Below are 44,140 nucleotides of genomic sequence, written 5' to 3' on the forward strand. Positions count from 1 at the left end.
GTCGGAAGCAATCCGCGATTTTTTCCAGGATTTGCGAAACCACAATGCCTCCCAGGAGATTGTCATGCTCGTCTTCTCAGAGTTTGGGCGACGCATGAGGGATAATGCCAGTGGCACTGACCACGGCACAGGCGGTGGTGCATTTATCATCGGTGATGGTGTAAATGGCGGGCTATATGCAGAATATCCCTCTCTTGATCCCTCTCGATGGGCCAATGGCGAAGACCTTGAACATACAATTGACTTCCGCGGCATATACGCAACGCTCCTGGAGCAATGGATGGGAATGGATGCCACTCCGATTGTGGATGGGACATTTGAACAGATCCAGCCTTTCAAAGAGGCCGTGTGATATCGAAAAGGGAGGTGAATCATGGGCAGACCTTATGGCTTGTTGCGGGCAGGGTTTCCATTTTACAAGACTCTGGGTATGAGGCGGCTGACGAATTTTCCGATTGATATTGCCCTGGGCGTGGAAGGCTGTCTCTACATATTGTGTCGGAACAGAGATGCATCGTCGATCAGGAAGTACCATATTGATGACAAAGATCTGGGTACCGTTGGCCGTGGGCTTACGTGGGCGGTTTCAATTATTGCCGATAGCGAGGAGAATCTCTATGTCTCCGACGAGGCCGTGCATTGTATTTTGTCCTTTGACAAAGATGGCAAAGAGTTGGGGAAATGGGGGGAGCACGGCGACGGCGATGGGCAACTGAACGGTCCGGCAGGTATTGCCTTCGATGCAGAAGAGAATATCTATGTTGCTGACAGCCTGAACCACAGAGTTCAGAAGTTTACCAAAGATGGTGAATTTATCTCAAAGTGGGGCGGGTTTGGTGATGGGGAGGGCGAGTTTAACATGCCCTGGGGGCTTACCGTGGATGAACTGGGCGATGTTTATGTCGCAGATTGGCGGAATGATAGAATTCAGAAGTTCACTGGTGATGGGGAGTTTATTTTCGCGTTTGGGAAGTCGGGTAGCGGAAATGGCGAGCTAAATAGGCCGACCGGTGTGGCCGTAGATGAGCATGGCGATATTTATGTTTCGGACTCGGGAAATGACCGGGTACAATTGTTCAATTCCGAGTCGAGGTACGTGCAGAAATTCCTGGGGGATGCAACTCTGTCAACGGTCGCAATTGAATATATGATGACAAATGCTGGTCCAAATCGCCTGAGGGATATGGCAGACCTCGAGCCGCAAAAGTACTTTCGGCGTCCGGGGGGAGTGGCTGTCAATGGAGATGGGCTGATGTTTGTGGCGGACAATGGCTCCTATCGGGTGCAGGTCTATCAGAAGCAGGCCGTCCCGCTTACAGAAGAGCAATTTTCCGCGCCGAGACGGTCGCCTACGCTTCACCAGGAATAGGCTGAACTTGTCGAATACAGAGGCCCTCAGTTTTCGCTGGGGGCCATTTTTTATAACTCGAATGGAATTCCTATGCACAGATATCTTGTGTGCAAATGAACCTGCCCGGCCCGTTATACGATGAGCAATCCTTTACAAGCACACCATTTGTCGGCGAGAGAGCGAGAGTCGTCGGTGCGCCCGGGCGCTATTGGCCTGGGGGTAGTGCTCACATTTTGCATCAACGGCTTCGACCCTGTCTCCCGTTACTTGATCCACTCTTCCTCGTTCACACACAGCCAAATGCCCTTTGCCTTGCTGGTAGGGCTTCTGCTCCTGGGCTATCTCTACAATCCTCTCGTTCGAAGGCGGTTTCCCCGCTTCGCTTTGACGCGGCGGGATATGGCTGCCGTGCTCGCTATTGGATTTCTCGGCACAACAGTACCCACTCTGGCCCAGAGATTTGTAGCCGTTATTTCGGCTCCGGATTACTACGCTTCTCCGGAAAATGAATGGCCTACCTACACACTGCCCAACCTGCAGCGCTGGTTGTTCCCCAGCAATGCCGGAGATGGCGTTGGGATGTTCTATCGCGGGCTGGTTCCCGGTACGCCTTTGCCCTGGGAGATATGGGTTGGTCCGCTCTTCTGGTGGTTCAGTCTGCTCATCGCGATCATGCTGGCCTGTTTTTGTCTCTCAGTCATTTTGAGAAAACAGTGGTCGGAAAGCGAGCGTTTGGCATTTCCCTTTGTCGAGCTTTCACTGATGCTGGTAGAGAATCCCGGTCCCAGACGAAATCTGCCCCAATTTTTTGGCCTGCCCCTTTTCTGGATCGGGTTTGCAATTCCGGCAATCATGCTTTTTTGGAATACAGCAGGCCACTTCTTTCCAGGCCTTCCCACATTCGCATTTCTCAATATTAGAACACTGCTCCCCATCGGACGTGGATTTATGCCTTTCTTTCTCCAGTTCGATTTCTACGTCATTTGTTTCGCCTATTTCACTACCCTGGAAATTCTCCTGTCGATGTGGTTTTTCCACATTTTGGGCATGTTGCAGGCAGGCATTTCCAACCGTATCGGGTTTGGTCCAAGAGGCTATGGTTCGGGGGTGATCTCTCAGAACAATTACGGCCTGATGGTTTTTGTGCTGTGGAGCCTCTGGATCGCACGCGGGCACATCCGCAATGTCTGGCGCAAAGCAATTGGAAAAGACCCCGAGATAGATGATTCGACCGAATTGCTCTCCTATCGCACAGCAACTTTCGGTTTTATCCTTGCCAGTCTTTTCATTTTCTTTTGGCTTTGTAAAACCCAGATGAATCCGGGGGTGGCCGCGGCATTTATGTTTTTTTCTCTGATTCTCTATTTGGGGATGGCCAAGATTGTGGCGCTAAGCGGGTTGGTGTCTTTACGGGGTTCGGGACCTACCGGACCCGTCAAAGGATTGATCGGTATCTGGAATATGGATGATACGACGATTGCGGCTCTGAACCAGATGGGTACGCTTTACGGCAACGCAAAGGGATTTGCCATGCCAGGTGCGGCCAATGCCGCCAGATCAGGCGACCACACCGATCCTCAAAGGCGCCGACTGGGTGGCGCAATTCTCATTGGCGGAATCCTCTCAATTCTCGCCTTTGTGATCACCACCCTTATTCTGGGTTATTACGGGCCGGGAGCTGAGAATTTTGGAGACTACAGTTATACGCGAGGCAACCGGGCCTTTTTCAATTATACTGTTTCGGATATCAAAGGGCGTCCAGATGCAGAACGGCAATGGTGGGACCTGGGCTTCGGAACCTTTGGAGCAGCGATGACCCTGCTGCTGATTTTTCTGAACCAGCGGTTTCCCTGGTGGCCTCTGCACCCGGTGGGCTTCACTGTTTCCCTCCAGTATCCCACCCGCGCGTCCTTTTTTTCGGTATTTATCGCCTGGCTGATGAAAATAATTGTGCTCAAAGTCGGCGGTATTGAGCTTTTCAATCGATCCCGTGTCTTTATCTTTGGCGTCCTCATGGGCTATACGCTGGGTGTTCTGGTTTCTTTTGTTCTGGATATTTTCTTTTTTCTGGGCCAGGGCCACCGCATGCACACACCGCCGCTGTAATAACAAGCCTATGTCGATCTTTGACCCAGTTTGACGCGGTCGTACGAATCGGGATCATTTCGGACAATATCGAGTAACTGATCAACATACGCGCGAATTTGGAACAGGCGGCACGAGGCGTCCCCAACCTTGCCGGTCTCCAAATTGCCTGACTGATCCCAGACTTCACCGAGTCGAATCCGGTCGAGCCAGATGAGTTCGGCATTGGGGTCCTCTTTCAGTCGCTCATTCCAGAACATCACTTCTACGACATGGATATACGTGGATGATTGGTAGTCAACGCCGAGCATCAGGATTTTGCCGTTCTGTTCATAGGCACGGATCATGGGGGAATTTGTACCATACGTCTTTCCCCAGGGGGAACGGTCCCAGGGAGATATCAGGCCTTCCCCTGATAAATGACCAGCAACGAAATTTTTGGCGCCTTGTCCGCGTGCTGCCACGGAGTGGGAGTAGTGGTCGGATCTGTGTGTCCCTGGCATCAATCTGAAATACTCGGTCAACCAGCCGACTGAGGAATCTGTTTTTTCAACGTCCCAGGACTCCGCCCTCTGCTCTCGATCACCAATCAGATTGAATGATGGCATCAGGAGTAAGCCACCGTCACCCAGTACGTTCTCAAGCGCGGCGATTACTGTTCCCGCACCACCCTGGACCATACCCAGGCTCTTGAATGAGGAGTGGACGAAGAGAATATCGCCAACCCCGACACCAAGGGTCTTTAGATCGTCACAAAGCTGCATTGCGGTGTATCCCAAATCGGGCATGTTATTTGTCGTTCCTTCTTTGTATAAAAAAAGCGGAGAAACCCAGTAGATTTCTCCGCTCTCTTTTTTGGTTCATCTTGTTACTGCAAATAGTGGCTCGCTGGCATACCCAACCAGCCGCGACTGACGTAATCTGCCATTGCAAAGGCAAATAGGATCAGCAAGAACAGGATACCCGCACCTGCGAGCAACCAGGTCAATCGGCTGGCGTATTTGACGTGCATAAAAAACAGAATCACAATCGTGGCTTTTGTGCAGGCGATACCCAGTGCTACCACGTCGTTAAACATGCCCAATTCTTGATAAGCCACCCAAACCGTTAGCGCGGTTAAAAACATCAGGGAGGCAAATACCGCCAGATAAATGCGTACAGTTGGGCCGTGGTGATCATCAGCCATCAGTGTCCTCCCTGTAAACCGAGAAGATAGAGCAGTGGAAATAGGAAAATCCAGACAATATCGACAAAGTGCCAATACAGACCAAATATTTCAATAGGGGCGTTGTATTCAGCCGTGTACGTCCCCTGTGCAGTTTTAACAAATACCCAGATCAACAGGCCAATACCAATAATCATATGCAGGGCATGCATTCCCGTCATTCCGAAATACAGAGAATAGAAGAGAGCCAGTTGGGGCGAGTTTTCACCGTGCGGATGCCATACCAGGCCGGGGACCAAACCGTACTCGATCTTTGCGGAGTATTCAAAATATTTGACCACCAAAAAGGTAAGTCCTAAGATTCCGGTCAGAGTCAGATAGACCAGTATCCCTCTTTTATTCCCTTCGTGTGACTTGTGTACGGCCATCGCCATTGTCAGGCTGCTGACAATCAACACTATGGTATTAAATGCTCCCAGAGGAATGTCCAGGTGGCTACTGCCTTCAAAAAATGCCTCGGGATAATAGGATCGGTAGATCAGATACGTCGCAAAAAAGCCTCCAAAAAACAGAATTTCTGTAATTAGAAAGCTCCACATGCCAATGACGGCGGATTCCTTCTGCTGCGGCATATCCTCGAACTGGTGGGCCAGTCCGTGCGGGTGATCGTGATGTAATGCGTGGTCGGCCATTAGTGCTCCTCTATTGGTCCGTACTCATAGGCTTCTTCTGTTACGACAGGCGTTTCTTCAAAATTAAATGTGGGCGGTGGAGAGGTCGTTTCCCACTCCAGTCCCTTGGCTCCCCAGGGATTATCAGGTGCTTTTGGTCCCTTAAAGAGCGACCAGGTCAAATACGCGCCGGGAACCAGATATCCCAGAGCCAGAATTGACGCACCCATAGACGATGCCACATTCAAGACCTGAAATTCGTCGGGATAGACGTGATAACGCCTCGGCATGCCCATATACCCCAGAATGAACTGCGGGAAAAACGTCAGATTAAAACCGAGAAATACCAGCAGGGCTGATACGCGTCCCCAAATATCGGGAAACATTTTACCCGTAATTTTCGGCCACCAGAAGTGCATGCCGCCCAGATATCCCATCACCTGGCCACCAACCATAATATAATGGAAGTGCGCCACCACAAAATACGTGTCGTGCAGGTGAATATCCAGGCCCATACTCGACAAAAATAGTCCGGTCAAACCACCAACTAAAAATAAGCCCAGATACCCATATACGTAGAACATGTGGGTGTCATATACAATAGACCCTTTGTATAAGGTCGCTGTCCAGTTGAATGTTTTGATTGCAGAGGGCACTGCTACGAGAAATGTGATGATGGAGAACACCATGCCGGCATACGTCGATTGGCTGCTCACAAACATGTGGTGGCCCCACACCAGGAAGCCCAAAATTGCGATGGCCACACTTGAGAACGCGACAAATTCATATCCAAAGACGCGCTTGCGCGCAACAGCGGCTACCATTTCGCTCATCACGCCCATTGAGGGCAAGATCATGATATAAACGGCTGGATGCGAATAGAACCAGAACAAGTGCTGGAATAAGACGGGATCGCCACCGAGGTTCGGATCGAAAAATCCAAATCCAAACCCTCGCTCGAGCATGAGCAGTACCAGTGTAATTGCGATAACGGGTGTGCCCAACAGCATGATCAAGCTGGTGGCATAATGCGACCAGACAAACAGCGGCAGGCGGAACCAGGTCATCCCCGGCGCGCGCATGGTGTGGATTGTCACCACAAAGTTGAGGCCCGTCAGAATGGACGAGAAACCCGCCATGAAAGCGGCCATAGCGGCCAAAATCACATTTGAATTTGAATAGGTGCTGCTGTACGGCGTATAAAAAGTCCAACCCGTATCAACGCCGCCTCCAACTACGGCAATTGTTCCCAAAATTCCCGCAACGACATAAACATACCAGCTCAAGAGATTGACGCGCGGAAAAGCCAGATCTTTTGCGCCGACCATTATGGGGACTAAAAAGTTGCCAATGGTTGCGGGGATAGATGGCACCAAAAAGAAAAAGACCATGATGATGCCGTGCATTGAGAAAACTTTGTTATAAGTATCCGAAGACATCAAATCGCCTTCGGGGGTCATCAGTTCAAAGCGAACCAGACTGGCAAATAACCCACCCAGAGCGAAAAAGATGGAAATCGAAATAATGTACAAAACGGCAATGCGCTTGTGGTCTCTGGTCAACAACCAGGACTTCAGTCCATAACCGTTATTCAGATAATTGACGCTCGGCGCATCTTCAGACGCTTGAACATCTTGCTCGGTGATTGCCATGGCGCATCACTCCATGCTCGTGAGTTCGGGGGCTTTCAGCGATTTGATATAGGCGATTAACTGAATGATCCCTTCTTCGCTGATCTGACCTTTGAAAGTTGGCATAATGGGTTTGTATCCTGCCATGATCTTGGCGGAAGGGTTCAGAATTGATTCTCGAATATAGGCTTCGTCAACCAATGCAGTACCGCCACCTTCCAAAGCCACTGTTTTGCCAAAGAGACCCGCCAGAGATGGACCGCGTCCTGTCCCGTCCATCTTGTGGCAGGTGTGACAGGCGTATTGTTCAAATAATCTTTCTCCGGCTACTTCCATTGGCTCGTTCGCAGTCCCGCCAGTTAACCAGGCTTCGTAATCTTGGGGTTCCAGGACGTGTACTGTACCAATCATACGCGAATGCTCGGTGCCGCAAAATTCGGCGCAAAACAGATGATACGAACCGACCTGCGTCGCTTTAAACCACAAATTGGTATATCGCCCGGGCACCACATCCTTTTTGACGCGAAAGGCGGGGATATAAAAACTGTGCAATACATCTTCCGCTGTCATGGTCAGACGCACCGATTCACCCAGGGGTACGTGTAATTCGTTAATCTCCTTTTTGCCTTCTGGATGTTGCAATTTCCACATCCACTGTTTGCCCACCACATATATTTCCATGGCGTTTGGCGGGGGTGTAATTAGATGGAAATACAATACGGTTGCCCACACAAATACACCCAGTGCGAGCACAGCCGGAATGGCGGTCCAAAATATCTCCAGGCCGAGGTGCCCCGCAATTTGTCGCGGCACTTCGTCGTCCGACCTGCGCTGATACTTAATTGCAAAGATAACCACCAGAATGACGACTAAGAGCGCGAAAAACACGCACAGTGCTAAAATGCCAAAATAAAGCGCGTCAACGTGAAAGGCAAAACTCGAAGCTTGGTCTGGAAAGAGAGGAAAATCAGTCTGCATGTGCCAACTCAGAAGTTAGAGGTCTGATGGACTTTTATTTTTGAGGCGTTAATTCGCCTGTAATGGCGAGCGCTCTCGGCGCACCATAATAAAAATAAATGTTAAAATACAAATTACAGTGATTACACCGGCAATGCGAACCAGACGATAAATTGCCAGCGTATATTTGCCAGTCAATGGATTGTATTGAAAACAATATAGCAAAATCGCATCAATTGGAGAACTGATCTGATCTTGTGCGGCTTCCAAAAGCCCCAGTTGCAAATCCCGCGGCGCAAATTCGACCCCAAATAGATACCGGGCGATCTTTCCTTTGGGCGTCAAAATTGCAATCCCGCTGGCGTGAACGTATTCGTCTGTTTCGGGATCGTATATGTAGCGATATCCAATGGCCCTTGTCAATGCGTCTATTGATGCCGGGTCTCCAGTGAGAAAATGCCATCCATTTTCTCCACCTTCTCGACCGTATCCATCGACGTAATTCACTTTTTTGGCCGCTGCCAATTCTGAATATTCGTCGGGATCAATGCTAAATGTCACCACCACAAAATCTCGTCCGGCATTGAGAGATAAAGGACGCAATCCCGACAACAAACCATTCAAAATCTGCGTACACAACATGGGGCATTCATAATATGCGGGCACTAAAATAACGGGATGCTGATCCAAATATCGCGCCAGCATAACATCTGTGCCCGATTCAGCGCGGAACTTCAAATTTACTGGCACAGATGCGCCCAATTTCTGGTCAATCCCAACGGAATCCAGCACTGTGGGATTCGGCGTGAGGTCTTGTGCCCACGCGGCCCTGGTGAAGCACATCAGCGTGATACAAGCGAATAAGACGCGCATGTTTTACTCTCTCACCGGGAACCCTCGTTCGAGAACCAGGTCTATTGCTCGCTCAATTGGAAGATGCACAATCCCGGCATCCCTATCTACCCAACCGTATTCGGTAAGCGTGCGATTGGTTTCGGCACGCACTTGCGTCAGTTCAGCAGAAGGTACAGTCTGGATCAGCGGTCCTTGATAGGGCTTTTGATGTGCAGCCATCGGAGGCGGATCATCTGTCATATAAATCACGGCTTGTTCCAGACCGAGAAACATGGCCCACATAGCGATGAAAGACAGAATGGCTATGAATATGATTCCCGCAGTGGCAGCGAGAATTGGGCCAATTTTGAGATGATAGTCTTCGTAGCCCTTTTCATGGGCATTGTGCTTTTCTGCCATATCAGTGGCCTTCTCCGGCGAAGGTTTCCGGCATGCGCGGATCGTGCAATGGTATCAGAGGCACGCCTTTTAGCTGCATCGCAAAAAATCCCAACCACAAGCCGCCAATGCTGACGAGGACCAGCGCGTCCAGCAAAAAACCATACCATATACCGTCAGAACCGCCGTGTCCAAAAGCCGGTGTAATAAAATAATAAAGATCGACATAGCGCATAATCAACATAAAAATCGCGATAACCGTCATAAGCGCGGCGCGGCGTTTGATCGCCCGCTGCAATAGCAAAAAGAATGGCACGAAAAAGTGAAAAATAATCAATGCAGTTCCCACATATTGCCAACCGCCGTGTGATCGGCGAATGTACCAGGGGGCTTCTTCGGCCAGGTTGCCAGACCACGTAATCAAAAACTGGGAAAAACTCACATAAGCCCACAGACATGTAAATGCAAACATCAGAGTGCCCAGATCGCTCAAATACTTAAAAGCATCAACTTCCCGATAGACCTCGACATCCTTTAATTTGATCACCCACAAGATGCACAGTGCCATGGCGCCCAGCGCGCCTCCCACCACAAAAATTAATCCGTAGATCGTCGAAAACCAGTGCGGTTCCAAAGACATAACCCAATCTGTTGCCGCAAATGTAACGGTTAAGATAAACATGGGAATTCCGGGACCGCTCAGGTTAATCATCCGGCTTTTCAGGCCCGGTTCACCTGTTTCATCTTGCTCGCGCGACCATTTTGTCAACAAAAACATCCAGAGCAACCACAGGGCAAAATAAACGACTGCGCGAATATAAAATCCAGTCTCATTCAAATACGGCTTCTTAAAGGTCAAAATCGGATCTTTGGCCACGACATCTGCATGCGTCCATTCGTACAAATGGTGCATACCCAGAACCACAATGGGAATAAACAGGACAGCCATGAGCCACAGTGTGCGCGCGCCCGATTCCAATAACCTCCGAATGACAAATCCCCACCGCCCACTGACCAGGTGGTGCAACATCAACAACCCCAGGCAACCCAGAGAAATGACCAACCAGTAGATATATCCAACGAGATACGATTGGAAAAATTGCTGAGAATCGGCAAAGGCACCAATAAATAAAAGCACTATACCGCAGGCACCTGCCAGAAGGCCTCGTTGTTGCACCTTATCTACAAACGGATGGTTAAAGGTTTCAGTAGCCATAATATCCTACTCGTTTTCAAGCCGCTGACGCGCATCGGCAGGGACATCGTCCAGCGTGGCGTTCTGGCTCAGTTGTAACGCCTGAATATAGGCTATAATAGCCCATCGATCTCGCGGTTTTATACGCGATGCATAGCTATACATTGCGCCAAAACCATTGGTCATGACATCAAAAAAGTAACCCGGTGTCTCATTTTGCAAGCGCTCAATATGGTACGATGGGGGTTGCTTCATGCCGCGGCGCACCACCATCCCGCGTCCGTCACCTTCCTGCCCATGGCAGGGGGAACAATAGATATTGTAGCGTTCTCTGCCGCGGAGAATTACATCGCGCGTAATGGGAAAAGGAAAAGTTTCCGCCGGATTACCATCTACCATCCCGGTGTATAAATGCGCGTCTGTACGCAAATGGCCGCGTGCAACCGTACCTTTTATCCATGGCCGAGAGGACCTCTGATCCGCAAAAAAAGTATTTTTTTCCAGCGGTTCAAATCTCGACTGGTTGTACATTTCTTGCCGCAAACGCTCAATATCTGTCGTGCCCTCACACCCCATTGCCATAAAGAGTGCGAGCACCAGTCTCGCGGGATGGGCAATTTTTACCCAATTAGCTAATTTACGGTTCGACATCATCTACCTTTTTTGCTTTCAGGCTTTCGAGAAATGTACGGGTTTCGGAAATATCAAATTTGGGATCTTCGGCTTCGATACACAAAAAGAACCCATCGCCAGAGGCGCGTTCAAAATTGGAGACATTGAAAACCGGGTGATAGGGACGCGGCAAACCATTGAGGATGAGCATGCCAATCAATGCACCGAAAGCGGAAAATAGCACGCCGAGTTCAAATGTCACGGGAATAAAAGAGGGCCAGCTCAAAAGGGGGCGACCACCCACGTTGAGCGGATAGTCGATTACAGATACCCAGTACTGAAGCCCAAAGCCGGAACAGGCACCGAGAATCGCGCAGATCAACACAATGATGGGCACGCGGTGCTTGTCATAACCCATTGATTCCGACAAATCGTGTATCGGCATTGGAGAATAAGCATCCATCTTGCGATACCCTTCTGCATATGCACCTTTTGCAGCTTTGAGCAATTCGTCGGGACCATCAAATTCGGCCAAAAGGCCGTATAGATTTTCAGCCATAATCACACCCGTTTAATCATCGGCAGAAGCAGTTTCTGCATGTTCGCTTTTATTTGCCACCAACTGGCGGATTTCAAAAATGTTGATGACGGGCATCACCCGAATAAACAGGATCATCATAAAGAGGAAAAATCCAATTGTGCCTGCGTACAATGCCCAGTCCCACGGCGTCGAGTGATACATGTCCCAGGATGAAGGCATAAAGTCGCGGTGGAGACTTGTCACCACAATGATAAATCGCTCGAGCCACATTCCCACATTGATGAACATCGAAATAGTGAATAGCCATAGCGGACTCAGGCGCACTCGTTTAATCCACAATAATTGGGGGATAGCCACATTGCACAAGATCAATGACCAGTAAGTTCCGGAATAAGGGCCAAACGTGCGATTTTGCATCATATAGCCTTCATAGGGGCTGGCACTATACCAGGCAAAAAACTGCTCCATCGCATAGCCATAAGCCACGATGAGTCCGGTGGCGAGCATCACCTTGCCCATATTGTTCAGATGGCGGTCGGTGATATAATCGTGCAATCCGTAAAAGTAGCGAATGGGCAGTCCCAGCGTCAGCACCATTGCAAAACCGGCATATACAGCACCCGCCACAAAATAGGGTGGAAAGATGGTTGCATGCCAGCCGGGAATCAGTCCTACGGAAAAGTCCAAACTCACGATGGAGTGTACGGATAGCACCAGCGGCGTCGATACACCCGCTAAGAGAAGCGCGGCCATTTCATAGTTGAACCAGTGCTTGGCGGATCCTCGCCATCCCATTGACAATACGCCGTAGATGATCTGTGATATTTTGTGTTTGGCTTTGTCGCGCAGGGTGGCAAAATCGGGAATCAAGCCCAGATACCAGAAGATCAGAGATACTGTAAAGTAGGTGCCAACGGCAAATACATCCCATATTAGCGGACTGCGGAACTGCGGCCACACAGACATTGTATTGGGATAGGGCAACAGCCAGTAAGCCGCTACCCAGGGACGCCCCGTGTGCAACAGTGGAAACATACCGGCGCACATGACGGCAAAAATGGTCATGGCTTCGGCAAATCGGTTGATCGAATTGCGCCATTGCTGACGCATGAGCAACAAAATAGCTGAAATCAATGTGCCTGCATGCCCAATACCAATCCACCAGACAAAGTTGATAATTGCCCAGCCCCAGCCAACGGGAATATTTAAGCCCCAGATGCCAGTCCCTTTGATCAGCAGCCAGGTTGCAGACAACATCAACAACTGCAAAATACCACCTGCAATCAACAACGCTGCGAGCCATCCCAGAGGCGTGCGATTGGTGATGAGCGCACTGAGTCTTTGCGTCACCGTTGTATAGGTCTGCCCCGGACCGAGTACCGGCGCTGGCATCGTCGGATCGTTTATAGGTGCAGGACTACCCATGCTGTGAAATCTCCGGATTGGGATTGGTCAACCGCGCGAGATACGTGGTGCGCGGTTTGGTATTTAATTCTGTCAAAATGCCGTAATTTCGCTGTTGGGCTTTGAGCCTGGCCACGCGGCTATTGGGGTCTTTGATATCGCCAAATACAATGGCATCTGCAGGGCACGCACCCTGACAGGCGGTTGTAATATCCCCATCTTTCAATTCGCGATCTTCGACCTTGGCCTCAATTCGCGCTGCACTAATGCGCTGCACACAATAGGTACATTTTTCCATCACGCCGCGACCGCGAACTGTTACATTGGGATTGCGCTGCAATTTGAAACTCGGTGTTTCTTCATCGGCATAGTGGAGGAAATTGAAGCGCCGCACCTTATAGGGGCAGTTATTTGAGCAATACCTTGTACCCACACAGCGGTTATAGGCCATATCGTTCAAGCCCTCGGCACTGTGTACTGTTGCGCCAACGGGGCATACGAGTTCACAGGGTGCATTCTCGCACTGCATACAGGGTACGGGCTGGTTGTAAAGTTCGGGGTTGTCCAGATCGCCCTTGTAGTAGCGGTCGATGCGAATCCAGTGCATTTCGCGTCCGTTGAGCACCTCATCTTTGCCCACTACCGGGATATTATTTTCCGACTGACAGGCGACTGTGCAGGCATTGCAACCATTGCACGAATTCAGGTCAATTGCCATGCCCCAGGCTATGCCATCGTTGTCGTGAATCCCATCAAAAAAGTTTGCATCGGGACCGGGATCGTGTCCCATTTCGTGTACAAAATGCGGGTGTTTTTCGTATTCATCAACTGTGCCAGATCGCACCAGCGCGCGGCCTTCCATGCTGTGGTGATCCTGCGTGCAGGCCAGGGGATACGTCTGGCCCGTTTTTGTCATTGACGCGCCCGATGCAATCCACGGTGAATCAGATGTCTGAAGTGCATAAGCATTAAAGCCAACGCCATTACCCACGCGCCCGGCAGCGGTGCGTCCAAAGCCGAGATGTACGGTAACGGCATTTGCGGGATGCCCGGGTGCTATCCAGATAGGTGCTTCCACCGAGCGATTATTCGCGCTCAATGCGACCACATCGCCATTTTGAAGCCCCATTGCCTCGGCAGTTGCCGGTGCGATCAAAGCCGCATTATCCCAGGTGAGGCGCGTATGGGGTTTGGGCAATTCTTGCAGCCAGCCATTGTTGGCATATCGCCCATCGCCAATTGTGGGATCCAGGCGGAAGTTCACTTCGAGTCCCTCACTCGCCTGCGATGGCGTGCCGTAATTTTCGGTCGTGCTCACAGAACGCTCGGGCAAAGCCGTATCGGGAACCAATCCGTCGTGCAACCATGTCTGCCAGGCTGTTTCAAAATCGGTGCCTTTGTACTGTTCACGCCAATATTCTTTGACCCGATCGTAACCTGCACGTCCATCCCCCAGCATCATAGCCACCAGTTCCGCGGCGGACTTGCCACCGTAGAGCGGCTCAATCAATGGCTGGACAATAGAAACCGTACCGTCAAAAGCGCGTGTATCGCCCCAGGCTTCTAATGCGTGTGCTTCGGGCAGATGCCAGTGAGACAATCGCGAGGTTTCATTTTGAGATTGGCCCAGGTGAATGCGCGTTGTCACTTCCTGGTAAGCAGCGGCAAAATTGAGGTCTGCCGGTGCATTGTAAACGGGATTGCCACCCAGAACCACCAGCAGAGAAACTCTGCCCTCTGACATATCAACGGTTAAATCTTTGAGGGAAGCGTATTGATTGGTAGGCTCGGCTTCTACTGGATCTGTGTACGTCACGGTGTTACCCACGTTGCCTAACGCATCGTTGATGGCGTGTGCGAGTGCGTGAACAGCAGGCGGTTGATGGTCGCCGGCAATCACCAGCGATGCGCCGCGATGTGCCGCCAGGTCTTTGACCAGTGCATTGAGCCAGGTATCGTGGCCAGCGCTATTGCCACCCATTGCGTTTATTCCCAGCGCAGTAGCTACTGCTCGGACAAATCCCTCGACCTGACTGGCTTTCAATGGCAGGCGATGATCGGCAAAAGACCCCGTATTAGATGGGGTGGATTCAACGACGTAGATTCGATTCATATCGGCCTTTTGGCCGTCGATGACCTCGCGCCCCAGAGCAACGTGACGAGCGTGTCGGACACTTGCCGCACCGCTATCCATAAAATCGGCGTCTAAAGACAAGATGCGTTTGGCTTTTTCAAAATGATACTGCGTTTCGACGACTTCGCCAAAAGCCATTCTGGCGCCTTCGCGCACATTGTCGCGCGTGCCTGGCTCAAATTGATGCCACCTTGCGTTGGGATATTTTTCCAATAGTGCGCGGATCTGGCTGACCAAAACTGGCGAGGTCACTGTTTCTGTCAATAGACGCAATCCCTGTCCCTGATCCAAATCGAGTTTTGCCACTTCGGTGGCAAGGGTAGCGGAAAATCTCGTCCATGTACTCGCCCGTCCATTTGCTATGGGTACCTGCGAGCGGTCCGGGTCGTAGAGATCGAGTATTTGAGCCTGTGTAATTGCATCTGTGGGCCCAAAAGTCGCATTTCCCGATCGAGGATTTGCGGGATGTGCGGGATTGCCCTCTATTTTGGTCGGACGCCCCGCATGACTTTCGACCAGTACGCCCCGGGCGAATCCGCCTTGAGAGAGAGCCGAAGCAAAGAACAGGGGTTTACCGGGTATGATCTGCTCGGGCGCACGTATATAGGGGACGATTTTTTCCGGCGGCTGGCGCGTGCACGATGTCAAGCCGGCAAATGCCAGAGACGCGCCCATTACCTGTAGAAACTTGCGGCGACCGACTTTGTCGCTCCATTCGGAAGCTCCTTCGGGAAATTCGCGGTGCAAATAGTCGCGAAATTCTTCCGTATCGGCCAATTCATTCAGGCTGCGCCAATAATCCTGCCCCTCGCGCTTAGATAGGCGTTCGCGAATCGCAGAGAGGTCCAAACCGTCTTTATGTGCTGTGCGTGTCATCGATGACATGTCGAGCAATCCGTGGAAGGGTTAATATCGTAGTCTTGAACCAGTTGTGCGCCCAGCAAGGCTTGAGAGACCGCATGTCCGCGTTCATCCATTGGTTTCCAGGCCATATTGAAAACTTCTTCGCGGGGACGCACATATTTCTCGGGTGCCCGGTGACATTCCAGACACCATTCCATGTTGAGGGTGTTCACTTTCCACATTAGTGGCATTTCATCGACCTGTCCGTGACAGGTTTGACATCCGATGCCTTTGTGAACGTGAATGCTGTGATTGAAATAGACAAAATCGGGGAGATCGTGAATGCGAACCCACTCTATGGGATTACCCGTGCGATAACTTTCGCGGATGGGTTCGAGAAGGGGGCTTTCTGTCCAAATTTGAGAATGGCAGGTCATGCAGGTTTCAACAGGGGGGATATTGGCGAAGGAAGATTCTTCTACAGAAGTGTGACAATAGCGACAGTCGAGGCCCACGCCGGCCACGTGGTGTTTGTGACTGAAGGGAACCGGCTGTTTTTTTGCGACCAGGACATCGGATGTGTAGTGTAATCGGTTGGTGTTGAGCAGAATGGTGAGGCCCGTTCCAACAACAACCAGAACCACGACAATACTGATTCTGGCATACGCGTTACTGCCACGCGGAAAAAGCTGCGCCATTTATGAATCCTGTGAAGTGAGATGAGACAAAATGAGATCAGGTCGAACCTACGAAGGGCTTAATATACACGAATCCACATGCGAGTCAAGCAATAAGTTTTGCTCATATAAACTGTACATTATTATCTACTTTGTTTTGCATATAAAACACGCATTTTAATCGCGAGTGTCCGCTGTATGTTGTTCTATATTGCGCCGATTATCGCCTGTGGGCAGTTCGGCAATGTACTGGTAATTGGGGTCATGCGCCTGTCTGTCCAAAATCTCAGCAATTTGTTTCCACGTTTCGCGCAAGCCGCGGGTGCAGTAGGGCATCTCGTGTTTGATCAGCCTGTGTAGCCGACCGAGTTTGTAGCATGGAACCGCAGCGTACATGTGGTGTTCGGTGTGGTAGTTCATATGCCAGTAGAGAAATTGGAGCAGGGGATTGAGGTAAATCGTGCGGCAGCAGAGGCGAAAATCCGGTACTTCGTCTTGCAGCCCAACGTGCTGTGCGGAGTTGCAGAGGGATTGCAACCACGATCCGAACATTTTCGGAAATGTGATGACCAGCGGAACAATCCAGTACCCATACGCCAGAGATATACCCGCGATCGAGAGGTGGCCGATGAGCAAGGTGCGCTCCCACCTGGTGTAGGCGCGACACCGCTCTGGATCACTTTCGGGAAAGAGCATTCCAATCCAGGAATTTTTCCTGTTGATATAGCCGGTAAAGTTCCGAAACCTCTCTTTGAGCAATGTGTAGGGGTATTTGTGGTTTACAATGGCTCGCTTCCACAGGCCTTTGAGGTCGATTTTTTGAGGGAGTACGACTTCCTGGTCGTCTGGGGGATGCAAGGTGTATTTGTGGTGCTCGGTATGGCTGGCCCAGAATAGATGGTGGTTGTGCCAGCCGAGGAAGGACAAAATGCGGAGGAAGAAGCGATTGAGCCATCGGGTCTTGAAGACCGAGTCGTGTACCAGTTCGTGAAAGCCGTTGACCAGAAAATGCCAGAAGTGCCCGTTGATGAAGACCAGTAGTGCAGTGATATACCAGGGCCAGTGGCGCGATGAGTAAATGGCCGCTCCCGCAGCAACAGTTAGCACGCCCAGGAAACCGAGTGTCTGAGCAAAGCCGAGGAAATCACTTCGCTTGTTGAGTTCGCGCAATGTCTCGCGGGAGACACGACAGCGGTACCATTTGATCCGCGTCTTCCTGGGCGGTTTATTGTATTTGGGACCTTCTGTGAACACGTCTCGATCAGAGAGCGTGCCCTGGCCGATGTTTTCGGTTTGTGTGTTCAAGGTCTATGATCCACTTGTTGGAAATTTAGAATCAGCGACCAAGATACGCGAATCTACTTGTGCGTCAAGTGGGTTCGCAGTACCTCTCTCCGCTTGCTACCCACTTGTCTTGCCAAAATTTGAGGTAAATATCAAAAAGTCGTTAAAATCTACGTCGCCATCCTGATCCAGATCACCGATTAAACCGCTTGGCGTGCCACCGCCTCCTCCAGCCGGTGCCATTTCAGAGGACCACCGAAGGATCTCGTTTTGTCCCCGGGTCTCTGCGACTCCGTTGCCCAAAGTATCTACATGAGCGCGGAATCTGCCGTCTTCAATTCCCAATACACCGTTGCCCGCTCCATCGGCTGCCATAGCCGCAATGGGCCGTCCAGAGGCGTTGAGAACGCCCATTACACCGTGCCCACTTTCATCGACACCCAATATAGAAGTCAAAACGCCCTCTTTGTTTGTCACCAATACGGCTGCATCGCCAGCCGCGTCAACTCCCAAACCAACTATTGAACCCGAGGCACTGACAGCACTGGCCGAGCCATTGCCAGCATTATCTACACTTAGAATCACCGCACCTGCGTTCGATTCGGAGCCACTATCTATGACCAATCCCGCATTTCCCGCACCATCGGTTCCGAGAAGCGCGAACGAACCCGAAGCATTGATGCTACTCACCCGTCCACTCCCCGTTTCATCTATGCCCAAAATTACCGCACCCACGCTCGATTCGGATGCAGTGCTCACGATTACTCCCGCATTTCCAGCTTGATCGGAACGAAGAGCGACAAAGCTCGAACCAGAGGTATTTGATGAGGCTATAAAGCCATTGCCAGCTTGATCTGCACCCATCCCCGCAACAGAGGCATTATTTTCTATGATACTAACATCTCCATTGCCAGCTTGGTCAACGGATATAGCTGCAACTGCTGTACCAGCCGCGTTTCCTACGACCAAAACACCGTCTCCAGCAGTATCCGATCCGGTTACGGCGACGACATTCCCAGATGCATTTACAATCTGTAGTGTGTTTACCTGCAGTGTGCTTACCCTCAATGTATCGGACACAACCTGTAGTTCTCCCGCTTGTACTTGTTTGCCCAATCTCGGTGTCTCATTCTGGTGCGATAGAATATTATTGATAAATTCTGTCTTATCTCTACCTGGACCAAGCCCTGGTGCCTGTATTCGTTGCGTCAGAATTTCTTCCCTATGCGACGCAATATTGCTATAACTTTCCACATTTACGGAGGTCAATTTTGGTGGGAGTAGCCGGTGAAACCACTTTGACGTAAAAGCGGGCGATGTGTTGAAAAGGAATACAATGATCAATCCAATAATCGCCCGCATTTGCCAGCGCACTCTTTTTTCCAGTGCTTCTACCTTTTTTTCTACGATTTCCCTGTCCATTCTGTCTCCTTGAATTGGTGGTTGTGTTTTTTAGAATATAAAACATTTGTCAATCAATAATAACTTAATCCGAGATAAGCGGTCATGGGTTCTCCTTGCTTTGATAAAATGAAACGGCTATTATGGACCATTCCAACGCGAATGTAGAGAATGGAGGAGCACAGCGATGAATTTGCCAGAGCCACTTATTGCATCCAACCACCGCCAACTTTTTGTCGATAACCATTTCATCGACAGCCTTGAAAATGTGCATATTCACCAGCACGCGCCCATCCCACGCGAAACGTGTCTCTCTCTCAATCGCCCCTGGGAAGGTGAGACGAGTTGGTGTCCCGTTGTTATCAAAGATGGCGATAAATACAGGATGTGGTACCGATCTCAAGATGAACAGCAAGACACAGGTAGTTTTAACCATACGTTCACTGCTTATGCCGAGAGCGAAGACGGCATTTGTTGGCAGCGGCCCAATCTCGGGTTGTTCAATTTTAATGGTTCAACCGATAACAATATCTGCGTTGACAATCCCAATACCAAAAATATCGCGGTTTTTGTGGATGAGCGCCCCGGCGTGCCAGAATCCGAGCGGTACAAAGCAGCGGGACGCTGGAGCGGTGGCAAACCCGCTCGTATCTACGGTCTCGTCTCTCCCGATGGCATTCACTGGCAAAACGCAGGAGACGGGCCGCTCATCGTTGCCTCTGAAGACGATCCCAATTTTGACAGTCCGGTTAGTGCTTTTTGGGATGCGCGTCAGGGGTGTTATGTCCTGTACGCGCGTGGCTGGTTTCCCGATGGCAATGAGCCGCGTATGCGCGCCATTCGAATGACGACGTCGCGGGATTTTATACATTGGGATGCATGGCAATATATCCGCATTGACGGCAAAACGCGCTTTGATTATCAACTTTATACAAATGCCGTTCATCCCTACGCATGTGCGCCCTATTATTTTGCCTTTCCCAAACGCTTTATTCAAACGCGCAAATCCCTGCTCGAGTGGGATCACGAAGGTCTTTCCGATGTCCTCTTTCTCGCCAGCAGAGATGGACTGAATTTTACCCAGCCGTATGCCGATGCGTTTATGCGTCCCGGTCTGGATCAAAACAACTGGCACGAGCGCTCTATTTTTATCGGACCGCGTGTCGTTTCTACAGCGCCCGGCGAACTCTCGCTTTATTCTGTGCAAAATTATCGCACGCCCAATGCACACATTCGGCGTTTTACTCTGCGCGAAGATGGGTTTGTTTCTGTTCGCGCTGATGCCAGAACGGGTATTCTTACGACCAGACCGTTTACTTTTACCGGTACCCAGTTGGAAATCAATTATTCTACGAGTGTTGCCGGATCGATTCGCATCGCATTGCTCGATGAAGCGGGCGATCCCCTTCCAAAATTCGCGCTCGACGATTGTCCCCATATTTTCGGCGATGAAATCGCGCGCACTGTTCGCTGGGAAAATGTCAATGCTATCAATGTCGCCCCGAACCAACCTATTCGCTTGCAATTTGAGCTAATTGAAGCAGACCTTTTTTCTTTTCGGTTCTTCAGTCCCGGAGAAATGTTATGAAAATCGCTAAAATCGAACAATTCTTTCCCCGCCGGAGAATGCGCCTGATCAAAATTACGACCGATACCGGTATTGTCGGTTGGGGAGAGACTACCCTTGAAGGCAAACCCAGGAGCACGTGGGCTGCCGTAGAAGAACTCGCTGATTATCTTATTGGGAAAGATCCCCTGCGCATTGAGCACCACTGGCAACATATTTATCGCTCTGCTTTTTATCGCGGAGGCAATGTACTTATGACGGCTCTTTCGGGTATTGATCAGGCGCTTTGGGATATTGCAGGTAAATACTTCAATGTGCCGACCTATCAGCTTCTCGGCGGACCGGTGCGCGATCGCATTCGCGTTTATGCCCATTGGGGGATTCGCGATAGTTCAGAACGCGGGTTGGATGCTGCGCGTGAGCGTCTCGAAATGCTACAAGAAAAAGGGGGGTACAAAGCTTTTAAATCGGGACCAGGCGGCAAGTGGCGTGCCCATGAACCTCCTGAGGTGATCGACCGCTTTGTCAAATGTGCCTATACTATGCGCGAGTGGGTTGGCGATGACTGCGAACTCTGTTTTGATTTTCACGGCAAGATGACGCCTGCGCTTGCCGTGGAAATTTGCCACGAGATCAAAGGCATGCGGCCCATGTTTGTCGAGGAACCCGTGCCGCAGGAAAATGTCGATGCGCTCAAACACGTTTCCGACCATGTGCCTTTTCCCATTGCTACGGGTGAACGCCTGCTTTCGCGCTGGGAGTTTCGCACTGTTTTTGAAAAAAATGCCGTTGCCTATATCCAGCCCGACGGATCGCATGCAGGCGGTATTTCCGAACTCAAACGCATTGCGAACATGGCTGAAGTGTATTACATACATATTATGCCGCACTGTGCTATTGGGCCAGTTGCGTTCTCTGCCTGTATGCAGGTTGATGCTGCGGTGCCCAATTTCCTCATTCAAGAGCAAGTCGATGCGGGTTTGGGTGAGGATCTCCTGCAAGACCCCTGGGTTGTCAGAGATGGACATATTGATTTGCCCACCAGGCCCGGTCTGGGCTTTGACCTTATCCCCAAAGAAGCCGAACAAAATATCGGGGTTTACGAAGAAGAACTCGGTGGGGAATATTTTTACGAAAACGATGGCAGTGTTGCGGATTGGTGATATGAACGAAATAACAGAACAAACCGATAAAATGGGCAAGGCGTTTCTCGATCTCGCCAACCTGGGTGAAGTGCGCTGGACCAGATATATTTTGACGCTGCTAATCATTATTGCCACCTGGACTTTTGGCAGTGGCGTGGTTCTGTTCGGTGTTTATGGCTCTGAACCCGAAGGTTCTCCCATGGATGGCACAAATCCTTTTCTGGATTTTATTGCCCTCAACTTGCTCTTTATCACGGTGCTGATCGGCATGTGGATTGGCATTCGCAACGCACACAAACGCTCTTTACGCACGCTTATTACGCCACGTGACCGCATCCGATGGGGGCGCATATTTCAGGGCTTCGGTTTGCAGATGGGTCTGGGTATTGTTTTCGCAGGTATTGACGCTCTGCTCTTTCCCGATAACTACTCTTATACCCTGGATCCCGAACGCTTTTACAAATTCGCCATTCTCGTCCTGCTCCTCACGCCTTTCCAGACCACTACCGAAGAATTGCTCACGCGCAGTTACTTCCTGCAAATTCTCGGTCACTTCACGCGGCATCCCATTGTCCTCGTTATTCTCAATGCCTTGCCTTTTGCCCTGTTCCATTTGATGAATCCCGAGATCGCGGCGTATGGCGTAGCACCCATGTTGATTTCCTACTTTGTCGTCGGTGCATTTCTCGCCCTCGTCACGCTCAAGGACAATGGTGCAGAACTCGCTATTGGCATTCATGCCGCGAATAACATGTTTGCAGCGGTCCTCGTCAATTACGAAGGCTCCGCGCTATCTACCAATGCCATCTTTACCATAAAAGAGGTCAATGTCTGGGCAGGCACAGTTGCCTACATCGCCTCTGCAGCTATTATGTATTGGATATTGTTCCGCAGTAAACGACCAGTCCCTTGATCTCTGTTCCGAAACGGGCTTAATTGGGGCGAGGATATCGAAGAAACTGGCGAATACGACTGAAGCACTATACCGACAGATGAAAGGGCTTGCCGTGCCTAAATTTCAAGCGAAGGCTTTGCGCCGGATTGGTTACGAGCTTTTCGAAGCTGCCGGGTGTACGCCCGAGGACACGAGGACCGTCGTGGACCACCTTGTCGAGTCGAATCTCTTCGGTCACGACTCTCACGGCGCCATCCGGTTCTACGAGTATGCCCGGGCGGTCCGGGAAGGGCGGTTCCAGCCCCGGGCGGTTCCGGAGGTCGTTGAGGAGTATCCCTGCCTGGCTGTTGTGGATGCGAAGGGGGCGATGGGACAGGTGGGCGCGACCTTTGCAGCAAAGCTGGCCAGTGAGAAGGCCCGGATACACGGCGTCGGTTGCGTCGCGCTGCGGAATACCAGCCATATAGGCCGGGCTGGTGCGTATCCGCTCATGGTCGCCCGGGAAGGATTGATTGGTCTGATCTTTGTGAATGCCGGGCACCTGGGTTATCAGATCGCCCCTTTTGGGGGAATCGACGGACGCCTGAGCACCAATCCGATCGCATTTGCTGCCCCCCGACGAGAGGCAGAGCCGATTCTGGTGGACATGACGACTTCGGTGGTGGCAGAAGGGAAGGTGCGGGTGGCGATCAACAGCGGGCACCAGGTCCCCGAGGGTTGGCTGATCGATTCGGAGGGGAATCCGACCGTGGATCCGGGAGATTTTTCGGCCGATCCGCCGGGCGCAATTCTCCCTATGGGCGGCGTGGTTGCCCACAAAGGCTTTGCGTTGAGCCTGGTGGTGGAGCTTTTGGGAGGCACTCTCAGCGGGCAGGGATGCGCTGCCGGCGAGCGCCAGATGATCAGCAACGGCGTGTTTTTGACGGTGTACGACATTGCGCACTTTACTGACCGGGAGGCCTACTACGACGAGGTAGAAGCATTGATCCAGCACGTGAAGTCGAGCCGCGTGGCCCCTGGATTTGAGGAAATCCTGCTGCCCGGAGAGCCGGAGTTCCGCAGCGCGATGCAGCGGAAGATGAAGGGGATCGAGGTAGATGATACGACCTGGTCGATGATCTGCGAGGAAGCGCGCGCCGTCGGGCTGGAACCCCAGCGGTGGGAAGCCGAGCGGTGTGTCGGTTGAGCGCGCGCTGGCTCCGGGGTCGTTGGGATGTCATAGAACGCGAATCGCCTGACAGCCGGACACCTTTAGAAGGATCGGATTCGACAGGGTGAAGTTTGGGAAATGTCTCGGATTATAACTTGCACCATCATCGCATTCATAATAAATTAGTATATCTATAAGAATAAATAAGGAAAGGTACTAATGAATGCGATTAATCCTGAAATCGAATACAACTTTGTAATAGGTAAAAGCCCGCAAATTCAGGAAGTCTATCGCCAGATGCAAACGGCTGCTAAAGGGGCGGGAAGCGTGCTAATTGCGGGAGAGAGCGGCACCGGAAAAGACCTGGTCGCTCAGTACATCCACCACAAAAGTGGTCGCGCCCCGAATCCATTTGTGCCCGTGAATTGCGGCGCTATTCCCAAAGAACTCTTTGAAAGCGAACTGTTCGGACACAAAAAAGGTTCTTTTACCGGCGCCGTAAACGAAACCGCGGGCCTTTTCAGATCTGCTAATACAGGGACCATCTTTCTGGATGAGATTACCGAAATCCCGCTCGAGACCCAGGTCAAACTTCTGCGCGTTCTTCAAGAGAAGCGCATTCGACCCCTCGGAAGCACGGAAGAAATTCCCCTGGACGTCCAGGTCATTGCAGCCACCAACCGCGACCTGGAGCAGGTGCTCTGGAACAGGAGCTTCCGGGAAGATCTCTATTACCGGCTCGGGGCAGTCACCATCTATATCCCACCCCTACGGGAACATTTAGAAGATATTCCGGACCTGGTCGCCACTTTCATCCAGAAGCTCAATCGACGCCTTAAACGCAACATCCTGGGCGTTCACCCAGATATAATGCAAAACCTCACCAACTATTCCTGGCCTGGCAATGTGCGTCAGCTTGAAAACGTCATTGAAAATGCATATTTGTTTTCCAAAGGGAAGTGGATTACCCGGCTGGGGGTGAAACTCGAAGAGGATATCCAATCTCTTGTGCGATCCACAGGACAAATTAGCATGTCCTTGGACCCGGACGAATTTTATCTGCCGTCCAAAGTGATGTCAACCTCCTTGAGACGGAAAATTCAAAGTGCAGCAAAAAGTCCGACAGGCGTGTTGATCCAGGGAGAAGAAGGGACCGGATCCCTGATGGTTGGACGGGAAATCCACCGTCAGAGCTTCTATGCAAAAGGGCCTTTCGTCATCGTCAACTGCGATACGATTCCACCCGAACTTTTTGAAAAAGAGCTGTTCGGAAATTCTATTTTTGAAGATACACAAGGACATTTTGAAGGATATATACACCAGGCCGAAAGCGGCACGCTCTATCTCAACGAAGTTACGGCCATACCGTACCGGATTCAGATGCTGCTGCTTAGCTTGTTCGAAGGAGACAGGATGCGTCCGACCGGGTTTTCCAGGGATCTTCCAAAAAATCTTTGCGTCATTGCCTATACGTCGCAAGATCTGCATCGGGCCATGAAAGAGAAAAGCCTGTCTGTCGGATTCTATACCCGATTGAGTGGGTTTGTCATTCACATTCCGACTTTGCGGGAACAAAAAGAGAAAATTCCAGAATTCGCAGATTATTTTGTCAAATTATTCGCCACTCGGCAACAACATCCGGCTCCTCGAATTCACGACGATGCACTGGCATCTCTGATGGCCTATCCCTGGCCGGGCAATCTACTGGAACTGCGCTTTGTCATTCAGGGTGCTCTTACTGCGGCGAACTTCGGCACAATTCAAAAACACCACCTGCCAGACCAACTGGGAATACACTGGCAGACGGATGGACACACAGACACACGGGGTAAACTCTACGATGTAGAGCAGGCTTTACTCCAGGAAGCACTCCAAAAAGCCGATGGAAACAAAACCCAGGCTGCTCGACTTCTCGGTATCTCTCGGAAAAAGGTTTATAAAATGTTGGAAAGCGCAACCCTTCATCATGAATCCGGGTTTTAATCCTTCAGTGCTTCCTTTCGAAACAACTGTATCCTGAGGGAACGTACCAGATGCTTCTCGCCAAACTGGAATTCCCGGGCCCTGCAGGAATTCTCCATTCAATTTCATTCACATAAATATATATAAAATAATAGTCTAATTGTGCCAGACAATCTGATTTTCATTTTTTTCGTTGTCTGGCACTTTTTTTGCTTATAGGTTAAATAAGATAAAATGATTTTTTGATGAATTGATTCAGCTACCTTAAAATTACACTCAATCCCTGACAAATCCACTGCCTCAATTTCTGTCCCGATTATCGCGAGGGATATACGTTGGACAGACGCATCTTGATTGTCTCCGAAGATCCCCAGCTGGCCTGGGACGTGAAAAATCTTCTGTCTGGCGAACCTGTGGAACAGACTCAAGTGCGTTCCGGGCAGGCATGTCTGGATATGATTATGAGTACTCCTGTGGAAATTGCCGTGATAGACGATCGTCTCCAGGATATGCAGGCAGTGGATCTAATCAGAAATATCAAATCCACAGTGCCAGATATAATCATCATCCTGGGCGCCTATAAACATTCTATTCAGCGGGAAATAGAGGTCAGGGGAACTGGGGCCTTCTACTGTGTCATCGGTCCCGGCGAATACGATACCCTCTACCAGTTTTTGCTACAGGCTACCGCGTTAGAAAGCAGACACCTTTTAAGTAAACATAGACGAAGGAGGTGATATCGCGTTTAACACAGCTACAATAGTCGCGATGGATGCTGATTTATCCTAATTACACCACAGTCGAGAGGAGGCGTTTATGATTCGATTTCGAAGTATTTTGTTTGGCGGAGTTCTCGTGCTGATCCTGGGAGGAATCTCATTCGCCCAGGAATTTACTCCCCGAGTGGGCATCGCGGGGAATATTAGCGTGAACCTGCCTGTACTGGGACTCCGAACCTGGTTTACACAGGCCCCGCAATTCGGGGTCAATATTGTGTATCATCGCCATGCGCGGATAGAGGTGGAGTACGAATATCACCACGCCCGGTTTGACGGTGGGAGTCTGGAGGATGCCGAGTTTATGTGGGCACCGACCGGTACCACAGATCTTCAGTCTTACAAAAGCCCCAACGCGCAATCCAGGATGCGTTTTCACAGCTTCCTGGTCAACGGCGTCTTCTTTTTTAGCAAGCAACTCAACGACCAAAAGGCTCGGCCTTATTTCACATTCGGGAGCGGTATGTATCACTATCGTACTACTGAAACAGGGCTGATCTTTCCAGGACAAACGGGTAACTCGTTGAACACCAGCATTGTTCTGGAATCCGACGGGGATGTCCGAACAACTGTCGGTATCAATTTCGGTCTGGGCGTTGCTTTCTATACATCCGATCGATTCGCCCTTGATTTGCGTGGTCGATACCACATTATCATAGGTCAGTTACGCCCCATGGAGGCGTGGGGATTGAAGCAGGTTTTTCCCTTTCATGCGCTGGACCTGGGCATTCGCGTGAAGACCTACTTTTAGGGGGAACACAATATGCGAGAATCAAAACGAATTCTCCTGTGGTGCATGGCGTTGAGTCTGGTTCTGTTTGGCGCTGATTTGACATTCGCCGCCACTACGGGAAAGATTTCCGGTACTGTCAGAGATGCGCAGGGACAACCGCTTCCCGGAGCCAATGTGGTTGTTAAAGGGATGCGTTTGGGGGCTACCACAGACGCCGAAGGAATCTATTTTATTCTTACTGTACCACCCGGATTGCACACACTGACTGCATCTCTGGTGGGCTATGGAACGATCTCTCAAACCGATGTAAAAGTCGCCGTTGACCTGACTACGACGGTCGATTTTGCACTGGAGGAAATAGCTCTACAGGCCACAGAACTGATTGTGATTGCCGAGCGTCCACCCGTGGAACCGGATAAAACCACCAGCAAATACATCATGGGATCAGAGGATATCGAGTCACTCCCCATCATCAGAAGCGTCTCTGAACTCCTCGCTTTACAGCCCGGCGTTTTGCCGGAGGGAAACGACATGATTCGCGGAACTGGTGCCGCGGATGTGACCTATTACATAGATGGAATCCCCATTGTGACCACCGATGGCGTGGGTGCATTTGACCGTTTCCAGTTTCAAAACACATCGGCTGTCCAGGAACTCACCATATTGACCGGAGGATGGGAGGCAGAATATGGCAATGCCCAGGCCGGTATCATCAATCTGGTCACTCGGGAGGCAGGGGAAAACTATTCGGGACGATTGGAGTACAAGTTTGATCCTTCGGGCAAAAAACACTGGGGCAACGACGTTTACGACGCCCCTCAGTTTAGAGATAACTTGAAGTGGGGAGATGCCGCCTGGGAAAATGAGACAGATCCCGAAACGGGACAAACTATTCACCAGCGGATCGATTATACCGGTGCAGCAGGCCATTTCATAGAGGCGAATCTATCTGGACCACTTACGCCTGACGCCGGGCTATTCGTCAGCACGCGCTTTGATCGGTCCTCCCGTTCGTTTCCTTCCTCTTCCTCGCACACTCCTGAAAATACCCGCAATACAGTCAAGCTAAATTACAATATGTCAGACAATGTAAAGGTCAAGCTCGGCGGATTCTACCATTGGAGCAAAGGGTGGAACAACGGCACCAGTTTGGGCAGAAGCGCTACGGCCGGTGCTATCCGAGGTCTGGGAGACGGTGGGAGAAACATCTTTCTACCGGAAGGAAGTTCTGCGGGACGGTTCACGGATAGTGAGAGTTTGATCTACGTCTCTTTGACCCATACCCTGAGTCCAAAGACATTTTATGAAGCCAAAATATCGCGCTCTTTTTCCAAACAGGATACCAGCGATATTCCCGCAGCGACCCAGCCCCTGCGCAGGGATGCGGCCGGGTACTTCAACCTGTCGCGCGACGTGCGTGCCTACGAAATTTCAGCGCGCGCGCGTTACAACGTCAAGTTCGATATTTCCAGCCAGATCACGAGGGGACATCTGGTCAAGACCGGGGTTGACTTCACCTATTCCGACGCCTGGGCATTTGGGGAGATTGGAGAAAATGAATCCCGCCGCGTCGTTGCCTTTTACTCAAAAGATGGGGCTTCAGATGGAAACTTTCAGCGGGGAATCAACCCTTTTCAGTGGGGACTCTATTTGCAAGATAAGATGGAATTCAGCGGCATGATCGTCAATGCAGGCGTTCGCCTGGATGGATTCCACAATGGAGAAAAAGGCTCCGCAGTTCCATCTTTTGAAACATCACCTATGTACAACAAACTCCGACATTTTCGGAACGCACCACGGGCAGACGCCGATGCCAAAATCGCGTTCAGCCCTCGATTGGGTGTTTCACATCCCATCACCGCTGCAAGCACCATCCGGTTTTTCTATGGGAGATTTTACAAATTTCCGAATCTCTGGACGATGAATCGGCAGGTCTGGGTGGGGAGCTTTCCCGACATCGACATCAACGGCAACGGACAGATCGATCCCGAGGAGAGGTTCAATGATCTCGGAAAGGAAAACCAGATCGGCGTTGGAAACATGGCGACACCGCCCGAGAAAACCACCAGTTTTGAGGTGGGAACCGACTGGAACGTGGTTTCGGACTATACTTTATCGCTAACCGCCTACTACAAAACGGTAGATAATCAGTTATCTACTGGTACAACGGGCGGCGAGACGACGATCTGGCAGGACCCCGGCACGGGGAGGACTGAGCAGATCCGTGTCAACCTGAGTATTAGATATGAGGATATTAAGGGAATTGAACTGGGTTTCCAGAAGCGATTCAGCAATAACTTCGCGTTTCAGACTTCCTTTAACGCGCAGTGGCTATCGGGAGGGCGTGCAGGGGGAGCAGGAGACCGGTTCTTCCCGGATTCAACGTGGGTCGCCGCTGGAAATTACTGGCTTGGCTATGAGATTCGAAACGGGCAGGAGGTTCCGATTCCACTGACCCAGGATGAGCTCCGAGAAATCGGATCCAAGGCGAATCAACTCCTTCGCGACATCCAGGCAGGTGGTGGTCCCAGCAAGGGGGCGGCAGGACCGAATGAACATTTTCTGGCAGCTATTGAAAAGGAACCCGGCATCTGGGCTATCACTCCCATTCTTTCCGAGTTGAATATTGGCGGCATACGAGGCAGGGACAGAACGGCATTTGGGAGCGTAGCGTTTCTCTATCGAACGCCGAGCGATTGGGGTCCAATGGTTGGCGAAGCGGGTTTGTTCGGGAATATTCAGGCCAACATGATTTATCGCATGCAGACCGGCAGCCGGTTTGAATACTCGCTTCCAGAAGGTGGCGTGGAGGAACGAAATGAGCCACTTCGCACCTGGGTCGATTTGAATGCCCAAAAGACGTTCTACGGCCTGAGGGACCGCTTCGACGCCACGTTGTTCGTCGAAACATACAATCTGTTCAACCAGAAAGATCGGCGGGCAAACAACTTCGATTATATTCAATGGGGTTTGAGAAGACCCATACCAACAGACCAGCTCTACAGGGATTTCGGAGATCCGAACGACAGGGCCTTTCTGGGCTCCCCAAGGCAGGTGCATTTGGGATTGAGACTCAGTTTCTAAGAGGATAAGACAACATGATTACTATAAAAAGAAGAAGCATCTTGTTTCTGCTTTTTCCATTGCTGGCGACCCTCTTGCTAACTTCGGAATTGTGGGCGCAGTCGAGTCCCTTCCAGAGGAAATTCCGACACATGACGCGGGGGAAGGTCTGGCATACGTACAGAAACGGACTCACAGGTCGGGTTCACCGACAGGTGATGAGGGATATAGCCGGTATGCAATATCCGGGTTCCATCATTCCGCTGGAACCCACCGAGTTTGAGCAATACTGGAGCTTTGTCAACTATCACTGGTATCCGCGGTTTACCCGCCGATACGACACCTCTCGGGGCGAGGGTGTAATGATTCTAACAAGAGATCACGGCACCTCGGCAGTTGGCCCGAGTCAGGAAACCGAGGATATTCGGGAAAAGGTCTATGACATTGTCAACAGCCCGGAAAAAGATCTGGGATTTATGACCGCCTCCCACTTTACCGGGTTCAGCCCGATGTCCAACTACTGGCCCGGAGCACCTCCAATTGTGGGTGAGCCTGTGGAAATCCACAACCACGACTATGGGCGGTATATCGGGGACGATTCTCATGGTGAGGAAATTCTCATCACGGCATGGTCCTCCAAAACGGGTATCAGTGTGTCGCAAAAAGCCTTTTCCTGGAGCTATCCCGACTTTGACGACTTCATCATTTACGAATATACTTTCCACAACAATGGAGACGCCAACGGAGACGGCCAGCCGGATCCCGGTATGCCCGTGCAACTCAACGACGTCTATTTTGCGTTCGTAAACATCATGACCATCTCTCAGGCGGGGTGCTTTATTTCAAGCCCGGGTGCGTGGTGGGTCGATTTCCCCGAATTGAGGGACGATTTCTACAGATACACTGGTGCCGACAACTACGATGGTCCGGCCGAATACGCTGACCTGAAGCTCAGCTACCACTACGACGGGGACGCGCCTTCTACTTTGTGGAATGACGTTGGTGGACCCTACGTTTCGGCGCGTCACCATTCACTGTTCAAAGGCACGGCGCGAGTCGATGGAGAACTGACAGACTTCCAGTACTTTGGGTTTGCCCCTCTGGATTATACCCCACCCTTTACAAACGATTCGGAAAACTACGTTGCGCCAAAAGTCGCGGATCAGCCGGTGTCGGTAAAGTGGTGGGAAATCTTCAGCAGAAATAACTACACATACCCGGATCCCAGTAATGATGGTGATGAGCAACTGTGGAATAAACTCGTCGAAGACCAGGGATTCCAATCCAATCCCACCGACATCGGTGATTACGCCCACAGCCAAACGTATGGACCATACGATATTGGTCCTGGTGAAAAAGTGAAAATCGTGGCGGTTTTTGCCGGGGGAACAGCTGCCGACGCCAAGGGTACGGGCATCATCGAATGGGCGCAAACGGGCAATCAAGACGAGGTTTCTCTGGGCCGGGAGGCCCTCGTGGATCATGTGCGCCGTGCTCAATTCGCCTACGATAGCGGCTACGATCTGCCCGACCCGCCTCCGGATGTGCGATTTTCAGTGGGAAATAGCGAACGTGGGCAGGTTCTCCTCACATGGCCAGATGATGCCGATCGCGCGTTGGATCCAGACTATGGACAGGCCGATGTAAGAGCCTACCGGGTCTATCGTACAGAGACCAAGGAAGCGGGGCCTTACAAGTTGCTGAAAGAGATTCCCGTGGGAGATGCCGCGCATTTGAGTGGCGGCATCTATTCCTTCGAGGATGAGACTTCCGCTCCCGGCTTCAACTACTGGTACTCGGTCCGCTCGGTCGATTCCGGGCATTCATCCTGGACTAATAACGACGGTACCAAGACACTTGCCGACCTGCCCGACAAGGTGCGGCAGAATGTCCAGAGTGGCATGGAAAGCGGGCATTCCTCGCCTGAGCAGCGGATGCAGGTCTTCACCAGTCCGAAGATCCCCGCAACTGATACCAAAGACAATTTCGGCGATGAAATCCTGGTTGTGCCCAATCCCTATCGGGATGATGGCACACACAGGTATCCGGGATCCAGAAAGATTCGATTTACAAATATTCCCAGAAAGGCCCAGATCAAGATCTATTCTCCATCTGGAGACCTGATCTGGACGATCAATCACGATTCGCCCCTGGGAGAGGCAGAATGGAATCAGGCGCCGCGATCCTTCGCGAGGCCGGAAGTACAGTCAGGCATCTACTTCTACTCTGTAGAGTCTCTTGTGGGCTCATCTCAGGGGGAGATGCGGTTCGGTTCATTTGTAATCATCAAATAGTCAAGGAGCTTTGCTATGATGACCAGGATATACGCATCAATCTGCGTATTCGCGATTGTGATTTTGCTGCAATCGCCCGCCCAGGGACAGGGATATGTGGAAATCAAGGATGAGGACATTTACTCCTCAACCGCTGCTTCGCGAATTGGGCTTACAGGATTTGCATTTCTGAAGATTTCCCAGGGGGCGCGATCGGTGGGAATGGGGGATGCGTACACGGCCATATCCAACGATATCAATGCGGCATTCAAGAATCCTGCCGGCTTGACTCATATGAAACGGATTGAGTACGTGTTCTCTTACAACCGATGGTTGGTAAACAGCACGGTTACTTCCGGAGCTGTTGCGGCGAATACGCCGTATGGCGTGGTGGGCGTTACCTTTATCGGTTTCTACCCTGAGAAGAGCAAGGAAACCACCATACTCCAGCCGCTCGGAACAGGAGAGATGGTGAATGCTGGGGATGTCGCCATCGGATTTCTTTACGCGAAGAAAATGACCGATAGGCTCTCCTTCGGCGTTCACGGTCGCTGGATTCAGGAAACGCTGCACGACAAGAAAATTTCCAGTTACGATGTCTCACTCGGCACGCTGTTCTACACGGGATTTGGCTCCAGCAGGTTGGCGATGACATTGCAGAATTTCGGCAAAGACGTAACGCCGGAAGCGGTCACTTTCGCCATGCCAATGGTCTTCAATATCGCTGCTGCTATGGAGGTTTACGGAACGATAGAAGATCCCACCTACCTCACAGCCGCAGTCGATTTCAGCTATGCCACTGATTTCGGTGAGCGGTTACATTTTGGCGGTGAACTCTGGGTCGCAAGGGTGCTCGCGCTTCGAGCTGGATACAAGACCAATTACGACATCGAGAGTTATTCACTTGGTGCTGGTGTTCGCGTGAACTATTTGGGAGGGAGGCAGGTCTCTGTCGATTTTGCCTATTCGGCGATTGAGGGTGGCTTCGATCCTCCGCTGCGCGTGTCTCTAAGCGGGAGTTTTTAGACCGAAAGGATTGCGAGGAGAGATTTGTCCTCTCTGCAAGATCCCATCGTTAGCCATCCAGTGCCTTCCCCCGGAGAGGAGCGGGGGATCACGTTGCGTTCGTTTCTGATTGGGTTGGGTGTGGTCTGTCTGGTCAACCTGTGGGTCACGTGGTCGGATTTCATAATTCATTCCTCGGCCTGGAATCTGAGCCACTTCCCCATGGTGAATTTCATTCCGTTTGTCATCCTCACAGTCTTATCATCGGTTTCAGACAGATTGTTTGGACCGCGCTGGTCTTTTTCATCTGCCGAACTCGCCACCGTTCTGGCCATGGGGCTGGTGGGCAGCGTCGTGCCGACCAACGGATTTATGGGATATGTGCTCGGCATTTTGGCCATGCCGTATTACCTGGCCACCCCCGAGAATGGTTGGGCACTCTACTTTCACCCCCACCTTGCCGACTGGATGGCGCCGCGAGATGAAAACGACGCCGTGCGCTACTTTTTCGAAGGCCTACCCAAAGGTGTGCACATCCCCTGGGAAACCTGGGCAAGCCCGCTTTTCTGGTGGCTTACATTTGCAGCGTCGATCACGCTGATCTCGGCCTGCACGGTTGTCATTTTGCGCAAGCAATGGACGGAGAACGAACGGCTCGATTATCCCATCATCAGCGTAGGCATCGACATGGCGCTGCGCTCGAATCCCCGGAACTGGCTGCCAGCATACATGAAAGGCAAGCTGTTCTGGGGTGGTTTTTCGGTCGCCTGCGGAATCGTTTGTTGGAATATTCCCAGTTACTTCATACCCGGCCTGCCCGAATTCCCTCTACTACCCAGGTGGTTTACGCTGGCCGCTGGTTTTCCCACAATTGACTTCCACATCAGCTTTTTTGCACTGGCTTTTGCATTTTTTGCCAGGCTTGAAGCCCTGTTCAGTGTCTGGTTCTTCTTCTTGATTTTTCTAATCCAGAGCGCGGTATTTAACCGATTTGGGTTCACCATCGGCACCTCGGGAGATCCCTGGTCTTCCCACAACCCCGCAGTTGGCTGGCAAAGCTGGGGGTCTCTCTGCTTCATCGTGGCCTGGGGGATCTGGGTTGCTCGCCACCATCTGCGCGACGTTTTTTCAAAGGCCATCTGGGGGATACCGGGTGAAGGCAGAACTGAAGAAATGATGTCTTACCGGATGGCTCTTACCGGCCTGATCAGTGGACTGGTTTATGCCATTGGATTTCTGTACTGTGCGGGTATGAGCTATACCATGGCCATCGCGCTCTTGCTTTCCACACTCATCGGCTACCTGGGGGTATCCCGCATCCTGGTGGAAACCGGGTTGCTCTACGTGGTCGTACCGGTAACGGGTCAGTCCTCCACCGTATATTTTCTGGGATCGCGTGGCCTGCCGGAATCCTCGATGACAGCCATGGCATTCACCTATATCCTCGTCACGAGGGGTGCCGGTATGTTCATGCCTTCGCTGACCCATCTGGGCAAGCTGGCAGATCAGATTCCCCAGATACGAAGGCGTCTGATCTACGCGCTTGGTGCCTCAATTGTGGTCGGAGTTCTGGTTGCCGCCATTGTAACCCTGTATCTGGGCTACACGCATGGGGCATACAACTTCAACGTATGGGTGTTGGGCGGGGGCGGCAGCCAGCGTCCTTTCATCGATACGCTGGTCAAGATGCAGTCGCCATTCACAACAGACTGGTATCGCATCTCCTTTTTTTCATTCGGGGTGCTGGTTTCGGCCGCGCTGGTGGCTTTGCGCTATCGCTTTCCCTGGTGGCCCCTTTCACCCATTGGATTTCCCCTGGCCACTTCTTGGCCCATGCGCAGAGTCGGGTTCACTATCTTTTTGGCCTGGTTCATCAAGGCCGTCATCATGAAACTGGGGGGTGCCGTGCTCTACCGTCGGTGCCAGCCCTTTGCAGTCGGGCTCCTGGTCGGTTGGGCAGCCGGAGTCGGCATCTCTTTTCTGATTGACATCTTCTACTTCCCCGGCAACGGACACGGGATTCATTCGTATTGAAAGAGAGGCACTATGGCAAATGCAATAGAAATCGGCATTGCCCGCACCGACATCACCCCTGCGGTGGGCATACCCATGGTCGGATTTGCGGGGCGGGGATCATCGACGCGCGTAAATGACCCGTTATATGCCACGGCTATGGCAGTTTCCTGCGCGGGGGAGCAAGCCGTATTGATCGCCTCGGATCTCCTCCAGTTTAAGGCGGAAACAGTCGCCGAGTTTCGCGATCTCATTCAGGCTGCATCGGGAATCTCCGCCAATCGGATTACCCTGGCATGCAGCCACACCCATTACGGGCCTGATATCGATCGCGCAGGTAGGCGATCTTCTTCGCCTGGTCCGAGTTCTGATGAAGGTGCCGAACTGGTCGATGCCTATCGAATTCATCTCGGATTCAAACTATCGGGCCTGGTACAGGAGGCACAGCAAAATTTGAAGCCAGCGCGAATGGGTATCGGCTGGGGCAGTTCCGATATCGGTATCAATCGGAGGGAGAAGACCCCTGATGGACGGATTATTCTCGGCAACAATTACGATGGGCCTGTTGACCGCGAGGTCGGCATTGCGCGGATTGAAGATACAGAGGGAAACCCTATCGCCTGTCTGGTCAATTTTGCGGCGCATCCGGTTGCACAGACTTCTCAGCAACGCGCCATTTCTGCCGGGTTTTCCGGAAAGATGGCCCGCGTGGTAGAAGGTCTTACGGGTGCGTATTGTCTCTTTCTACAAGGGGCGGCGGGCGATATCAATCCCGCTCTGGGATTCCGCGGACCGGATCAGCGACCAGAAGATCTTCACAAGCCATCGGACAGTCTGGGCATTCGACTGGGCTGCGAAGTGGTGCGCGTTTGGGAAACCATCAGCGTTGGTGAGGCTCAAGGTTTGAATCTCGCTTCAAAAACCGTAAACCTGCCCCGCTACATGTACGGCGACTTAAAAAGCGCGAAACAGCTCGATGGGGAATTCGCTCAGGAGTTGGAATTGAGAAATCTCTCAGATGGGCAGCGATATTGGACAGAGCTGAGGCAAAGTCGGGTGCGAGAAGCGATTAGTAGCCACGAGACGGGCATTCCACTTGATCCCGTTGAGACGGAATTACAGGCATGGCGAATAGGCGATCTCGCTTTTGTGGCTGCACCGGCGGAGATTTTTACCGAAAATGGCACGCTTGTGAAAAATCAATCGCCTTTCGATCACACTTTCTTCGTGGGCTATACCAATGGCTCCATCGGGTATGTCCCTACCGTGGATGCCTACCCCGAGGGAGGATACGAAGTCACCCACGCCTGCCAGGTCGATCCCGAGGCGGGCGGTATGATCAATGAAAATTGCCTGGCACTGCTCCGACAGGTGAAGGCATAATGGAGGGGATTCATATGGCAGATAGACCCAATATTCTGGTGATCATGTCCGATCAACACAGCAAATTTCACATCGGATGTTATGGCGATGAAGTGGTTCGAACCCCACATATGGACCGGCTTGCTGCCGAAGGCATACGGTTCAACAACGCCTATTGCGCAGCGCCGCTTTGCGTTCCCAGCCGGATGGCTTTTATGACATCCAGAACGCCCACCGCGAACCGCGTCTGGACAAATAGCCATATCCTCTCTTCTGCCATCCCCACCTGGGCACATGGCCTGGGTGCAGCCGGCTATGAAACTGCCCTGATTGGACGCATGCACTTTGTTGGATCGGATCAGCGGCACGGATTTGAGCGACGGCCCATTGGCGAATGGGGCGCACATCACCCCGGTGTTTCTTTGCAGGGCGCTCCCCTGTTTCGCAAAATGCCTCTGGGTGTATCTGGGCAGAGCCGCGTGAGCGTAGAATATGCCGGTTATGGGATGTGTACCTATCAGGCGTATGATGACATGGTCGTTGCGTCTGCCCTTGATTATTTGGACGAGAAGGCCCATGATGGGAGAGATCGTCCCTTTGCCGCTGTGGCTGGCTTTGTTCTTCCGCACTGCCCCTATATCGCCGCTACAAAGGAACTTTTCGAATATTATTACGACCGGGTAGATGTTCCTCAGCCAACGCCTGAAGAGGCACAGAGAGCACCAGCGGCTATCCGCAAGCTGAAACGCCTGCGAGACCTCGATCATCCGCTGCCCGAAGAACGCATCCGCGTGGCCCGAGTAGCCTATTTTGCCATGTGCGAGTATTTTGACAGCATCGTCGGCCAGATGCTCCAGAAGCTGGATGAGACGGGGCTGGCTGAAAACACGCTGGTCATCTACTGCTCTGACCACGGCGAAATGGCCGGAGAACACGGACTGTGGTCCAAAAGCAACTACTACGAAGCATCTGTTTCCGTGCCCCTCATTGCCCGTTTGCCCGGGGTTATCCCCGCGGGTGGAATCAGCGATAGCATCTGCAACCTCATGGATATTGGACCGACCCTGATCGAGATGGCTGGCGCTCCTCCAATGCCTGCTACCGATGGACGTTCGCTGTGGCCCCAGATGTGCGGAGAAAACGATCCGAACTGGGCCGATGAAACTTTCAGTGAACATCTCTGGGAAGCCAACGAAGTGCCTTCTCGCATGATCCGCAAGGGAGCATGGAAGCTCTACAAGTACAACGAACCCACCCCTCCAGTGCTCTTTAACCTGGAAGAAGATCCCGGAGAACTCAATGATCTGGGACTGGACACGCGCTACCAGGATGTGCGAGAGAAGCTCTTGAAACGCCTCTACGAAGATTGGGATCCCGCAGATATCATTAGTGAAACAGCTATTCTGGATCGGGATTATCGTGCCATTTCGGCATGGGGCCAGGCCGTCCAGCCCATACACGAAGACACTGTAGCCGTGCCGGATGTGGAAGACATCGAACTTCGATAGATGGTGAATTCAAATTAAGTGTGATCACGTGTCCCAAACATTAGAAACTCCACGCGACCGTCGAGATCAAGTGCCCGACTCTTCTCGAGATAGAGGGTTGACCCTTCGCTCGGTACTCATTGGGCTTTGCTTTGCTGGTCTGGCCAACTTCTGGGTGACCTGGTCCGACTACATCATACATTCTTCAACCTGGAACCTGAGCCATTTTCCGATGGTCAACTTTATTCTTTTTTTATTGTTGACCGTCTTTTCCGCTGTGTCCGGAAGAGTATTTGGCCCCCGGTTTGCGCTTGCACCTTCGGAATTGGCAACAGTAATGAGCATGGGGCTGGTCGGCAGTGTCGTGCCCACCAATGGATTCATCGGATATGTTCTCGGTATTCTGGCGACGCCGTATTATCTGGCGACGCCGGAAAACGGGTGGGGTATCTATTTTCATCCCTACATTCCCGATTGGATGGCACCATCGAACTCCGGCGATTCCATGCGGTATCTCTTTGAGGGATTGCCCGGTGGTATGCGGATTCCCTGGCAGGTCTGGATTGGTCCTCTTCTCTGGTGGCTGAGTTTTGCCGGGGGTATTGCCCTGGTCTCGGCCTGTATTGTCGTATGCTTGAGAAAACAATGGACTGATTACGAACGCCTCGATTATCCCATCATCGGGGTAGGGATCGATATGGCAATGAGGTCGCGGGCTGTGGGTTGGTTGCCGGAATATATGCACGGCCGCATTTTCTGGGGTGGATTCGCGGTTTCTTGTGGCATCGTTTGCTGGAATATCCCAGGCTACTTCATGCCCGGTATTCCCGCTTTCCCGCTCTTGCCTCAGTGGTTTACCTTTGCAACCGGTTTTCCAACGATTGATTTCCACATCAGCTTTTTCGCCTTTGCCTTCGCCTTCTTCGTCAATCTCGAGGCCCTGTTCAGTGCCTGGTTCTTTTTTTTACTTTTCATTTTACAAAGCGGCGTTTTCAACCGATTTGGGTACACCATAGGCACCCGTGGTGATCCCTGGTCCTCTCTAAATCCCGCAGTGGGTTGGCAAAGCTGGGGGGCGATGTGTTTTATCGTCTTCTGGGGGCTCTGGGTTGGGCGAAATCACATCAAGCAAGTCTTCTACCAGGCCTTCCGTTCCGCCCAGGCTGGTCGTTCAGAAGAAATGATGTCCTACCGCATAGCTATTTTCGGGTTGGTCTTCGGGCTCGTCTATGTGATCGGTTTTCTGCACCATGCGGGGATGAGTTATAAGATGGCCATCGTCCTGATTTTCTGTACTCTCGTCGGATACCTTGGTGTTGCCCGTATCGTAGCGGAGACGGGCCTTCTTTATGTCGTCGTACCGGTGACGGGCCAGTCGGCCACCATATATCTTCTGGGGTCATATGGTATGCCTCCAGAAAGTATGACGGCCATGGTATTCACCTATATGCTCGTTACCCGGGGGGCAGCTATGTTCATGCCTTCGTTCACGCAAATGGGCAAGCTCGCGGATCGAATTCCCCAGGTTCGACGAGGACTGATGTCGGCACTGGGTGGTGCGATCATTGCTGGAGTCGTGATTTCCATAGTGGTTACCTTCTATCTGGGATACAGCCAGGGCGCCTACAACTTCAACATATGGGTATTCGGTCTGGGAAGTCAGGTCCCTTTTATCGACACACTCACGAAAATCCGAACGCCCTTTTCCACGGACTGGAATCGCCTTTTTTTCTTTGGGATCGGAGTGGCTGTCTCTGCCTTGTTGACCTTTCTGCGTTACAGGTTTCCAGGGTGGCCCCTTTCTCCGATCGGCTTTCCGCTTTCTACCTCCTGGCCAATGCGGAGGATCGGTTTCACTATTTTTCTGGCCTGGTTGGTAAAGGCGCTGGTTATGAAGATCGGAGGCGTTGTCCTCTACAGGCGATTTCAGCCCTTTGCACTGGGCCTGGTTGTCGGTTGGGCCGTCGGTGTGGGAATATCTTTTGCGGTAGATATCATCTGGTTTCCCGGTCAAGGACACATGATTCACTGGTATTGAGAGAGGAGATGTTTCAATGGACTTATCAGGTTTTTTTATCGTGGCCCCATCTGTGGTCGGAATCGACGAGCCGTTTGAGCTGAAGCTCAAGCTGCTCGGAGAGGTTCGGGAGATTCCTCCCGAATGCTTCCCTCTCAACCAGACTGAACCTCAACTGAGCAGCCGATACAACCTGTCTCCAAGGGGACTGGCTTTCAAGGACAACGTCCTGCCCGAATTCGAGGGTTCGATTGATCTCTCTGGCGGTGACGGCTATGAAGGACCGGCCACATATACATTTGAAGGGGGCCGTCGGCCTATTGCCGCCATACCGGGAATTCGCTATACTCGGGAAGGCTTCCACTATATTACCGTTACGGCCAATGGAAAGCAGGCCCGCAGCAATCCCATTCGCGTCTGTCAGGCCCCCCCGGCAGAACGCCTTTTCTGGGGAGACACCCACGCCCACACCATTTTTAGCGACGCTATTCGTTCTCCCGAGGAAGTCTATGGTTTTGCCCGCGACGAAGGATTTCTGGACCTGTTTTCAATGACCGATCACGCCGAAGCCCTGACAGATCGACAGTGGGACTACTTCGTCAGTGTGGCAAACGACCACTATGAACCGGGCCGGTTTGCCACACTCGTGGCGCTTGAATGGACCAATTTCGAAGTTGGCCACAGAAACGTTTACTACCCGGGAGACTACGGTCCTATTCTTCGCGCTACGGACTCGCCCTATCAGGACCTAGAAGGTCTCTATCGAGCCGCCAGAGAGCACGGTGCCCTCCTCGTCCCGCACCATTCGGCCAATACCCAGATGGGCGTCAAATGGCACGCGGGGCACGATCCCGAAATGGAACGTCTTGTAGAAATTCACTCTGTGTGGGCATGCAGCGAAAGGGCCGAACACCAGGGCAACCCCTATCCCATCCGGGTTCAGGACGGTGAAACAGACGGTCAGCACGTCATCGATGCTCTGAACTTGGGCTACCGATTCGGCATCATTGGTAGCGGAGACATCCACGATGGAAGGCCAGGAGACGACCTTTCCAGCCTGCAAAACATGGCGCAATCCCACCTCACCGCACGGCAGGGCATCATGGGTTTCTGGGCGAAGGAACTCACCCGTGAAGCCGCATTCGAAGCCATGTGGAATCGCCGCGTTTTTGGTACCATGAATGTCCGCGTGTACCTCCGTTTCGAAGTCTGTGGTGCTTTTATGGGATCCACCGTCAGGCACGACGGCCCCCGTCAGATCCGTCTGGAAGCTGCCAGCGAGTCCCCCTTTACGCTTATTGAGATTGTGCGGAACGGCGAAACCGTCCAGAAGATTGAACCCGGCGAATGCGAAATTCTCTGGGATACGCAAGACGGGGGTTCGGGCGGCATGGACTACTATTATGGCCGCCTCATGCGAGAAGACGGTCAAATGGCCTGGTCCAGCCCGGTGTGGGTCGAGCCCTGATTCGCTCTGCGCCGCCTATGGAGAAAATCATGGATAGAGTGATCATTGCAGAGTGCAAGCAGGAAGTCTCGACGTTTAATCCCGTGCCCAGCCAGTACGGCGATTTTCGAATCGTGCGTGGGCCTGATATGCTCGATTTCCATCGCGGCGTCGGTCACGAAGTCGGCGGTGCCCTGAGCATTTTAGACCGAGAAGAGGCGCTTCACCTCGTGCCCACATACGGAGCATGTGCGAACACGTCTGGAGGTGTGCTTTCAAAAGGCGGATTTGACCGCCTGAGCGATGAGTTTCTCGAAAGTATCCGGGATGCTGGTGAGGTGGATGGGGCTTATTTTTCGCTTCACGGTGCCATGCAGGCAGAGGGCGAAAATGATCCCGAAGGCTACTTGCTACAGGAAGCCCGCCGCATTCTCGGTGACCAGATTCCGATTGTGGTGTCTCTGGACCTGCACGGTATCCTCACTGATCGGATGCTTGAGCATTGTGACTCCGTCGTCACGTACCACACTTATCCGCATATCGACTTTGTTGAAACCGGAAAGCGTGCGGCCTTTCTGTTGATCAAGATGCTGGATGGAAATATTCGCCCCGTGACTGCAAGAGTCAAAATTCCGGCGCTGGTGCGTGGCGATGAAATGATTACTGAGACCGGGGCGATTCGCGAATGTATTCAGTTGGCGAAGCAGATCGAAGCCAGCGAAGCGGGTCTTTCTGCGGGCGTGATGTGGGGAAACCCGTTCACCGATGTTCCGGAGCTTCGAACAAATAGTATCGTTGTCATGGACGGCGATGAAGCCGCTGCCGCCCAATACGCGGTGGATCTGGCAAACCGGTTCTGGAAGCATCACGAAAAGATGCAGGTGCCTCTGACGGGTCTCGAAGAAAGCGTCCGGCTCGCTGCAGAAGTCGATTCTGGAACAGTCGTCATGATGGATGCAGCCGACGCGACCAGTTCCGGTGCATCGGGTGATAGCAATGCCATTGTGCGAGAACTGATGCGCCAGAGATATTCCGGGATGGTCCTTGCACCGGTCGTGGATCCCGCTGCCGTCCAGAAAGCTTTCGACGCGGGCATAGGCGCCACCATCCGCACTACCGTAGGCGGCGCGTTCGACAGGGCCAGGTACAAACCACTGGAAATAGAGGCCCGGGTCCACCTGCTTTCAGATGGCGTTTTTCGTAGCGAGTCCTTCGGCTGGCATTGGAATTCGGGAAATACCACCGTTCTCAAGGCGGATAATTATACTCTTGTGGTCGGTACAAAGCCAGTCAGCCTGTTTGACCGATCGTGGTTTTACGCTCACGGACAGGATCCGAAGAAATTCGATCTGGTTGTCGTAAAGTCGCCTCATTGCGAACCCCATATGTTCGCCGATTGGTGCGCGGAACAGATCAATGTTGACGCCCCCGGGGCGACGAGCGCGAACTTGCAGAGCCTCGGACATACGATTTGTAATCGACCGATTTTTCCGCTGGATGATGTCATGGCATTTTCTCCGAAAGCGGATGTATTCCGTCGGAATTAAATAGGAATGATCATCACTAAATTATATATATTGGATCACCCTCGCTTCCATCCAGAATTGGGACTGATACAGAAAGAACGCCTATGCCACACGCTGACCAGATCGACCCCATCCGATTTGAGGTCATCCGAAATGCTCTGTCTGAAGCCACGGAAGAAATGGCGATTGCCCTGCGCCGCAGTGCCTACTCCACCAATATCAAAACCCGAGCCGACTTCTCCTGTGTCCTTTTTGACAGCCGGGTTCGGGTCGTCGCTCAGGCTTTCGCGCAGCCCGTCCACCTCGGCTCCCTGTCCTTGCTTGTCCCCAGGATGGTGGAAGCATACGGGGCTGAAAATCTGGGTCCCGGCGACGCCATCCTGGCCAACGACCCATATCTGGGTGGCGTACATCTGAATGACATCACTCTCATTTCACCCGTGTACCACAACAACACTTGCCTGGGGTATGTTGCCAACCTGGCTCACCATGTAGATGTGGGTGGAGGGTCCCCCGCGAGCATCGGTGCTTTCAG

The 44,140-nt window shown here is 51.9% G+C and carries 35 protein-coding genes; 20 read left to right on the forward strand and 15 right to left on the reverse strand.

Annotated features, from left to right (window positions below; translation table 11 throughout):
• From OXG87_18960 to OXG87_18970, 3 genes are all read left to right on the forward strand, one after another.
• Positions 1 to 352, forward strand: a 352-nt coding sequence (locus tag OXG87_18960; protein MCY3871633.1) for a DUF1501 domain-containing protein, incomplete at its 5' end; no start/stop codon positions are given.
• A gap of 21 nt (positions 353 to 373) precedes the next feature.
• Positions 374 to 1,369 carry an NHL repeat-containing protein gene (locus OXG87_18965; protein MCY3871634.1) on the forward strand — a complete coding sequence of 332 codons (996 nt, stop codon included), beginning with the start codon at positions 374 to 376 and terminating at the stop codon, positions 1,367 to 1,369.
• Between the two features lie 120 nt (positions 1,370 to 1,489).
• On the forward strand, positions 1,490 to 3,457 hold the full coding sequence (locus tag OXG87_18970) for a hypothetical protein (protein MCY3871635.1): 1,968 nt from the start codon (positions 1,490 to 1,492) through the stop codon (positions 3,455 to 3,457).
• A gap of 8 nt (positions 3,458 to 3,465) precedes the next feature.
• Here the strand turns inward: OXG87_18970 and OXG87_18975 are convergent, their stop codons facing one another.
• The 15 genes from OXG87_18975 to OXG87_19045 form a co-directional block, all read right to left on the reverse strand.
• Positions 3,466 to 4,224 carry an AAC(3) family N-acetyltransferase gene (locus OXG87_18975; GenBank protein MCY3871636.1) on the reverse strand — a complete coding sequence of 253 codons (759 nt, stop codon included), beginning with the start codon at positions 4,222 to 4,224 and terminating at the stop codon, positions 3,466 to 3,468.
• Positions 4,225 to 4,304: 80 nt separating this feature from the next.
• Positions 4,305 to 4,622 (reverse strand): cytochrome C oxidase subunit IV family protein, encoded by a 318-nt coding sequence (locus OXG87_18980; GenBank protein ID MCY3871637.1) that lies wholly within the window; start codon positions 4,620 to 4,622, stop codon positions 4,305 to 4,307.
• Positions 4,622 to 5,293 (reverse strand): cytochrome c oxidase subunit 3 family protein, encoded by a 672-nt coding sequence (locus tag OXG87_18985; GenBank protein MCY3871638.1) that lies wholly within the window; start codon positions 5,291 to 5,293, stop codon positions 4,622 to 4,624. The genes OXG87_18980 and OXG87_18985 overlap by 1 nt, the downstream gene beginning before the upstream one ends.
• Entirely contained in the window at positions 5,293 to 6,924 is a 1,632-nt protein-coding gene (locus tag OXG87_18990) for a cbb3-type cytochrome c oxidase subunit I (protein MCY3871639.1), read from the reverse strand. The genes OXG87_18985 and OXG87_18990 overlap by 1 nt, the downstream gene beginning before the upstream one ends.
• 6 nt (positions 6,925 to 6,930) lie before the next feature.
• Positions 6,931 to 7,881 carry a cytochrome c oxidase subunit II gene (gene coxB / locus OXG87_18995; protein MCY3871640.1) on the reverse strand — a complete coding sequence of 317 codons (951 nt, stop codon included), beginning with the start codon at positions 7,879 to 7,881 and terminating at the stop codon, positions 6,931 to 6,933.
• A 48-nt stretch (positions 7,882 to 7,929) separates the two neighbouring features.
• Positions 7,930 to 8,733: an SCO family protein gene (locus OXG87_19000; GenBank protein MCY3871641.1), complete on the reverse strand. Its 804-nt coding sequence runs from the start codon at positions 8,731 to 8,733 to the stop codon at positions 7,930 to 7,932.
• Positions 8,734 to 8,736: 3 nt separating this feature from the next.
• Positions 8,737 to 9,114 (reverse strand): hypothetical protein, encoded by a 378-nt coding sequence (locus OXG87_19005; GenBank protein MCY3871642.1) that lies wholly within the window; start codon positions 9,112 to 9,114, stop codon positions 8,737 to 8,739.
• A 1-nt stretch (position 9,115) separates the two neighbouring features.
• Entirely contained in the window at positions 9,116 to 10,309 is a 1,194-nt protein-coding gene (locus OXG87_19010; GenBank protein MCY3871643.1) for a hypothetical protein, read from the reverse strand.
• A 6-nt stretch (positions 10,310 to 10,315) separates the two neighbouring features.
• Entirely contained in the window at positions 10,316 to 10,942 is a 627-nt protein-coding gene (locus tag OXG87_19015) for a cytochrome c (GenBank protein MCY3871644.1), read from the reverse strand.
• Complete coding sequence (locus OXG87_19020; protein MCY3871645.1) at positions 10,926 to 11,459, reverse strand: DUF3341 domain-containing protein; 534 nt, start codon at positions 11,457 to 11,459, stop codon at positions 10,926 to 10,928. The genes OXG87_19015 and OXG87_19020 overlap by 17 nt, the downstream gene beginning before the upstream one ends.
• Before the next feature lie 12 nt (positions 11,460 to 11,471).
• A complete protein-coding gene (nrfD, locus tag OXG87_19025) occupies positions 11,472 to 12,866 on the reverse strand; it encodes a polysulfide reductase NrfD (protein ID MCY3871646.1) in 1,395 nt (464 codons plus the stop codon).
• The gene (locus OXG87_19030; GenBank protein ID MCY3871647.1) at positions 12,859 to 15,855 is read right to left on the reverse strand and encodes a TAT-variant-translocated molybdopterin oxidoreductase; all 2,997 of its coding nucleotides are present in this window, start codon (positions 15,853 to 15,855) and stop codon (positions 12,859 to 12,861) included. The genes nrfD and OXG87_19030 overlap by 8 nt, the downstream gene beginning before the upstream one ends.
• On the reverse strand, positions 15,852 to 16,520 hold the full coding sequence (locus tag OXG87_19035; GenBank protein ID MCY3871648.1) for a cytochrome c3 family protein: 669 nt from the start codon (positions 16,518 to 16,520) through the stop codon (positions 15,852 to 15,854). The genes OXG87_19030 and OXG87_19035 overlap by 4 nt, the downstream gene beginning before the upstream one ends.
• Positions 16,521 to 16,676: 156 nt before the next feature.
• A complete protein-coding gene (locus OXG87_19040) occupies positions 16,677 to 17,804 on the reverse strand; it encodes a fatty acid desaturase (GenBank protein ID MCY3871649.1) in 1,128 nt (375 codons plus the stop codon).
• 96 nt (positions 17,805 to 17,900) lie between these two features.
• A complete protein-coding gene (locus tag OXG87_19045) occupies positions 17,901 to 19,205 on the reverse strand; it encodes a hypothetical protein (GenBank protein ID MCY3871650.1) in 1,305 nt (434 codons plus the stop codon).
• 166 nt (positions 19,206 to 19,371) lie between these two features.
• Here OXG87_19045 and OXG87_19050 point away from each other — a divergent pair, with 166 nt between their 5' ends.
• From OXG87_19050 to OXG87_19130, 17 genes are all read left to right on the forward strand, one after another.
• Positions 19,372 to 20,772 carry a hypothetical protein gene (locus OXG87_19050; protein ID MCY3871651.1) on the forward strand — a complete coding sequence of 467 codons (1,401 nt, stop codon included), beginning with the start codon at positions 19,372 to 19,374 and terminating at the stop codon, positions 20,770 to 20,772.
• The gene (gene dgoD / locus OXG87_19055) at positions 20,769 to 21,914 is read left to right on the forward strand and encodes a galactonate dehydratase (protein ID MCY3871652.1); all 1,146 of its coding nucleotides are present in this window, start codon (positions 20,769 to 20,771) and stop codon (positions 21,912 to 21,914) included. The genes OXG87_19050 and dgoD overlap by 4 nt, the downstream gene beginning before the upstream one ends.
• A gap of 1 nt (position 21,915) precedes the next feature.
• A complete protein-coding gene (locus tag OXG87_19060) occupies positions 21,916 to 22,809 on the forward strand; it encodes a CPBP family intramembrane metalloprotease (GenBank protein MCY3871653.1) in 894 nt (297 codons plus the stop codon).
• 79 nt (positions 22,810 to 22,888) lie between these two features.
• Positions 22,889 to 23,977, forward strand: coding sequence for an Ldh family oxidoreductase (locus OXG87_19065; protein MCY3871654.1), 1,089 nt, complete (start codon positions 22,889 to 22,891; stop codon positions 23,975 to 23,977).
• A gap of 183 nt (positions 23,978 to 24,160) precedes the next feature.
• Positions 24,161 to 25,924: a sigma 54-interacting transcriptional regulator gene (locus OXG87_19070; protein MCY3871655.1), complete on the forward strand. Its 1,764-nt coding sequence runs from the start codon at positions 24,161 to 24,163 to the stop codon at positions 25,922 to 25,924.
• Between the two features lie 314 nt (positions 25,925 to 26,238).
• Positions 26,239 to 26,640 (forward strand): response regulator, encoded by a 402-nt coding sequence (locus tag OXG87_19075; protein ID MCY3871656.1) that lies wholly within the window; start codon positions 26,239 to 26,241, stop codon positions 26,638 to 26,640.
• 79 nt (positions 26,641 to 26,719) lie between these two features.
• Positions 26,720 to 27,430 carry a hypothetical protein gene (locus OXG87_19080; protein ID MCY3871657.1) on the forward strand — a complete coding sequence of 237 codons (711 nt, stop codon included), beginning with the start codon at positions 26,720 to 26,722 and terminating at the stop codon, positions 27,428 to 27,430.
• Positions 27,431 to 27,442: 12 nt separating this feature from the next.
• Positions 27,443 to 30,496 (forward strand): TonB-dependent receptor, encoded by a 3,054-nt coding sequence (locus OXG87_19085; protein MCY3871658.1) that lies wholly within the window; start codon positions 27,443 to 27,445, stop codon positions 30,494 to 30,496.
• Positions 30,497 to 30,510: 14 nt separating this feature from the next.
• Positions 30,511 to 32,769, forward strand: coding sequence for a hypothetical protein (locus OXG87_19090; protein ID MCY3871659.1), 2,259 nt, complete (start codon positions 30,511 to 30,513; stop codon positions 32,767 to 32,769).
• A gap of 15 nt (positions 32,770 to 32,784) precedes the next feature.
• A complete protein-coding gene (locus tag OXG87_19095) occupies positions 32,785 to 33,774 on the forward strand; it encodes a PorV/PorQ family protein (protein MCY3871660.1) in 990 nt (329 codons plus the stop codon).
• Positions 33,775 to 33,798: 24 nt separating this feature from the next.
• Entirely contained in the window at positions 33,799 to 35,787 is a 1,989-nt protein-coding gene (locus tag OXG87_19100) for a hypothetical protein (protein MCY3871661.1), read from the forward strand.
• Between the two features lie 12 nt (positions 35,788 to 35,799).
• Positions 35,800 to 37,149 (forward strand): hypothetical protein, encoded by a 1,350-nt coding sequence (locus tag OXG87_19105; protein MCY3871662.1) that lies wholly within the window; start codon positions 35,800 to 35,802, stop codon positions 37,147 to 37,149.
• A 14-nt stretch (positions 37,150 to 37,163) separates the two neighbouring features.
• A complete protein-coding gene (locus tag OXG87_19110) occupies positions 37,164 to 38,636 on the forward strand; it encodes a sulfatase-like hydrolase/transferase (GenBank protein MCY3871663.1) in 1,473 nt (490 codons plus the stop codon).
• Between the two features lie 28 nt (positions 38,637 to 38,664).
• Positions 38,665 to 40,653: a hypothetical protein gene (locus OXG87_19115; GenBank protein ID MCY3871664.1), complete on the forward strand. Its 1,989-nt coding sequence runs from the start codon at positions 38,665 to 38,667 to the stop codon at positions 40,651 to 40,653.
• Positions 40,654 to 40,669: 16 nt separating this feature from the next.
• On the forward strand, positions 40,670 to 42,100 hold the full coding sequence (locus OXG87_19120; GenBank protein MCY3871665.1) for a CehA/McbA family metallohydrolase: 1,431 nt from the start codon (positions 40,670 to 40,672) through the stop codon (positions 42,098 to 42,100).
• 29 nt (positions 42,101 to 42,129) lie between these two features.
• Entirely contained in the window at positions 42,130 to 43,626 is a 1,497-nt protein-coding gene (locus OXG87_19125) for a M81 family metallopeptidase (GenBank protein ID MCY3871666.1), read from the forward strand.
• Between the two features lie 83 nt (positions 43,627 to 43,709).
• Positions 43,710 to 44,140: hydantoinase B/oxoprolinase family protein (locus tag OXG87_19130; GenBank protein ID MCY3871667.1), on the forward strand; the 431-nt coding region annotated here is incomplete at its 3' end.

It is taken from the genome of Gemmatimonadota bacterium, assembly GCA_026706845.1.
Lineage (GTDB): Bacteria > Latescibacterota > UBA2968 > UBA2968 > UBA2968 > VXRD01.

Excerpts from the sequence above, each read along its gene's own strand:
- OXG87_19035 (MCY3871648.1), bottom strand. The coding sequence starts at position 16,520 with ATGGCGCAGCTTTTTCCGCGTGGCAGTAACGCGTATGCCAGAATCAGT.
- OXG87_18975 (MCY3871636.1), bottom strand. The coding sequence starts at position 4,224 with ATGCCCGATTTGGGATACACCGCAATGCAGCTTTGTGACGATCTAAAG.
- OXG87_19090 (MCY3871659.1), top strand. The coding sequence starts at position 30,511 with ATGATTACTATAAAAAGAAGAAGCATCTTGTTTCTGCTTTTTCCATTG.
- coxB (MCY3871640.1), bottom strand. The coding sequence starts at position 7,881 with ATGCAGACTGATTTTCCTCTCTTTCCAGACCAAGCTTCGAGTTTTGCC.
- OXG87_19005 (MCY3871642.1), bottom strand. The coding sequence starts at position 9,114 with ATGGCAGAAAAGCACAATGCCCATGAAAAGGGCTACGAAGACTATCAT.
- OXG87_19110 (MCY3871663.1), top strand. The coding sequence starts at position 37,164 with ATGGCAGATAGACCCAATATTCTGGTGATCATGTCCGATCAACACAGC.
- OXG87_19020 (MCY3871645.1), bottom strand. The coding sequence starts at position 11,459 with ATGGCTGAAAATCTATACGGCCTTTTGGCCGAATTTGATGGTCCCGAC.
- OXG87_19000 (MCY3871641.1), bottom strand. The coding sequence starts at position 8,733 with ATGCGCGTCTTATTCGCTTGTATCACGCTGATGTGCTTCACCAGGGCC.
- OXG87_19050 (MCY3871651.1), top strand. The coding sequence starts at position 19,372 with ATGAATTTGCCAGAGCCACTTATTGCATCCAACCACCGCCAACTTTTT.
- OXG87_19095 (MCY3871660.1), top strand. The coding sequence starts at position 32,785 with ATGATGACCAGGATATACGCATCAATCTGCGTATTCGCGATTGTGATT.
- OXG87_19125 (MCY3871666.1), top strand. The coding sequence starts at position 42,130 with ATGGATAGAGTGATCATTGCAGAGTGCAAGCAGGAAGTCTCGACGTTT.
- OXG87_19120 (MCY3871665.1), top strand. The coding sequence starts at position 40,670 with ATGGACTTATCAGGTTTTTTTATCGTGGCCCCATCTGTGGTCGGAATC.
- OXG87_19060 (MCY3871653.1), top strand. The coding sequence starts at position 21,916 with ATGAACGAAATAACAGAACAAACCGATAAAATGGGCAAGGCGTTTCTC.
- OXG87_18985 (MCY3871638.1), bottom strand. The coding sequence starts at position 5,293 with ATGGCCGACCACGCATTACATCACGATCACCCGCACGGACTGGCCCAC.
- nrfD (MCY3871646.1), bottom strand. The coding sequence starts at position 12,866 with ATGGGTAGTCCTGCACCTATAAACGATCCGACGATGCCAGCGCCGGTA.
- OXG87_19045 (MCY3871650.1), bottom strand. The coding sequence starts at position 19,205 with ATGGACAGGGAAATCGTAGAAAAAAAGGTAGAAGCACTGGAAAAAAGA.
- OXG87_19015 (MCY3871644.1), bottom strand. The coding sequence starts at position 10,942 with ATGATGTCGAACCGTAAATTAGCTAATTGGGTAAAAATTGCCCATCCC.
- OXG87_19065 (MCY3871654.1), top strand. The coding sequence starts at position 22,889 with ATGAAAGGGCTTGCCGTGCCTAAATTTCAAGCGAAGGCTTTGCGCCGG.
- OXG87_18965 (MCY3871634.1), top strand. The coding sequence starts at position 374 with ATGGGCAGACCTTATGGCTTGTTGCGGGCAGGGTTTCCATTTTACAAG.
- OXG87_19080 (MCY3871657.1), top strand. The coding sequence starts at position 26,720 with ATGATTCGATTTCGAAGTATTTTGTTTGGCGGAGTTCTCGTGCTGATC.
- OXG87_18990 (MCY3871639.1), bottom strand. The coding sequence starts at position 6,924 with ATGGCAATCACCGAGCAAGATGTTCAAGCGTCTGAAGATGCGCCGAGC.
- dgoD (MCY3871652.1), top strand. The coding sequence starts at position 20,769 with ATGAAAATCGCTAAAATCGAACAATTCTTTCCCCGCCGGAGAATGCGC.
- OXG87_18980 (MCY3871637.1), bottom strand. The coding sequence starts at position 4,622 with ATGGCTGATGATCACCACGGCCCAACTGTACGCATTTATCTGGCGGTA.
- OXG87_18970 (MCY3871635.1), top strand. The coding sequence starts at position 1,490 with ATGAGCAATCCTTTACAAGCACACCATTTGTCGGCGAGAGAGCGAGAG.
- OXG87_19105 (MCY3871662.1), top strand. The coding sequence starts at position 35,800 with ATGGCAAATGCAATAGAAATCGGCATTGCCCGCACCGACATCACCCCT.
- OXG87_19085 (MCY3871658.1), top strand. The coding sequence starts at position 27,443 with ATGCGAGAATCAAAACGAATTCTCCTGTGGTGCATGGCGTTGAGTCTG.
- OXG87_19030 (MCY3871647.1), bottom strand. The coding sequence starts at position 15,855 with ATGACACGCACAGCACATAAAGACGGTTTGGACCTCTCTGCGATTCGC.
- OXG87_19010 (MCY3871643.1), bottom strand. The coding sequence starts at position 10,309 with ATGGCTACTGAAACCTTTAACCATCCGTTTGTAGATAAGGTGCAACAA.
- OXG87_19070 (MCY3871655.1), top strand. The coding sequence starts at position 24,161 with ATGAATGCGATTAATCCTGAAATCGAATACAACTTTGTAATAGGTAAA.